This window comes from Salinicola rhizosphaerae, assembly GCF_014652715.1.
Lineage (GTDB): Bacteria > Pseudomonadota > Gammaproteobacteria > Pseudomonadales > Halomonadaceae > Salinicola > Salinicola rhizosphaerae.
Genome location: NZ_BMZI01000001.1, coordinates 77,513 through 135,183, shown reverse-complemented (window position 1 = coordinate 135,183; position 57,671 = coordinate 77,513). Strand labels below are relative to the sequence as shown.

Below are 57,671 nucleotides of genomic sequence, written 5' to 3'. Positions count from 1 at the left end.
CTTCTCGAAATCGTTAGGAATTCGGATGTTTGTGCGCTGGTGCCTGGGCGGCTGCTTGAAGACACCTCTGGATTGACCGCGTTTCGCCCCCCCATCGCGATCGAGGGATTCACGAAGCTGCTGGTCTGGCACGAGCGCGTTCACAGCGATCCGGCTCACATCTGGTTCAGGGATCGTCTGGCTCGATCACTGCCTGGCCGTGCCTACGGCGCCTGATGCGTCGTTCGCTGTCGCAGTCAGCCGAGATACGTAATCAGCCGAGATAGAAGGCGATCCAGCGGACTTCGCCTGACTCAAGACAAATCAGGCCCAGAAGCAATCTGTCGGCTTAGACTTTCCAGAACACGGCGTGTTCTAGCGGTCAACGGCCACTCGGCACGATGAATCAGCCACAGCGTATCAATGATTGGCTTCTCGTAGGGAAAGACCTTGATAGCTGCAGGCATGTGAAAGGCCTCTCTCGCGTAACGGGGCACGACGGTGAATCCGAACCCTCTGGCAACGGGTTCCAGGATCAAGCCGATCTGGTTGATGAAGCCATGTTTGGGCAGCTTGTCGAATCCCGGGTTACCCGGGAAACGCCGGGCTAGCAGCCGAGTAGCCATCGCTTTGCCATCAGGATGATCGATGAACCCCAAACGTTCGAGATCCTGCCAGGTGCTGACGTCGGCATTAGCGGGCAACACTAGCTCCAAGGCCTCTTCGAGAAATGGCGTCGCCGTCAAGCTCTGGTCCTCCGGCTTTAGCGTCACCAGTCCGAGCTCGAAGCGGTTGTGGGAGACAGCATCAATGACTTCGTAATCCGGCGCAAAGCGATGTCGAATCGCGATATGGGGCTGCTTGGCCTGTAGATCGAGCAGGATGGGATACAGGCGGAGTCCCACGCTGCCCGGCGTAATGAGACTGATTTCTCCACTGTCGGTGTCGCGATCTTCCAGTTTCACCTGTAGTCGCCGCGCTGCCGCGTCGATATCCCGACAATACACGAGCATCGCCTCACCAGCCGGCGTCAATTCGAGCTTACGTGACCGACGAAGCAACAATGGCCCCAAATGCTGCTCCAAATGACGGATATGCTGGCTGACCGCGGCCTGCGTGAGATCAAGATGCGCCGCAGCGCGAGTAAAGCTGCCCTGCTCGACCAACGTGGCAAAACTAAGCGCCCACTGGGGATTAATCATAACGAATTCTTATAATATGTATTAACCACACCTCGTTTTCCTTATGCCCGTGCAGATCTAACATCGATGGAGTTCTCACACACAAACGAGGGATTCTTTCATGCCCGTATTTCCCAGAGCATTTTCGCACATCGGTCTTTCGGTTACCGACCTCGAGGCGGCGGTCAAATTCTACACCGAAGTGATGGGCTGGTATCTCATCATGCCGCCAACCCAGGTCGAAGAAGACGATAGCGCCATCGGCGTCATGTGTTCCGATGTCTTCGGCCCGAACTGGGGGTCGTTCAAAATTGCTCACCTCTCCACGGGTGATCGCGTCGGCGTCGAAATCTTCGAGTTCGCCAACGCCGAACGTCCGGAGAACAACTTCGAATACTGGAAGTCCGGCGTCTTCCATTTCTGTGTCCAAGATCCCGACGTCGAGGGTCTCGCCGAGCGCGTCGTGGCCGCAGGCGGCAAGCAGCGGATGCCAGTTCGCGAGTACTACCCCAACGAAAAGCCATATCGCATGGTTTACATGGAAGATCCGTTCGGCAACATCTTCGAAATCTACAGCCACAGCTATGAGCTGACCTACTCAGCTGGTGCCTACAACTAAGGAGCCTCGTCATGCCAACACTTTTCGACAGCTACGATCTAGAGGGATTGAAGCTAAAGAATCGCGCGGTGATGGCTCCCATGACCCGGGCACGTGCCCCGGGTTATGTCCCCACCGCGGAGATGGTTCGCTACTACGGCCAGCGAGCGGGTGCCGGCATGATCGTCACCGAAGGTACGCCGATCTCGCGGGAAGGTAACGGCTTCGTCGACTGCCCCGGATTATGGAACGCCGATCAGATCGCAGCCTGGTCCAAGGTCACGGACCGCGTTCACGATCAGGGAGGTTCCATATTTACCCAGATATGGCACGTCGGCCGTATGTCTCACGTCTCGTTGCAGGAGGATGGCAAAGCACCGGTCAGCCCGACCAGCCTCCAGGCCGAGAACTCTTCCGCTTTCGGCTACGACGAGAATGGCAACGCCGGATTCGTTCCTGCCAGCAAGCCGCATGCGCTGACCACGGCAGAAGTCGGACGCGTGATCGAAGACTTCGCAAAAGCGGCGGAAAACGCGGTGGAAGCTGGTTTCGATGGTGTCGAGATTCACGGTGCGAACGGCTATCTCGTCGAACAGTTCATCAATGGCGCCATCAATGACCGATCCGACCAGTATGGCGGTGATACTACGGAGAACCGTGCCCGGTTCGCTCTGGAGGTTGTCGATGCCTGTATCGCACGTATCGGTGCGAGCCGCGTCGGTATCCGTTTGTCGCCGTTCGGCCGCCTTCACGACCTGGGTGACTTCGACGGCGAAGAGGAAACGTTTCTCTACCTCGCCAAGGAACTGGGTCATCGTGGTATCGCGTTCATCCACATCATGGATCAAGCTAGCCGCGGCGCACCGGCCATGCCGGAAGGCTTTCTGGAACAGTTCCGCAGCTCTTACGATGGCACGCTGATTCTGGCTGGCGGCTTGAATCTGGATAAAGCGAACGCCCTGCTCGACGCCGGCACGATCGACCTGGCCGCCTTCGGCTCCCCTTATGTCGCCAACCCCGACCTGGTCGAGCGCTATCGGCATGGCTGGCCCGTCGCCGAGCCTGACATGGCGCTCTACTACGGTGGCGACGCTCACGGCTACACCGACTATCCGCCATATTCGGGCAGAAAAGCCGACGTCTAACCAGGCAGCCGTAATGATCAGGAGGAATTTGTATGGCCAAAGCGCTAAAACCAGTTCTCATTGTCATGACGAGTCACGGTACGAAGGGTGAAGGTGGCGGCCCAACCGGATTTTATCTTTCGGAAGTCACACACCCCTTGGCCGTTTTGGAGGCCGCGGAAATTCCTGTTCGCTTTGCGTCGATCTTCGGCGGTGAGCCACCGGTCGACGGGCTCGATCTCGACGACACGACCAACGCGCGTTACTGGCAGGACGATACTTTCCGTCAGTCTATCCGCCAGACGCTGAAACTTGCTGACATCGTGCCTTCAGAGTACTCGGCGATCTTCTTCGCTGGCGGCCACGGCGCGATGTGGGACTTCACCAACAGCGCCGCCGTCGATGCGCAGACACGTGCGGTATGGGAGCAAGGGGGAGTTGTCGGCGCGGTTTGCCACGGCCCCGCCGCGCTGGTCAACGTCAAGCTTTCGAGCGGCGACTATCTCGTCGCGGGTCGTAAGGTCGCCGCGTTCACCGATGCGGAGGAACGCGCCGTCGGCCTGGAAGAGATCGTGCCTTATCTGCTGTCCTCGACACTGGCGAAACGCGGCGCGTTGATGCAGCCAGGTCCCGAGTGGACACCGCAAGTCGTCGTTGATGGCAGGCTGATCACCGGTCAGAACCCTCAGTCCGCCACAGACGTCGCAAAAGCGCTCAGAGATCAGTTGCTCGATGCCGGATGAGTCGTTATTTGCCAACTCTCTCCCTACCCGCCTTTCACGGCGGGTAGCTCGTTGAAGGATGCTTAATGATGTGGTCCTCGGATCAAACCATTCCTGAAACCTACTCTGCCTGGGTGCGCGGGTCCGGCGGCAAGCCTGAAGAACTCCATCTGGAGGACCTTCCCCTTCCGCAGCCGGAACGCGGCTGTGCACTGATCGCCAACGACGTCATCGGCCTCAATCCGGTCGACTGGAAACTGCTCGGCAATGCCTCGCCTGGCCATACGCCCGGATGTGACGGCGCTGGTCGCGTCATCGCGGTAGGTGAGAACGTGCCGAAGGCGTGGATCGGACAGCGCGTTGCCTACCACACCTCGCTCGGTCGCCCCGGCAGCTTCGCCGAATTGACGCCGGTGCCGGTACGCGCCTTGATGCGCGTTCCGCCGGAGCTCGATCTTTTTACCGCAGCAACCATGCCTTGCCCCGCCCTCACCGCGTGGCAGGCAGTGCATAAGATTCCTGACCGCAAGGACGCCGAAATACTGATTTCCGGCGCGGGCGGTGCCGTTGGCCTCTATGCCCTGCAATTCGCCCGTGCCAGAGGGTTTTCCGCCAGTGTCATCTGCGGTCAGCGCCATCACCTCAGAATGAAATGGATGGGCGCCGAGGGCGTATTCACGACAGCTGACGACGTCGTCACAGAAGGCTTGAAACATCAGTTCCACGCCGTGATCGATACCGCAGGCGCGGAGGTTGCCCAGCAGCTCGCGCCCTGCCTAAAAGCCAATGGCCACTTGGTCTGCGTTCTCGGTCGGGTCGAGCAATGGCCCAGCGATCCATTTTCACAGACGTGGTCACTACATGAAGTCGCCCTCGGTGCACTTCACAATTTCGGTGACGACCGTGATTGGGCCGACCTCACTCGCGCTGGCGAGACCATCCTGACCGAGTTGGCCGAGGAAAAAATCATTGGCGAAGATGTGGTGATCAAGCCTTTCTCGGAACTGCCGCATCACCTCGAAGCGTTACGCGTGCGCAGCTTCAACGGCAAGGCTTTGGTGAGAGTGAGCAACGGCTGAACCTACGGTGGCATGCACACCTGCCGGGCGGGAGACAACGGTCGGAAGCGGCATCAGACGGCCCCTCCCATCCGGACGTCGCGAACGCAAAGTCACCGCCATCGATGCTACAATCTTCGGCCACGTTTTCAGCCTATCCATCCCGTGACGTCAGCGCCATCGCGCGTCGCGGGTATCGTCACGGGAATCGCCACGTCACCATGTCGAACAACGCCTCGCTCTCGCGCCAGATCCTCGTCACCAGCGCGCTGCCGTACGCCAACGGCTCGATCCATTTGGGTCATCTGCTGGAGTACATCCAGACCGATATCTGGGTGCGTTTCCAGAAGAGCCGCGGCCATGACTGCCACTACGTCTGCGCCGACGATGCTCACGGTACGGCGATCATGCTGCGTGCGGAGCAGGAAGGCATCACGCCGGAGCAGCTGATCGCGAAGGTCAGCGAGGAGCATCAGGCGGATTTCGCCCGGTTCGGCGTCGCCTTCGACAATTACCATTCGACGCATTCAGACGAGAATCGCGTTCATAGCGAGCGCATCTATACCGCGCTGCGCGATGCCGGCCATATCAGCACCCGTGATATCGAGCAGATGTACGATCCGGTCAAGGGCCTGTTTCTGGCCGACCGCTTCATCAAGGGCACCTGCCCGAAGTGCAAAAGCGAAGATCAGTACGGCGACAACTGTGAAGTGTGCGGCGCGACCTATACGCCAGCCGAGCTGATCAACCCGGTCTCGGCGATCAGCGGGGCCACGCCGGAAGTGCGCACCTCGACCCACTACTTCTTCAAGCTGCCGGATTTCGAGACGTTTCTGAAGCAGTGGACCCGGTCGGGCCGCGTGCAGCCACAGATCGCCAACAAACTGCAGGAGTGGTTCGCGGCCGGTCTCAACGAGTGGGATATCTCTCGCGATGCGCCCTACTTCGGCTTCGAGATACCCGACGCGCCGGGCAAATATTTCTACGTCTGGCTGGATGCGCCGATTGGTTACCTCGCCAGCTTCCAGAACCTGTGCGAGCGGACAGGGATCGACTTCGACAGCTACTGGAAGGCTGACTCCACCGCTGAGGTATATCACTTCATCGGCAAGGACATCGTCTACTTCCATGCACTGTTCTGGCCCGCCATGCTCGAAGGCGCCGGCCTGCGCACGCCGACCGGGGTCAACTGCCACGGTTTCGTCACCGTCAACGGCGCCAAAATGTCGAAGTCGCGCGGCACTTTCATCAAGGCGCAGACCTATGCCGAGTATCTGAATCCGGAATATCTGCGCTATTACTTCGCCGCCAAGCTGACCGCCGGCGTCGACGATCTCGACCTCAACCTGGCAGACTTCGCCGCTCGGGTGAATTCGGACCTGGTCGGCAAGGTAGTGAACATCGCCAGCCGCTGTGCCGGATTCATCAAGAAACTCGGTGGCGGAAAGCTCTCGGCGCAGTGTGCCGAGCCAGATCTCCTCGCGCGCTTCATCTACGCCGGCGATGAGATTGCCGCAGACTTCGAAGCGCGTGAATTCGGCCGTGCGATGCGCCGGATCATGGAGCTCGCCGACGAAGCCAATACCTACATTGCCGACAAAGCCCCTTGGGTGCTGGCGAAGGAAGCCGGTCGCGAGCAGGAAGTGATCGACATCTGCTCGGTCGGCATCAACCTGTTCCGCACCCTGATGGTCTATCTGCAGCCCGTGGTGCCGGCAATGGCCGAACAGGCGCGGATATTCCTGCAGGTCGATTCGCTCGACTGGGAAAGCCGTCAGCATGTGCTCGAAGAGCACGAGATCGGCAAATTCAAGCCGTTGATGACGCGCGTCGAGAGCGACAAGATCGACGCCATGATCGAGGCCTCGAAAGAGGTGCTCGAAGAAGAGAAGAAATTGACCGGCAAGGCCTCTGCCGACGATGCAGCGACTTCCAGCCCGCTGGCCGATGATCCGATCGCCGACGAGATCGCCTTCGATGACTTCATCAAGGTCGATCTGCGTATCGCCAGAATCGCCAAGGCAGCGCACGTCGAGGGTTCCAACAAGCTGCTCGAGCTGACGCTCGACCTGGGCGGCGAGACGCGCACGGTCTTCTCCGGTATCCGTAAGGCCTATGCGCCCGAAGCGCTCGAGGGCCGCCTCACCGTCATGGTCGCCAATCTCGCGCCGCGCAAGATGCGTTTCGGCGTTTCCGAGGGCATGGTACTTGCCGCGGGCGATGACGGGGGCATCTACCTGCTCTCACCGGATAGCGGCGCCCAGCCGGGTCAGCGAGTGACCTGAGCGTCCGGGTTTGCGGAGTTCTTTCGCTCGCGATGCGGCGTGATGTTGCGGCCGCCTCTTTCGCGAGCAAAGCTCGCTCCAACAATGGCATCGGTCATCGGTTTGGTAGGAGGGAGCTCTGCTCACGAAGGGGTTAGCGGCGGGTTGACGCCTAACGACGTTGCGCCTGCGGCATTCGCGAGCGGAGCTCGCTCCAACAGTGGTCGCTCGCTCTCGCGATGATGCCGGTGATTGGGGGTAGGAGAGAGCTCTGCTCACGAAGAAATGATTCAGCGTGGTTTTTCGGCCGCCTCTTTCGCGAGCAAAGCTCGCTCTCAAGATGGCGTCTCGAAGCACTCACGGCGAGACGTTATAATGCCAGCCGTTTTTTCGCCCTCGGGAGCCGTTCGTTGCCTGCCGCCCATATCACCGTCGAGCGCATCGATGCCGAATTGCCGCAGACACAGTGCGGCAAGTGCGGTCATGACGGCTGTCGTCCCTACGCGGAAGCGATTGTTCAGGGTGAAGCGATCAACCGATGCCCTCCCGGGGGAGAACGTACGCGGGATCGCCTGGCGGCAATCACCGGGCAACCGGCACTTGCCCTGATCGAGCCCGCGCAGACACCGCTGATGGCGGTGATCCGCGAGGCCGAATGTATCGGCTGCACCAAGTGCATTCAGGCGTGTCCGGTCGATGCCATTCTCGGCGCGGCAAAGCAGATGCATACCGTGATCGAAACGGAGTGCACCGGCTGCGAACTCTGCGTGGCCCCCTGTCCCGTGGACTGCATCGATTTGATCGAACATCCGCAATGGGCCGAGGCGACCAACGACGAACAGCGCCAGGATTATCTCGCCTTTAGAGCTGCCAATGGCCGCCGGCGTTATGAGGCTCGCGATCGACGCCTCGCGGCGCTTGAATCGGAAAAGCGGCGCAAACGCGAAGCGCGAATCGCGGCCGCAAGAGGTAAGCCGCACGAGAGCGAGTCGTCCTCCGCCGCCGGCTCGATGCCCCCGGCCACTGTCGATCCGACCGCGCTGAAAGCGCAGCGGGCAACCATCACCGCCCGCCTAAAGCGCCTCGGACGCCAGCTCGAAAAGGCAGATGACGCGCAACGAAGATCACTCGAAGAGCGTATCGCGGCGTTCGAGATGCAGCTGGCCGCACTCGATCAGCAGCTCGAACAGCCGCGCGCTGGCGAGTTGAAGCATGAGCGTCAACATCAGCACATTGCGGTGGCGGCGGCGGAGCAGGCGCTGCGCAAGGCGCGACAGGAGCTTGCCCACTTCCAGCGCCAGCAGGACTCAGGCGGCATCGAGCAGGCAGAAGCCAAGATCCGAGAAGCGCAGCATCTGATCGCCTCGGCCAGCCAGACGCCGGAAGGAATCAATTCATGAATGCCGAAAAACGCGCGCGCATTTTCGCCAGGCTGCAGGAACACAACCCCAACCCGACGACGGAGCTGAACTGGACAACGCCGTTCGAGCTTCTCGCCGCCGTTCTGCTCTCCGCGCAGGCGACAGACGTGGGCGTCAACAAGGCGACGGCGCGGCTGTTTCCCGTCGCTCATACGCCGCAGGCGATCATCGATCTGGGCATCGATGGACTCAAGTCGCACATCAAGACGATCGGCCTTTACAACACCAAGGCCGAGAATCTGATGAAGACCTGCCACATTTTGACGGAGCGCTACGCCGGCGAGATCCCACGTACCCGGGAAGAACTGGAAGCGCTACCCGGCGTCGGACGCAAGACCGCCAATGTGATTCTGAACACGGCGTTCGGCGAGCTGACGATGGCGGTCGACACTCACATCTTCCGCGTATCCAACCGCACGCGGATTGCCCCCGGCAAGAACGTGCTGGAGGTCGAAAAGAAACTCATGCGTTTCGTCCCCAAGGCGTATCTCAAGGACGCCCATCACTGGCTGATTCTGCATGGCCGCTACACCTGCCTGGCGCGCAAGCCCCGGTGTGGCAGCTGCGTGATCGAGGACCTGTGCGAGTTTCCCGACAAGGTCGAGATCGCCTGACGAGTTCCAGCGGCCTTCCAGGCGCGCGAATTCGCTAGGGGGCAGATTCCGGCTCCTGGGCGGCGGCGCCATCGTCCGATTCACTCGGCACGGGGTCACCGCTGGATTCCGGTAGTTCGTCGCCCGGAGCGTCATCCGGCTCGCTCATCTCGGTGGCGCCATGACGGCTGTACACCACTTTGCGCGTGCCGCCATCGCAGCTTCCCACGACCTCGGCTCCGGCAAACGCTTCGCCAGCCCTAACCTTTCCATCTTCGATCTGCGCGTTATCGACGACCTCGAGCAGGAAATGTCGCGCTCCGTTGTCACGGATCGTCTGGTCGATCTGCGCCTCGAGCCGCTCGCAGGCCAGCCGCGTTTCCGGCTGGTGATCGAACGGCGACTCGCCCGTTTCGCTTTGCGCCCAGGACACCGTCGCGCTCAGACAGAGGCCGACTGCTCCTGCCAAAAGCGTCATTTTCGTCTTTGACCAGCCCATGGGCCTCTCCCTTGCCGTGTGTTTCGCGCCCGGTCATCAAGACTGGCCCGCGCTCGCCTGGTTGGAGCCAGTGCTCTTCGCGTTAAAGACGAAACTCACCGACCTTCTCGATCATTCGTCGATAGCCGGGTCTCGCTTGCATCCGCGCCAGCACTGCCGAAATCCGCCGATATCCCGCCAGATCCGCGCGACCCGCTGCGGCCAACACCGGAAAGCTCATCTGAATATCGGCAGCGGTGAAGCTATCACCGCAAAACCATTCACGCGTTTCGAGCTCACGCTCCCAATAATCGAAATGCAGCCTAAGCTGCGGGTCGAGATATTGCCGATGCGCCCCACGGGACATCAGCTTGCCGATCGGACGAAGCGGCAGCGGGACTGAGGCTTTGCCGAGTCGAGAGAATACCAGACTCATGACCAGCAGCGGCATGGCCGAGCCTTCGGCATAGTGCAGCCAGTAAGTGTAGCGTCGCTTCTCGGGCGTTCCATCCGCTGGTACCAGTGCCGGCTCGGGAAAACGCGCGGTCAGGTATTCGATGATGGCGCCCGACTCCGCAATGGTAATTTCCCCATCGGTAATCACCGGCGACTTGCCGAGTGGATGGACCGCTTTCAGCTCAGGGGGAGCGAGCATGGTACGCGGGTCACGGCGGTAGGTCCGGATCTCATATGCCACGCCGAGCTCCTCGAGAAGCCAGACGATGCGCTGGGAACGCGAATTTTCAAGATGGTGCACGACGATCAAGGTATCGTCCCTCGGCCGAGTTTCCTGATTCACGATAGGCATTTATCGTCATTGCCGCCAATTCTCGCAGCGCAAGACGCCAAGCCTTCAGCGAGAATCGGCCAAAAGCACCGCCGCATAGCGCTCTCGCCAGTGCGACCACTGCCAGACCGACGCATCGGGGAGATCGGGACGCGAGGCAGGTTGATGCAACCAGCGCTCGAGGCGCTCGGCCAGGTCCTCGACGCTGCCGTCGTGACGATAGGCGCTGGCGTAAAGCTCGGGAAAGCAGAGTCGATCCGGTACCAGCGGCAGGCAGCCATGGGTCACGGCTTCCATGATCGCCAGGCCCTGAAACTCATGATGGGTTGTCGACACGACGATATCGCAGGCCGCGAGCATCTCGAGATAACGCGCCCGTGGCTGCTCTCCCCAGCAAATCACGCGCGCGCCCAACCATTCGCGAGCCTGAGTAAAGACCGCAGGCGATTGTCGAAACTGCTGCCCCATGACAGCGACCTCGAAATCGATCTCCCTTGCCACAAGCCGCTCGAGAGCCGCAAAGAACGTCTCGGGGTTCTTGTCGTACTCCCAACGATGATTCCAGAGAATGCGCTGGCCGGCGCGCGGGGGCAGCGGCGTGCGTTCCGGTAGCGGCACGGGCAGTATCATCGCCCGCTCGGCAAGTCGATCGAGCCAACCGTCGAGCTTTGGCCGATCCGGCATACGCGACAGAAAGGCGTGCACGCCTGCGATGAAGCTGTCGCGGTTGTAGGCGCTATTGAATGCCACGACATCCGCGGCCATCGCGGCGTAAAGATTGACCATCAGGGACTCGGGGCGCAGAGGCTGGCCGCTCGCGAGCGGAAACGCAAATTGATTCTCGTGGAAATAGACCACCTTGCGCGCCCTGGCGAGCGACGGAAACAAACCCACCAGCGTCGCGAGATCGACCATCGACGTGGCCACGACCAGGTCGTAATCACGCGACAGACGATCGGGCGCCTCCTGCCACCACAGCAGCGGATTGGCGCGGATACGCCAGGAGAAATGGCGCGGTGAAAGCTCGAGTCGCTCCCATTCGACCTCGGGAAATTGCTCGATCAGATCGTCGGCCCAGATGCGGTGGCTGACCGCGGCATAGGCCGAGAGCAGCAGCGCTCTCATGAGGGCCCCCTCGTCGGATACGAAAACGGCGCCCGCGGGCGCCGTTATGAAGCGAAAGCGTTCGAGAGACTCAGTGCTCCTGCTCGAACATTCCTTCACCGATATCGTCGATGTAGCGCTGGCTCTTGGCGATCGTCAGTTCGACGCAGGCGTCTTCTCCGGGAACCACGTCGGAGCGCTCGAAGCGACGCTCACGCATCTCGCCACCGTCGACCGGCTTGCGAATCCAGCCGCTCACACGGTGCTGGCCGCCGGCCTCCTGCGGATCGGGAACGATCAGGAACCCCTTGTACTCGACCGGCTCGCGTTCCTTCTGCGGCGACTTGTCACTGGGATCACCGCCACCCAGCAATCCCGAGAACAGTTTTTTCAACATGCTCGACTCCTCTAGCGCCTGCTTGAGCATCTGCCGACCGCACGGCCTCCCGACGACTACCGCCCGAGACCGTGACAGCGCGTCAGCTGGCCGAACGTCCCTTGCCCGCCGCAATGCGCAGGCGCAGTGCGTTGAGCTTGATGAAACCCTCGGCGTCTTTCTGGTCGTAGGCGCCAGCGTCATCTTCGAAGGTCGCGATCGATTCGTCGAACAGCGACTGCTCGGACTTGCGACCGACCACGGTCGCGCTGCCCTTGTAGAGCTTCATGCGCACCGTACCGTTGACGAATGTCTGGGTCTCATCGATCGCCGCCTGCAGCATCCGGCGTTCCGGGCTCCACCAGTAGCCGTTGTAGATCGTCTTGGCGTACTTCGGCATCAGTTCGTCTTTCAGATGCGCCGCTTCCCGATCCAGCGTGATCGATTCGATCGCGCGGTGGGCACGCAACATGATCGTGCCGCCCGGTGTTTCGTAGCAGCCGCGGGACTTCATGCCGACATAGCGGTTCTCGACGATATCGAGACGACCGATGCCGTTGTCGCCACCGATCTTGTTCAATCGGGAAAGCACCTCGTGCGGCTTCAGACGCTCGCCGTCGATCGCGACGATGTCGCCTTTCTCGAACGACAGCTCGAGATAGGTCGGCTCATCCGGTGCCGCTTCGGGCGAAACGCTCCAGCGCCACATGTCCTCTTCGGCTTCGGCCCACGGATCTTCGAGAATGCCGCCCTCATAGGAGATGTGCAGCAGGTTGGCATCCATCGAATAGGGGGACTTCTTCTTGCTCTTGGAGAAGTCGACCGGGATCTCGTGCTGCTCGCAGTAATTCATGAGCTTTTCGCGCGAGGTCAGATCCCACTCGCGCCACGGCGCGATCACCTTGACGCCCGGCTTGAGCGCGTAGGCACCCAGCTCGAAGCGCACCTGGTCGTTACCCTTGCCGGTCGCACCGTGCGAGATGGCATCCGCGCCGGTCTCGTTGGCAATCTCGATCAAGCGTTTGGCGATCAGCGGACGGGCGATGGAAGTCCCGAGCAGGTACTCACCTTCGTAGATGGTATTGGCGCGAAACATCGGGTAGACGTAGTCGCGCACGAACTCTTCGCGCAGATCCTCGATGTAGATCTCCTTGACCCCGAGCGCCTGCGCCTTGGCTCGCGCGGGTTCCACTTCTTCACCCTGACCGATATCGGCGGTGAACGTGACCACTTCGCAAGCGTAGGTTTCCTGCAGCCACTTCACGATCACGGAAGTGTCAAGGCCGCCGGAGTAGGCGAGGACGACCTTCTTGACATCGGACATGCGAGAGCTCCTGTTGTGAGGGTTCTGAACCTTTTGGCTCGACCGTGACAGCCAGACGCTGCCACGTCGGCCGTGGGATGCGGCGATTATAACGCCCCGAGAGCCCGCCGAACACCGAGCAGCAGGACGGCCAAGGCCGAAACTGCTAGACTTCGCCAGATCGAAACAGCGACCACGGTCGCCCGGTCTCACGCGGTCAGAGTCGCCAGTGTATCGATCATGTCGACTGGATCGCGACCACTTCACAGGGATGGGAGTCATTGCATGTCGGACGCCAGCACGAGGGAGCTGATGGCGCAGCGTTTTCGCGGGTATCTCCCGGTGGTGGTCGATATCGAGACGGGCGGCTTCAACGCCGCGACCGATGCCCTGCTCGAAATCGCCGCCGTGCCGCTGACGATCGATGAACAGGGCAATCTGTTGCCGCTCGAGACCGTCACCTTCCATATCGAACCCTTCGAGGGCGCCAACGTCGAACAGTCGGCCCTGGATTTTACCGGCATCGATCTCGACAGCGCCTTTCGCAAGCAGGTCGCGGTGAGTGAGCGCGAGGCGCTGGACGGCATCTTCAAACCCGTGCGCAAGACCATCAAGTCGCACGGCTGCACCCGCGCCATTCTGGTTGGCCACAACGCCTCGTTCGATCACGGCTTTCTCAACGCCGCTATCAATCGATGCGCGATCAAGCGTAATCCGTTCCACCCCTTTTCCAGCTTTGACACCGCGACGCTGTCCGCACTGACCTATGGCCAGACCGTCCTTGCCCGTGCCTGCCAGGCAGCCGGCATCGAGTTCGACAATGCCTCGGCCCATTCGGCGAGCTACGACACCGAACGCACCGCCGAACTGTTCTGCGCCATCGTCAATCGCTTCAAGGATCTCGGCGGCTGGCACCTGGCGCTCAAGGAGCAAGGCGTCGACGAGCCCTGAGATCGCTCCTGCTCCACGCAAAACGCCCCGGTCAGCTTTGCACTGACCGGGGCGTTTGGCATTCCGGGACCGGGATCAGCTGTCGCTGGAGGTCTCGGCGGCTTTCGCGGCATCTTTGATCATCGGCTCGAGCTCACCGTTCTGGTACATCTCGACGATGATGTCGCAACCGCCGACCAGCTCGCCGTTGATCCAAAGCTGCGGGAACGTCGGCCAGCTGGCGTACTTCGGCAGCTCGGCGCGGATGTCGGGGTTATCCAGAATGTTGACGAAGGCGAAACGCTCGCCACAGGCCATCAGCGCCTGCACCGCCTGCGCGGAGAAACCGCACTGAGGCAGCTGCGGAGTGCCCTTCATGTAAAGCAAGATCGCGTTTTCGCCGATCTGCTGCTTGATCGTTTCAAGGGTATCGCTCATGAGACGTCCTATACGGGAGAAGCCGGCATCGCCGCCCTCTCGCGTCATTGCGAAGTGGAATGACCGTAACCCCATTCTACTGATGACATCGGGCGAAAACACCCCCGGGGCCATCATCGCCGCCGTTGCGCCGCTCAGCGCCTCTGCGTAGGATGGTTCTCTTTCGCAGGAACCGGCCAGGCAACACGTCTCGGCCCGTTCAGCGCCGCTTTACCGAGGACCGACCGGCTCTCGGCTCGTGGCGCTTTTTTCGTTTTCTAGCCCCGCCGGCGATTGCGCCAGCGGGAACTCGTCGAGGTGGTGCGCGACTCACGGATGCGTGCTCCCTCTGCTTCGCTTTCGCGTCATGACAGGACATCATCGATGAGCGCACGTCACTTTCTTACCCTGCTGGATCTCTCCGCCGACGAGCTGGCGTATCTGATTCAGCGCGGCATCACCATCAAGAATGGCTTGAAGACGCACGGCCCGACCTACACGCCGTTTTCGAACCGCACGCTTGCGATGATCTTCGAGAAGTCCTCGACGCGGACGCGCGTCTCGTTCGAGACGGCAATGGCGCAGTTCGGCGGTCACGCGCTGTTTCTATCGCCGCGGGATACCCAGCTGGGCCGCGGCGAGCCGATCGGCGATACTGCCCGCGTCCTCTCCGAGATGGTGGACGCCGTCATGATCCGGACCTTCTCCCACGCCGGACTCGAGGAGTTCGCCGCGGCCAGCACGGTGCCGGTGATCAACGCGCTGACCGACGACTACCACCCCTGCCAGCTGCTCGCCGACGTCATGACCTGGACGGAGTGTCGCGGATCGGTCAAAGGCAAGACCGCCGTGTGGATCGGCGACGGCAACAACATGTGTCATTCGTGGATCAATGCAGCGCGCCAGTTCGGCTTCAACCTGCGCATCTGCTGCCCGGAAGGCTACGATCCGCGCCACGACATCCTGGAAGCCGCGGGCGAATGCGTCACGCTGGTGCGCGACCCGGCCGAGGCCGTCAAAGGCGCCGACCTCGTGACCACCGATGTCTGGGCTTCGATGGGACAGGAAGAGGAGCAGGCCAAACGCGAGAAAGCGTTCGCCGGTTTTCAGGTCACCGAAGCCCTGCTCGATCTAGCAGCCCCGGATGCCATCTTCCTTCACTGCCTGCCGGCACACCGCGGTGAAGAGATCAGCACGACACTGCTGGACGACCCGCGCGCCGTGGTCTGGCAGGAGGCGGGCAATCGCCTGCATGCACAGAAGGCACTGATCGAGTTCCTGTTGCTCGGCAAGGTCGACTGATCGCCACTCTCTCTGCGCCCTATGTCTGCGCCTCATGATCGCCGCGCCCGCCCTCATCGGGCGCGGCGACATCAAGCGGCCGCGACACGCAGCCGTCGGCGTCGCCACCCCGCCAGCAGCACCGACGTCAGAAGCAGTATGCTGATCGCCACCAGCGCCAGCCCGGCGCGACCCTCCAATGCCGACTGGCCCAGCACCACGAACGCGGCACCGTAAGGCCCGGTGGTCAGAAGCGCCGCCGTCAGGTAGATGCGGCAAGGCACGCCAAGTGCCCCCAGCGCGTAGTGCTTGAGGAACATCGGCACCCCCGGTATCAGCTTGACGCAGAGCGCGAATCGCCAGGCATCGCCGCTCGCTTCGTGAAGGTCGCCGAGCCGCGGAAAGCGACGCGCCAGCCGCCGTTGCAGCAACGGGCGCAGCCTGCCGCTGGCGAGGGCGTAGCAGAGCAACAGGTTCAAAAGCGTGGCCGCCGCCGAGAAGGCGAGCCCGGCGGGGATACCGAAGCGCAGCCCGGCCAGCACGTAAAGCGGTGTCATCGGCAACCCCAGCGCCGGCAATCCGGCCATCACGGCAAAGAGCGGCAGCGCGGGCAACGTCTCGATAAAGGCCACGGGCGCGTCGCCCCAGCGTATGACCACTACCAGGGCGACGCCGGCCAGCACGAGAGCCATCATCGGGCGCCAAGGCACGACAAGGCCGCCCGCCTGGCGAGGCCGTCGGCGGCCATGTCGAGAAGAGACGGGTCTGGGAAATTCGGGTCGCATACCGCCGATAAGAACCGACGGTGATGACCGAGTGATGACAGCCCGGCCATCTCGCCCGACAGGAGGTCAGGTTCATACCCCAGAGGGCGGCGGGAGAGCCGCCCGAGAACGTCTAGCGAGAAGAGGCGCTCAATTCAGATTGTCGAGCCCCTTCTCGGCCATCGCCACGGCACGGAACAGCGCCCGACGCTTGTTGAGCGTTTCGTGCCACTCGTCGTCCGGATTGGAGTCGGCGACGATGCCGCCGCCCGCCTGAACATGTAGCTCGCCGTCTTTCAATACGGCCGTGCGGATCGCGATCGCCATGTCCATGTTGCCATGCCAGGAGAGATAGCCGACCGCGCCTGAGTAGACACCGCGCTTGACGGGTTCCAGCTCGTCGATGATCTCCAGCGCGCGGATCTTCGGTGCGCCGGAGAGTGTGCCCGCCGGGAACGTGGCGCGCAGCACGTCCATCGCGGACATCCCCTCTTTCAGCTTGCCGGTGACGTTGGAGACGATGTGCATGACGTGGGAGTAGCGTTCGATCGCCATCTTGTCGGTCAACTCGACCGTGCCGGTCTGGCTGATGCGGCCGATATCGTTGCGCCCGAGGTCGATCAGCATCAGGTGCTCGGCAATCTCCTTGGGGTCGCCCAGCAGATCTTCCTCGAGTGCCTTGTCCTCCTCTGGCGTCGCCCCGCGATGGCGGGTGCCGGCAATCGGACGAACCGTCACCTCCTCGCCCTCCAGACGCGTCAGGATCTCCGGTGAGGAGCCGATGACATGATGATCGTCCAGATTGAGGAAGAACATGTACGGCGACGGATTGAGGCTGCGTAGCGCGCGATACAGATCGAGCGGCGGCGCCTGGTAAGGGATCGACATGCGTTGCGAAGGCACGCACTGCATGACGTCTCCGGCCAGCACGTACTCCTTGATCCTGGCCACCGCGTCCTTGTAGCCCTGCTCGCTGAAGCTGGCGTGGAAGTCGTCCTCGGCGACATCGGCACGACCGGTGCCGGGGCTCAGCGTGTTGAAGGTTGCGCTGCGCAGCTTGAGCTCAAGCACCTCGAGACGCTCGACGGCGTCGGCGTAGGCATCGGCCTGCTGCGGATCGGCATGCGTCCAGAGCTGCAGCCGGCCGGAAAGGTTGTCGAACACGACGAGATCGTCGCAGACCATCAGCAGGATATCCGGCACGCCGATCGGGTCCGGCTTCTCCGCCGCCAGCCTGGAGCGTAGACGCGGCTCGATATAGCGGATGGTGTCATAGCCGAAATAACCGACCAGCCCGCCGTCGAAGCGCGGCTGATCGTCGAGGATCGGCACCTTGAAGCGCGACTGGAACTGCTCGATCCAGGTCAGCGGATCCTCGACCTCGGCAGCGCCCTGCTGCTCGCCGTCGACGATGTGGCGCACGGTAAAACCACGAACCTCGATGCGCTCCCGGCATGGTAACCCGATGATCGAGTAGCGCCCCCACTTCTCGCCGCCCTGCACGGACTCGAGCAGAAAGGTCCAGGGCGCGTCGGCCAGTTTGAGATAGGTCGACAATGGCGTATCGAGATCCGCCAGTACGTCACGCGTGACGGGAATACGGTTGTAGCCGGCCTGAGCCAGCTCGGCAAAACGTTCAGGGGTCATCATGGTACCGGGCTCCGACGATCGAATTCAGCGAAAGGATTCACAACGGCTGAGGGTCACCATCGCCAGCGCTTGACGTGACGCATCAGGGCGCTGGGGCAAACAGGGCGTTGGCTATCCGGTCGCATGTCGGGCTCGGTCCAGAAACAGAAAAACGTGGGTGGGAAAAGCAACCGACGCCTTCGGCGTACAAGGCACGGTGAGGCTGTCGGTGACGAGGTGTCGGCAAAAACCCTAAACGAGTTCCTCGAGCGATTCAACAATGCCGTCAGGCCCGCTCTCGGCCACGGGTTCGCCGTGATTGTATCCGTACGGCACCGCCAGGGTGCGAAAGCCGGCCCGCTTGCCGGCTTCCACGTCGTGGCGGGAGTCACCCACCATCAGCGCGTTGGCCGGGGCGACGCCGAAATGTTCGGCCATGTGAAGTAGCGGCGCGGGATGCGGTTTCTTCTCCGGTAGCGAGTCGCCGCCCAGCGCCAGCTGAAAGAACGATGCCAGCGACAGCCCGCGGAGCAGCGGGTCGATGAATGCCGCTGGCTTGTTGGTGATCAGCGTGACGATGATGCCGCGCTCGTGAAGGCGCTCGAGTGCTTTCACGACCCCCGGATAGACTCGAGTCCGCGCGCACGGGTCCTGGCCATAAAAGTCCATGAACCGCGCGAGTGCCGCATCGGTCTCGGCTTCGGCCGGCTCGCGCAGGCATGCCCACTGCAGGGCGCGCTCGACCAGCTTGTGCGAACCATTGCCGACCCAGTCTCGGACCCGCGCCTCTCCGGCGGCGGGCAGCCCCCGCTCGGACAGCATCGCGTCGACCGCCGCCGCAAGATCCGGCACGGAATCGATCAGCGTGCCATCGAGATCGAAGGCGACGAGTTGGATATCCTCGAGCATCGGGTGCATCGGCCATTCCTTGAAAGAGTGAAAATATGCGCCAGCGTCCATTACCCACGACCGCGACGGCCAGCGCAACACGCGGATGCCAAGTCGACCTCATCGGCGTATCCTGAGGCACATTCTTTCGTCGAACCGACGGGTGCCCCACGACGTGATTGCGCCGGACTGTCACATTATAAGAGTACGCACACTACAAGTACGCACACTTTACCCGTACATCGCATGCCTCAGCGCTTCCGCCTCTTTCCTCGTGCGTGCGCTATCTTCTGTCGCGCCCTGTTTTGCATCCTGTGACGCGGCTGGTTCCCGAGCCGCACCTCGCGTCTGGCGCCCCGAAGGGTTAACACCGGTCTTGAGCGGCTTTCAGTCCCTGTTTCGGTTTCAGCCCCTGTTTCTTCGGTTCCGATCCCTATTTCGCTTTTCGTCTCTTTCCTTTCACGATATTCACGGGAGTTTTCCATGACCACCCCTCGCATCGTGGTCGTCGGCGGTGGCGCCGGCGGTCTCGAACTGGCCACCAAGCTGGGCCAGAAGCTCGGGAAGCGCGAGCGCGCCGATATCACCCTCGTCGATCGCAACTCGACCCATATCTGGAAGCCGCTGCTGCACGAAATCGCCACCGGTACCCTCGATTCCGGCCTGGACGAAGTCTCTTACCAGGGTCACGCCAAGCAGAACGGCTATCGTTTCCAGCGCGGTACGCTGAGCGGCATCGACCGCGACGCGCGCACGCTGACGCTGGAAGCGATTCATGACGACAAGGGCGCGGTCGTTCTGCCGGCCCGGGAGATCGACTACGACTACCTGATTCTCTCGGTGGGCAGCGTCTCCAACGACTTCGGCACGCCGGGGGTGGCCGATCATTGCCACTTCATCGACAGCCCGCAGCAGGCTGAAGCGTTCCGTCGCAACATGCTCAACACCTTTCTGCGCTACAGCGATCCCGAACATCGCATTCGTCCCAAGTTGACCGTGGGCCTGGTCGGCGCCGGGGCGACCGGGGTCGAACTCGCCGCCGAGCTGTTCGGTGCGTCGCAGATGCTGCACAGCTACGGCTTCACCTCGCTGGACAGCGGCAAGCTCGAGGTTCACCTGATCGAAGCCGCACCGCGCATTCTCCCCGCTCTGCCGGAGCGCATCAGCCGCGCCGTCCACGGCGAGCTCGAGCGGCTCGGGGTCAAGATCCACGTTGACACCCGCGTGACGGAAGCCAATGACAGCGGCTTCATCACCGCCGACGGCGAGCCGTTGGAAACCGATCTCAGCGTCTGGGCAGCCGGCATCCGCGCGCCGGCATTTCTCTCCGACCTGGGCATCGCGACGGAGCGCAATCACCAGATCAAGGTCAACCAGGATCTGACCAGCGTCGACGACGACCGCATTTTCGCCTTCGGCGACTGCGCCTCCTGCCCGCAGCCGGACGACAAGCGCGTGCCGCCGCGCGCCCAGGCCGCCCATCAGCAGGCAACGCACTGCTATCACAACCTGCGTGCCGCAATGGCCGGCAAGCCGCTCAAGCCGTTCGTCTATCACGACCGCGGTTCGCTGATCTCGCTGGCGCATTTCGAAGCCGTCGGCAATCTGATGGGCGGGTCATCGGCGCGCAGTCTATTCATCGAGGGGCGACTGGCGAAGCTGTTCTACGCTTCTCTCTACCGCATGCACCAGATGGCGATCTACGGCATCTTCAAGACCGCCATGACCGTTATCGTCGACGGTCTCAATCGCTACCTTCGCCCGAAGATGAAGCTGCACTGATCGCTCTCGAACGGTCAACGCCAGCGGAATACCATCCTGACAACGGGAGATGAACATGGATCGTTTCTACAACGCACCGGGCGCGGTGGTCGACGAAATACTGCAGGGCGTCGCCGCCAGTGCCCGACTGCGGGTCGCCGAACCGCAAAGCGGCCTGCGCATACTGATTCGCGCCGACTGGCAAAAGACCGAGCAGGGTCGGCGTCAGGTCGCGGTGCTCTCCGGCGGCGGCGCCGGTCACGAGCCCGCTCACGCAGGCTACGTCGGCGACGGCATGCTGACCGGTGCCATCTCCGGCAGCCTGTTCGCCTCCCCCAGCGTGGAAGCCGTGCTCGCCGCGATCCGCGAGGTTTGCGGCGAGGCCGGCTGTCTGCTGGTGGTCAAGAACTACACCGGTGATCGGCTCAACTTCGGACTCGCCGCCGAGCGCGCCCGCAGTGAGGGGCTCGATGTCGCGATGGTGATCGTCGCCGACGACGTCGCCATCGCCGACGCACCGCAGCCGCGCGGCATCGCCGGCACGCTGCTCGTGCACAAGCTGGCGGGCTATCTCGCGGCCCGCGAGACGCCACTTGCCGATATCCGAACGGCCGCCGAGTCGCTCTGCCAACGCATGGGTTCGCTCGGCATGGCGCTCAGCCCTGCCGCCCAGCCGGGTCAGGCTGCCGCCGACCGCGCGCCGGAGCTGGGTCTCGGTATCCATAACGAGACCGGCACGCGGGAAGTCGATCCACAGAGCGCCGACGAGGCCATGCAGATGGTGCTCGGCCCCTTACGCGACGCGCTGGCCGCACGTCAATGCGAAGGGCCGTGGATCGCGATGCTCAACGATCTGGGCAGCTGCTCGACCCAGGAGATGGGCGTGCTCGGCGCCGCGCTGCTGCACGAGCTCGGCGTCGAGCGTCTGTCGCATCTGATCGGCCCGGCCCCGCTGATGACCTCGCTCGACATGCACGGTTTTTCGGTCACGCTGGTGGCAGCCGACGAGACGATCGTCGCCGCGCTCGAAGCCCCCACCAGCGCCCCAGCGTGGCCCGGCCTGCGGGCGATCGCCAGACCGGAGACCTTTACGCCGGATACGCACCAGGACCACGAAGCGCTGGCGGAGAACGCGCCGCAGGACGCCGAGACGACCGCCAGGCTCGAGCGCATCGTCGCGGTCCTGCGCGAATCGCGTCAGGCGCTCGACGCGCTCGACGCCAAGAGCGGCGACGGCGATGCCGGCGCCAGCATGGAGAGCGGCGCCGACGCGATCGCCAAGGCCCTGAGCGCCAACCGGCTCAACACCCAAGCGCTGCCGTTGATGTTCGCCGGTATCGGCCAGTTGCTCTCGCGCGACATGGGCGGCTCCAGCGGTGTGCTGCTATCGATTCTCTTCACCACCGCCGGTGCGTCGCTCGACCAGCGTGGTGATCTCGTCGCGGCGCTCGCGTCAGGCGTCGAAAAGATGCAGGCCTACGGTGGCGCCAAACCGGGCGACCGCACCATGCTCGACGCGCTCATTCCCGCGATCGACGCGCTGAAGCGCGGCGATTCGCTGGCCCAGGCGGCGCAGGCCGCGCGCGACGGCGCCCAGGCCACCGCCACGCTGACCCGCGCCAACGCCGGTCGCTCCGCCTACGTGCCGGAAAGCGCGCTCAAGGGCGTGGTCGATCCCGGCGCCGAGGCGGTGGCCAGGGTGTTGGAGGCGCTGGCCAAAGACTGATCGCCGGATACCGCTATCCATCGAAGCGCGGCGTGGGCCACCAGCTCGGCAGCAGCGCCTGCGCTTCGCGACGAGCGAAACGGTCGTCGAGCAGGTGGATCACGCCCTCGTCGGTGCCGGAGCGGATCACGCGGCCGGCCGCCTGCACCACCTTCTGCATGCCGGGGAAGAAGTAGGCGTAGTCGTAGCCCCGCCCGTAGAGCGTCTGCAGTCGCGCACGCATCTGCTCGTTGACCGGGTTGACCTGCGCCAGGCCTAGCGTGGCGATGAAGGCCCCGATCAGGCGCTCGCCCGGCAGATCGATACCCTCGCCGAAGATGCCGCCGAGCACGGCGAATCCCACGCCCTCACCGTCCGACTCGAAGCGAGCCAGAAACGCTTCGCGGGCGCTGTCATCCATGCGTGAGGCCTGCCGCCACTGAGGCACCGCCGGAAAGCGCTCGGCGAGGCGATCAGCGACCTGTTCGAGATAGGCGAAACTCGAGAAGAACGCCAGGTAATTGCCGCGTCGGGCCTGGAACTGGCTGGCGATCCGCTCGGCCAGCGGCTCGAGAGAGGCGGCCCGATCGCGGTAGCGCGTCGACAGCCGCTGCGCGACATGAACCTCGAGCTGCGAGAGGTCAAACGGCGAGTCCAGCGCCAGCCAGGGGGCCTCGGCAGGCAAGCCAAGCAGGTCACGATAGTAGGCCTCGGGTTCCAGCGTGGCGGAGAAGAGCGTCCCGCCGTGCGCGGCGGCGAAGCGTGGCGCCAGGAACGGGGCTGGCACGACGTTGCGCAGCGTGAGCTGCGCGCCGGCATGGCGCTGGCGCCCGCGAGGTGGCTGGCGGGTCATGTCGAACAGCGAGTGATCGCCGAAGGTCTCGGCGATGCGGCAGAAGTGCTGGGCATCGAAGGCAAATCGCTGCAGCTCGCTCTCGAGCGCGATCGGCTGCTCGCTCTGATACTCGACGATGGCGGAGCACGCCTGCTGCAATGCGCCGATCAACTTGCCGGGCAAGGTCTGCATCACCCGATAGTCGTCGTTCTCGCCAAGCCCGCCCTCTTCGGCCAGCGCCTGCCATGCGCTTGCGACGCGCGACATCGGCCGCTTGAGCGGCGCCGGCAACGTCGGCTTGAGCCGTCGAAACGCCGCATGATCGAGCGTGGCGCTGTACATGCCGCGGCCGCGCTCGACGAGGTTGTGCGCCTCGTCCACCAGGACGCCGACCTGCCACTGCTGCTCCCGGGCGAGCGCAAAGAGCATCGCATGCATATCGAACCAGTAGTTGACGTCGCCGACTACCAGGTCCGTCCAGCGCGCCATCTCCTGGCCGAGATAGTAGGGGCACACCTCATGGGCCAGCGCAATCTCCCGCAGCGTTTCGCGGTCCAGCCAACCTCGCGTGGCGGCAGCCTGACGTGCGCCCGGCAGTCGATCGTAGAACCCGGCGGCCAGAGGGCAGGACTCGCCGTGACACGCCTTGTCCGGATGCTCACAGCTTCTGTCGCGGGAGGTCAAAACGAGGACGCGAAGCGGCAAGGCAGCCGCTTCTTCGGTACTCCCAGCCGGCCGCGCGCCGAAACGTTCGAGTGCATCCAGCGCCAGACGCTGCCCGGTATTGCGCGCGGTGAGAAACGCGATCTTGTCGAGCGGTTCACCCGGCATCGCCTTGAGCATGGGAAACAGCGTACCCAGTGTCTTGCCGATGCCGGTCGGCGCCTGCAGCATCAGCCAGCGCCGGGTGTGAATCGCCTTGTAGACCGACTCCGCCAGCGGCCGCTGGCCCTGGCGAAAGTCCGCGAAGGGAAACGAGAGCGCCCTGAGCGCCTCATCGCGCCGACGGCGATGCAGCAGCTCCTGCTGCGCCCAGGCGAGAAAGCCGTGGCACAGACTGTCGAAATGCTCTCTCAGTTCCGCAGCCGAACGATGCTCTTCGATCAGCGTCTCACGCTGGCTGACGATGTCGAGATAGACCAGCGCGACACTGATCTGATCCAGGCCGCGTTCGACACACAGCAGGTGCGCATAGACCCGCGCCTGGGCCCAGTGCAGCGCACGCTGGTTGGCGGGCTGGCGCGCCAGGTCGCCACGGTGCGTTTTCACCTCCTCGAGCCGATTGGCGCGCGTATCGAAGCCATCGGCGCGGCCTCGCACCTCGAGCTGGCGATAGTGGCCAGCGAGCGATATTTCGCTTTCGTAGCCCTCGCCACGCCGCTCGACGATCAGTTGGTGCCCGGCGATTCCCTCCAGCGCCGTCGGCGACGGCGTGAAGCGCAAGTCCAGATCACCGGCCTTGGCCGCGAACTCGCACAGCGCGCGAACGGCGATCCGATAGCTCATTCGGCGCCTCCGCCGGCGGCCTCTTCAGCCTGCCAGACGACGTAGCAGACGCTGATCGGCATGTCGTGCTCGGCGCAGAACTCGAGCCAGCGCTTCTGATTGTCCTGCAGGCGATCCCCCGGCCCTTTTACCTCGATCATGTGATATGCGTGTTCGGCCTCGTCCGCGCCGGGGCGAAACTGGATCAGGTCGGGCATGCCAGCGCGGTTGGCGCGAATATCGGTCAGGAGACGTTCGAACCAGAGGCGCAGGTGCCGTGCCGGTATGCAGGCCAGCGCGAGCTCCAGCAATGACTCGTCGAGCCCCTCCCAGAACACGAACGGTGACTGGATGCCGTGTTTCTCCCGATAACGGCGACGGATGACCTCGGCATGATCGCCCCGCTCCAGTGCTGCCAGGCAGGCATCGAAATGCGAGCACCTTCGGCTGCGAAAGTCCGGTTCGTGCAGGTCCACGGGGCCGACATGGAAGGGATGAAAGAACGCACCCGGCAGCGGCGCAAAGATCGCCTCCCAGCAGAGCAGCCCGAACAGGCCGTTGACGAGCACGTTCTCGACATAGCAGACCGGCGCATCGTCACGGGAAAGATGCTGCGCCACCGCTCGTTCAACGCTAGAGGCGCGCGGCAGCTCGAGATCGAGTCGCGCCGGCCCGTTGCCGGGTCGACGAGCGATGGCCGCGCCGCCCTGCTTGCGGCGCAGGCGCGGCAGGATTCGCGCCACCGCCTGGGCCTCGGCCGCGCTGGCCGGCGCCCGCGTGGCGGCTTCCGCCAGCGCCTGCGCCGCGGCATATCGCTCGAGTGACTCCAGCACGCGAATTCGCCGCAGCCGGGCGTCCGGCGCCGTACAGCGTTCGTAGAGCGCCAGGGCATGCAACAGCTCACCCAGGCGTTCGAGTCGATAGGCGACCCTGTAGATCAGACGCGCACGCCGCCGCTCCAGCCAGTCATTATCGAACGCCGACTCCGGCAACTCGGCGAGAATGACCGCCAGCGGCTCGTCCGCCTCGAAGCGCTCTCGCAGCTTGTGCAAGCGATGATAGGCCTCGAGCTCATCGCGACGGGAGAATGCGCGTGAGCGCTGGTCCAGCACGACGGTCTCGAACCGAAAGACGCCCAGTTCCGCGAGCACGAATTCCGACCACTGCTGGCGCAGATTGCCGAAAAACATCAGCCGGAAGCGCTCGCACATCGCGTCGACCGCGAGCCGAAAATGACGATCCTCGAGTTCCGGCAGCCAATCGGATAGCGGCCTGGGCGCTGGCGAGCAAGCCCCGAGTGCCTCGAGCCAGACGCCCTTGCCTGCCGCGCGGGGCACACCAGACTCGGCCAACCGATCGGCCAGGCCGGCAGCCAGCTCGGCTTTGGTCGTCAGCGCGAACAGCGCCTCGAGCGCCAGTGCGCTCCCCTCCTCGACCCAGCCGGCGTCGATCAAGGGGCCGACGGCGTCACCGGGTTCACCGATCTCGTCATAGCGCAGGCGAGATGCCCGGAAGTCGACGCCCTTACGCATGACCATGCGCACCAGCAGCGCCTGCGACGACTGCGGCAAGCCCTCGAAGCGAGCGATGAAATCCCGCTCATCGTCGCTCAGCAGATCGGCATAGCGCGCCGATAACCAGTCGAGAACGGTACGGAAATTGACGAGATAGTAGAAAGGATCATCGAGCGTCGGGAGCGCCATGGAGTCGAATCGCGAGCCGGAAATGACTGGCTAAGTATACAGCCCGCGCCAGAGCCTCGAAATGCTCTGCATCAAAGCCGGACGTCAGCCGGGCGTTGCTCAGCGATCGATCGCGAGCTCTGCCTTCAGTTCCGCCCAGAGCCGACGATAGGCCAGCGTGGCGGGGCTACGCGGCGCGAGATCGGCCAGGGGGCGACATTCCAGACTCATGCGCTCGACCACGCTGGCGTAGGGAATCCAGCTCGTCATGGGCGAGCCGATCGCCTCGGGGGGAGACTCGAGCCACTCGGCGTGAAGATTGCGACGCCGGTCGACGAGGTTGAAGAACGGAGAAAGCCGCTCACGCTGGCGCTTCTTGAGATCGAGATGCTCGATCATTCGCGAAAAAGCCTGCACCGACAACGGACTCGGGATGGTCGGCACCAGAATGCGATCGGCCGCGCGGATCAACTGATCAGCAAGCGTGGAGAGACCCGGCGGGCAGTCCAGAATCAGCAGCGCATACTCTTCGCCGAAAGGCGCGATCAGCCGCTTGAGATGCTTATCGCCATTCGCCTTGTCGTTCAGCAATCGATCGAGTTCACGCAGCCGAATGTCGGCGGGCAGTAGATCGAAGCGCTCCCACGGCGTGCGCTGCACCTGCTCGCCCAGCGGCGATTTGCCGGCAAGCAGCTTGGAGATCTTTTTACCGAGGCCGCTCTCGCCACCGAGAATCCAGGTCGAGGCACCCTGCGCATCCAGATCCCACAGCAGCACGGGAAGCCCATCGCGGTGGGCTTCCCGTGCCAGGTTGACCGCGGCCGACGTCTTGCCGACGCCGCCCTTGAGATTGTGCAGTGCAACGACCTTCATGTGATTGAAATCTCTGAGAAGTCAGTTGCTGCCCAGTTTACGCGGTGGGCTCCGGAGTGAGCGTGACAGTTTCATGACAATCGGCTGGCCGCCCCGCCAGCCAGCGCCGCTTCTCCTCGGCCCGCAGCCGCTTGATGCTCGCTTCGAGCCTCAGTGCATCACCGTGACTGCCCACGCGCTCGGCATGGCGAAGCGTCAGCGGACCGCGGCCTCGCAGCGCTCTGGCCCCGCGGCCGGTCCGATGCTGCGCCAGCCGTCGCTCGACGTCGGTCGTGATCCCCGTGTAGAGCGCACCGCGAGCCGTCTCGATCACGTAGAGATACCAGACACGCGGCACCTCGTCCGGGCCGATCGCGGCATCGTTGGCGACGGCGCCATCATCGGACACGCCAATCATGCCTCGGCCAGCGCGCTGCGCATGCGTCCGAGAATGCCATCATAGCGGTTGGCGTCCTCGAGATTGCGCGCCTTGAAGATCGACGAGCCGGAAACGAAAGTGTCCGCGCCGGCCGCGGCGATCTCGGCGATATTGTCGGCGCTGACGCCGCCGTCGACCTCGAGGCGGATGGGCCGCCCGCTGGCGTCGATACGCCGGCGCGCCTCGCGCAGCTTGTCCAGCGCCGCCGGAATGAACGACTGCCCGCCGAACCCGGGGTTGACACTCATGATCAGGATCATGTCGATCTTGTCCATGACGTAATCGAGGTACGCAAGCGACGTGGCCGGGTTGAACACCAGCCCGGCCTTGCAACCACGGCTCTTGATCAGCTGCAGCGAGCGGTCGATATGCTGGCTGGCTTCCGGGTGGAAGGTGACGTAGTCGGCCCCGGCGTCGATGAAGTCGCCGATCAACTGATCGACCGGCGTCACCATCAGGTGGCAATCGATTGGCGCGCTGACGCCGTGCTTGCGCAGCGCCTCGCAGACCATCGGTCCGATGGTCAGATTGGGCACGTAGTGATTATCCATGACGTCGAAATGGATCATGTCGGCGCCGGACGCGAGAACGTCGTCCACTTCCTGACCGAGACAGGCAAAGTTGGCGGAGAGAATCGAGGGGGCAATCTTGTAGTCACGCATGACAACGAATCCTTGTGAGGAACACCAGCATGAGGTTCATTCTAACGTAGACGTTCAGCCGGTGCGGTTCACACAGTAAAACGCCCCGCCGGTCGAGCCGGCGAGGCGCTGAGCGACAACGATTTTCCTGACTGAAGATTCGATACGGAAGCTTCAGTGCACCCTTCAGTCCTGAAAATCCGGCTTGCTGCTCTCCTTCTGCTCGGGCAGGTTATCACGCACGTGAGCGACCTGATCCGCGGTCACCTTGTCGCCGTGATTGCCCCAGGCTCCGCGCACGAAGGTCGCCAGCTGTGCCGCCTCCTCGTCGGAAAGCCGCCAGCCGAAGTCCGGCATCGCCAGCGCTTCCGGCTTCTTCGGCGTGGAGGGCAGTCGGGCGCCAGCGAGAATCACATGGAGCATACCCGACGGATCATCCGCATTGACCAGCGAGTTGCCGACCAGCGACGGGAACACCTGAGGCGCGCCCTTGCCGCTGGCGAAGTGACAGGCAGCACAGTTGTCCAGATAGAGCCTGGCCCCCGGTTTACCGTCGACATCGGCGGCGGTGAGCATCTGCTCGGTCTGATCCGGCGTCGTCTGACTCTGCTTCGCCTCGCTCTCTTCTGCGGCCGGCTGCAGCGATTTGAGGTAGGCGGCTATCGCCTGCAGATCGTCATCGGTCAGATGCGAGGTGCTGTTGGCGATGACCGAGGTCATCTCGCCGGTCACGGCGCTGTGGGCATTGCGGCCCGTCGCCAGATACTCGGCGATATCGTTGGCGCTCCAGCCCTGCAGCCCATCGCTACCTTCACCGCTGCCGCGCAGGTTCGGCGCCCACCAGTCGCCAAGCGCCGCGCCGCTGAGATAGGCGTCATCGCTACCGTCGAGGGCTGTCTCCTGATAGGCGAAGCCGCGTGGCGTGTGGCAGCTACCGCAGTGGCCGAGCCCTTCGACCAGATAGGCGCCTCGCGCGACCTCATCGCTCTGGCCCTGCTCGGGTTCGAACGCGTCGGCGTCGGCAAACACCCAGTTCCACAGGCTGATACCCCAGCGCTGATTGAACGGAAAGCTCAGGTCGCTTTCCGGCGCCTTCTCGGACACCGGCTCGACGCCGTTCATGAAGTAGGCGTAGAGCGCGTCGATGTCCTCGTCGGTCAACTTCGCATAGGAGGGGTACGGCATCGCCGGGTAGAGATTGGCGCCGTCGGCGCGTTTGCCTTCGCGCAGCGCCGCGGCGAACTGATCCCGCGTGTAGTTACCGATGCCGGCGTCCGGGTCGGGTGTGATGTTGGTCGAGATGATGGCCCCGAACGGGCTATCGATCTTGAGCCCGCCGGCGAACGGCTTGCCATCAGGCGCCGTATGGCAGGCGACGCAATCTCCCGCGCGGGCGAGATACGCGCCACGCTGCTCTGCCGTCTGCGCCGGGGCGTTCGAGTCGGCGCTTTGCGAATTTGCCGCCATCGCGGCGCCTGTCGCACCCAGCAAGCCACAGCCGAGGAGCGCATGAAACCAGATTCGATGGGTCATGTTCACTCTCCTCAGGCTTGGACCAGCGGTCCAGGGTTGGGCAGATACTGCTCGCGGATCGCCTTGGCTGCCCAGTAGGTCAGGCCGCCGACCATCCCCGTCGGGTTGTACTGCAGGTTCTGCGGGAAGGCGCTCGCCCCCATGACGAAGACGTTGTGCACGTCCCACGTCTGCAGGTAGCGATTGAGCACGCTCGACTTCGGGTCGCTGCCCATGATCGCGCCGCCGACGTTGTGCGTCGTCTGATACGGGCGCACGTCGTACTGGGAGTCGAAGTCCTTGAACGACAACTTGTAGTCGTCCGGCCCCAGCGCCTTGGAGAGCGCATCGATCTTCTGCTTCATGAATTGGGTCATGCGCACGTCGTTGTCCTTCCAGTTGAAGGTCATGCGCATCAGCGGACGGCCGTGATCGTCGGTGTAATTGGGGTCCAGATCGAGATAGCAGTCGCGATAGGCCATGTTGCTGCCATGCGAGCCGATGGTCATGGTATGACCGTAGGTCTCCTGGACCGCCTGCTTCCACTCGGCGCCCCAGCTCGGCGCGCCTTTCGGCAACGGCATGTTGCGAATCGGCTGGCCGTTGGTCATCGCCGCGTTGAAGTAGGAACCGCCGATGAAACCTTCCTGGCCGAAGTCGATCTGCTCGACGCCAAAGTCGTTGAGCGTCTCGCCGTTGGCCCCGGCGCCGATGAACGGATTGAAATGCTTGTCCTTGAAGTAGAGCGTGGCGCCGCCGTTCATCTGGTAGGCGTAGTTCTTGCCGACGACGCCCTCGCCGCTGATCGGATCGTAGGGCTTGCCGATGCCCGACAGTAGCAACAGGTGCACGTTGTGCAACGAGTAGGCGCCCATGATGACCAGATCGGCAGGCTGGATGACCTCGTCGCCGTTCTCGTCGATATAGGTCACACCAGTGGCGGTCTTGCCATCGCTCGCCAGATTGACCTTCATCACCTCGCAGTTGGCACGATAGGCGAAGTTCTTGCGCTGCTTGAGCGCGCCCAGCACGCAGGTCTGCGGCGAGGACTTGGAGTAGTTGAGACAGCCGTAGCGCTCGCAGAAGCCGCAGTAGTTGCAGGGTGCCAGCTGCATGCCGTAGGGGTTGGTATAGGCTTGCGAGGCATTGGCCGCCGGCAGCGGGAACGGATGCAGCCCTTCCGACGCGGCCATGTCGCGGAACAGGGTGTCGTTGAGCGTGCGCTTCATCGGCGGTAGCGGATAGTCGTCCGAGCGCCAGCCCTCGAACGGATTGCCGCCTTCCTGAATCTCGCCGTTGAGATTGCCCGCCTTGCCGGAGATGCCGGCGACCTTCTCGAAACGGTCGAAGTGCGGCTCGAGCTCATCGTAGGTGACGCCGTAATCCTGGATCGTCATCTCGTCGGGAATGATATCGGCGCCGAAGTTCTCCTCGACGTAACTCTTCAGCCGCAGCTCGTTGGGCTGCGGGCGCCAGGTATGGCCGTTCCAGTGCGTGCCGGCACCACCAACGCCATTGCCCGGTAGAAAGGAGCCGAGACTGCGATACGGCACGGCCAGGTCCTGGATGCCGTGGCGCACGGTCAGAGTGCTCTTGGCCGGGCGCTGCATCAGCTGATAGCGCACGCCGTAGGTCAGTTCGTCGGCCATCTTGGGATAGGCGAAATCGGGCACCGTGTCCTGATCCGGGCCGCGTTCGAGCGCCAGTACGCTCAAGCCTTCGTCGGTCAGTTCCATGCCCATGATCGAACTGGTCCAGCCGAGTCCGATCATGACGACATCGACGTGTGGATTGGTCTTTGCCATGGTTTATCCCCTCTCCCCTGTCAGACTGACCGGACCGAGCGGATAGGCCTTGTCGCGCTGGTCGACCCACGCCAGATAGGATGCGCGGGCGCCCGGAAAACCGATGAATTTCCACGACGCCATATGCTTGTTGCCGCCGTGAATCGGATCGGCAAAGTAGCCTTCCTTGGTGTTCTGCAGCAGAAAGGCAAAAAACTGCGTGGCGGAAACGTCGTCGAAGGTGATGTCGCCCTTCTCCAGCTGCGTCAGCACCTGTGTCTGGAGATCATGGTCGAGCGCGGCGAAAGATTTGCCATGCTGTGCCTGACAATACTCCTGCGTCGCTTCGATGCCCTTGCGGTAGACCTCACGCGGCGTCAGCGGCGACTGGTAGCCGAACAGCGGCGAGACATCGGGATGGAAAGGCGGCTTCATGTACCAGTCAGCGGCGTGGCCGAATTTGCCCTCCATCTGCTTGTCGATGAAGATCGGCACGTTGGTTTCCAGCGCGCCCGGCCCATCGCCATCGCTCGGGATCAGGCGATCGCAGGCCGCCATCACGAAGCGCCACTCGTCGTCGGTGAAATAGGTGGGCTGGTAGTCAGCGAGGTTGGCAGGAGGTTCGTCGGCCTTGGCGGTCAGCGACACGCCACTGCCGACCGTCACCGCCGGAATCATCATCAGGGAACCCTTGATGAACCCGCGGCGCGATGCGTTATCGAGCTTGGCGCTCATGGTCAACTCCTTCACGGTCCAGGTGAAGCACAGCGGAACCCGCTCGATGGGCGGGCGTTGTTGTTGGCCGGAACGGCCGTCAATGGTCGACCGACCGCAGCTATTGCCGGATGGCAGCGGCTGAAAACCATTCATCTGTATGACACGTGCGACAAAATACCACACCCATTACTTGTTAGCACAAAAACGACAAGCGGGCTTACAGATGTCTTTTGCCCTTCCATCCCTATACTGAGGGCCGATCACCCGCATCGCCTCTGCTCGCCGCCGACAGCGTCGGGGCGAACGATCGCCAATGAGGGGCTCGCGGCTGACGACATTCGCCCGTTACCGCGTACTCGACAACAATCGCTCAGCAAAGGATGCCTACCATGACGAGATATCGACTCCTGCGAACACTGACGATCACCATCGCTCTCTGGAGCGGTAGCGCGGCGAACGTCGTCATGGCCCAGTCCTCGGCGATTCTCGAAGGGGAACGATTCCATCCGGTCGTCGGCGAACACGGCATGGTGGCCACCAGCCACTATCTGGCGTCCCAGGTCGCCCATGACGTGCTTGAAAAAGGTGGCAATGCGGTCGACGCGGCCGTGACGGCAGGGTTTGCACTGGCGGTGACGCAGCCGCGCTCCGGCAATATCGGCGGTGGCGGGTTCATGCTGATTTCCGACGAGAAGAGCGGCAAGGTCATCGCCATCGACTATCGCGAAAAGGCGCCCGCGGCGGCCTACGAGACGATGTTCCAGAACGAGGCGGGCGACGCCGTGCCGCGCCTGTCACGTTTCACCCACAACGCTTCCGGCGTGCCGGGCACCGTCGCCGGCCTGGCGATGGCACTGGATCAGTTCGGCACGATGACGCTGGCCGAGGCGCTGGCCCCCGCGATCCAACTCGCCGAAGACGGATTCATTATCCCCCCGCGTTTCGCCGAGGGCCTCGCACAGTCTCGGGATCGGCTCAAGCAGTGGGCATCGACCCGCAAGGTGTTCTACAAGCCGGACGGCTCGCTGTATCGCGCCGGCCAACGCTTCCGCCAGCCGGATCTGGCCGCCACGCTCAAACGCATTGCCGCCAAGGGCCCGCGCGAATTCTACGAGGGCGAAACCGCCCGGCTGATCGCCAAGGAGATGAAGGCCCACGGCGGCATCATGACCGCCGAAGATTTGGCAGCGTATCATCCGTCGATTCGCGAGCCGGTACACGGCACCTACCGCGGCTACGATATCTACGCCATGAGCCCACCCTCTTCGGGTGGTGCGCACATCGTGCAGATGCTCAACATCCTCGAGGGCTACGACATTCATGCCATGGGCTTCAACTCGGCGCGCACGATTCATGTGATGGCGGAGGCGATGAAACGCGCCTACGCCGATCGCGCCAGGTATCTCGGCGATACCGACTTCGTCGACGTCCCGCTGGCGGGCATCACCTCGAAAGCCTACGCCAACGAGTTGCGCGCCGAGATCGACCCTAACCGCGCCACGCCCAGCAGCGAGATCGCCGCCGGCCACCCGCTACCTTACGAATCCAACGAAACCACGCACTTCTCGATCGCCGATGACAGCGGCCTGGCTGTCTCCAACACCTACACCATCAACTTCAGCTATGGTTCCGGCATCGTCGTCGATGGGGCCGGTTTTCTGCTCAACAACGAGATGGATGATTTTTCGGCCAAACCTGGCGCGCCCAATGCCTACGGCCTGATCGGCGGTGAAGCCAACAAGGTCGAGCCGGCAAAACGCATGCTCTCGTCGATGACCCCGACCATCGTCAAGAAGCAGGGCAAGAACTTCCTGATCACCGGCAGCCCCGGCGGGTCGCGCATCATCACGACCACACTGCAGGTGGTCATGAACGTGATCGATCACGGCATGAACATCCAGAGCGCCGTCAGCGCGCCGCGCATCCACCATCAGTGGCTACCCGACGAGATCCGCATCGAGGATGGCATCAGTCCCGACACCATGGCGCTACTGGAGGCAATGGGCTACGAGGTCAGTCAGCAGGAGGCGATGGGCGCCGCGCAATCGATCCTGATCGAGGATGACGGCACCTTCACCGGCGGCGCCGACCCCCGCCGCTCGACCTCGTCGGCCATTGGCTTGTGAAAGCGCCTGCAAGACAGCCAATGACGGCAGGATCGCGCCTCGCCCGGCTCGCATTCGGCCTGACGCTTGCGTTGGCAGCGACGAGCGCCCTGGCTCAGACGTCGACGTCCCTCATCCCGTCATCAGCGTCACCGCCGGCCGGCAATCACTCCCGGCTCGTTCAGGGCAGCCTGAGCGGTGACGAAACCGCGACTTATCCGGTCACGGCCAACGCGGGTCAGATACTTGCCGTCGATCTCGACAGCGCCAACGCCAGCGTCAACTTCAACGTCATATCGGCGAGCGACGGTCATTTCCTGTTCGCCGGCATGGCGAAGGGCAGCGTGGCCGATATCCCCGTTCCGGCCGATGGGGAGTATCAGGTGCAGGTGTTTCTGGTGCGCGCCGCCGCCAGACGCGACGAGTCGGCAAGCTACTCGCTGCGGATCGAGACGCGCCCCGCGGACCGCTCGGCAGGCGCCAGCGACGACCCGGACTTCTGGCAGGTCTCCCTGGACGACGCCGAGGGCCACCTCAACGTCCGCGCCGGGCCCGGTGCCCGCTATACCGTGACCACCACGCTGGACAACGGTGCGGTGCTCGCCAATCGCGGCTGCCGCCCGAGCGGTGGGACGCGCTGGTGCCAGATCCGCGAGAACGGCTCCGGCGTTCGCGGCTGGGTCGCCGGCGATTTTCTGGTGGAAAGTCACGCGCCGGCATCGCCGCCGACGCCAGCGGACCTCCAGGGCAATGGCACGCCATTCGATGCGACCGGCGAGCTCGAGTGTACGCTGACGCCGGGGAAGCCGACGCAGCAATGCCCCTACGGCGTCGTCCGCGAGGGTTACGGCAATGCCGGCATATGGATCGGCCTGCCCTCCCGCCAGGAGCTGCATGTGCTTTTCGAGAGCGGCATGGTCGTCGCCGTCGGCCAGGGCAACGACTATGTCGCGCGCAAGATCGAAGATCGCTACGAGATCGACTCCGAACAACGCCACTTCGTGATTCCCGAACGAGCCGTGCGCGGTGAGTGAGCGTGTCCACGCCGTGTCGTTACCGGCCTCGCGCGACCGAGCGAGCGGCTCGGCTCGCTCGCCACAGGGATGAATCCACGTGCCCATCGTCGTGCTCGCCATCGCCGAGTGGTTCGGCACCGCGCTCTGGTTCACGCCGAACGCCGTCATCGACGATCTGCAGCGGCTCTGGTCGCTCGCGCCGGGAGATATTGGCTGGCTGACCGGGGCGGTTCAGCTCGGCTTTCTGCTGGGTACGCTGACCATCGGCCTCTCCGGCCTGGCGGACCGCATCGATGCCGCTCGCCTGTTCACCGTGGCCTGCCTGATCGGTGCCCTCTCCAACGCACTGCTGCCGTTCGCCGGAGGCCTGGAGACCGCCAGCGCCCTGCGGATGATGACCGGCCTGGCGCTGGCCGGCATCTACCCGATCGGCATGAAACTGATGGTCGGCTGGGCGCCCGGTCGCGCCGGCCTGGGGCTCTCCTGGCTGGTGGGCATGCTGGTGCTCGGCACAGCCATGCCGCATCTACTGGCCGCGCTCGCCGATATCGGAGTGACCCAAGGCGCAAGCCCGGCAACCGACTGGCGCTCGACGCTGTGGCTGGCTTCCCTGCTGGCACTGTTGGGTGGCGCTGGCGTCTGGCGACTCGGCGAGGCACCGCGAAACCGGGGTGCGGCGCGACCTCACAACGCCTCGACCAGCGGCCTGCGTGCCTTTGGCATCGCCGATTTTCGCCGTGCCGCCGGCGCCTATTTTGGCCACATGTGGGAGCTCTATACCCTCTGGGCCGCGCTGCCGCTGCTACTCGGCAGCGCCGTCGAATCACTCTCGCCGCGCGCCCTGGCGCTGACGAGCTTCGGCCTGATCGCCATAGGCGCTCCCGGCTGCTGGCTGGGCGGCTGGTGCAGTCAACACCTCGGCAGCCGTGCCGTCGCGCAAGCCGGGCTGATCGGCTCGGTCGTCTGTGCGGCGCTCTATCCGCTGCTCGCGCCGCAACTCGCTCCCGCGTGGCTGATAGCCCTGCTCGCGTCGTGGAGCCTGTTTGCGGTCATCGACTCGCCACACTTCTCCGCGCTCTCCGCGAAGGCATGCCCGCCACCTCTGCTGGGCAGCGCGCTCACGCTGCAGAACGCAATCGGGTTCGGCATTTCCGCCTTGTCGGTCGCGCTACTGCTTCCTCTGCTGCCATCGCTGGGCCCTTGGCTCGGGTGGTGCCTTCTCCCGGGCCCGCTGCTCGCGCTTCTCGCCTTGAAAGCGCCCCGTTCGCGCAGGTCGTGCCCACTCAGATCGCGGCCACGCGGATCGCGGCCACGCTAGGCTTATAGAAAGACCCTGCAAGTTTATTCCCCAATGTTCTAAACGACGTTATTGTCATTCCATATCGGTTTATCTAGCCTTGCGCCAACGCTGGCGCATTCGATGCCTCGATCGCTCGATAGGCGCCCGCTCGATAGGCACCCAAAGGGAAAGAAAAATCCAAGGGACACAACACAGGGGAACCGATTGATGAACTGGTTGAACACATCGCGCTCGCTGCTCGCCGCCTCCGCCATCGGGATGACACTCGTGCTTGGCGCGGTCTCGCCGGCTCAGGCTCAGGACGAGCGGGAGCTGCTCAATTCATCCTACGACATCGCACGCGAGCTGTTCGCGGCGATCAACCCCAAGTTCATCGACTGGTGGCAGCAGCAGCACGACGAAACCGTGAGCGTGAAGCAGTCCCACGGAGGCTCCTCGACCCAGGCGCGTTCGATCATGCAGGGCCTGCGCGCCGACGTGGTGACGTTCAATCAGGTCACTGACGTCAACGTGCTGGCCGACGCCGGTCTGGTGGCCAAGGACTGGCAGCAGCAGTATCCCAACCACGCCTCGCCTTACTATTCGACGACGGCCTTCCTAGTGCGCAAGGGCAACCCGAAGCACATCGAGAACTGGGATGACCTCGCCCGCGACGATGTTTCGCTCGTCTTCCCCAACCCGAAGACGTCCGGCAACGGCCGTTACACCTATCTCGCCGCCTGGGCGTACGCCGACCGGGAATTCGATGGCGACAAGTCCAAGATCGAGGACTACATGAAGACGTTCCTCGGCAACGTCGAAGTGTTCGACACCGGCGGCCGAGGCGCGACGACCACCTTCGTCGAGCGCGGCATCGGCGATGTGCTGATCACTTTCGAGTCGGAGGTGAATAATATTCGCAACGAGTATGGCAAGGACGACTACGAGGTCGTCGTGCCGCCGGTCAGCATCCTGGCCGAGTTCCCCGTCGCCGTGGTCGACGAGTACGCCGAACGCAACGGCAACGAGGATCTCGCCAAGGGCTATCTCGACTACCTCTACACGCCGGAGGCTCAGCGTCTGCTCGCCGACTTCAACTATCGGGTCAACGACGAGAGCGTCGCCGCCGAGTTCAGCGACCGCTTCCCGAAAACCGAACTGCTGCGCGTCGAGGATGTCTTCGGTAGCTGGCCGGACGCGATGGAAACGCATTTCGCCAGCGGCGGCGAACTGGATCAGCTCCAGCGCCGATGATCGCCAACGCTTTCGCCATCGGCCGCCAGCGCCGCGTGCTGCCGGGCTTCGGCCTGTCGCTCGGCATCTCGCTGACCTTCGTCTCGTTGATTCTGCTGCTGCCCCTGACCAGTCTGGTGGGGCAGCTGTCGCAGCTGAGTTGGTCGCAATACTGGTTTTTGATCAATGACCCGAGGCTGCTCGCGAGTTACGCCGTCACCCTGCTGGGGGCCGGTGTGGCGGCGCTGTTCAACGCCGCCTTCGGCCTGCTGATGGCGTGGGTGCTGGTGCGCTACGACTTCCCTGGCAAGCGTCTCGTGGACGCGTTGATGGACCTTCCCTTTGCCCTGCCGACGGCGGTGGCCGGCGTGACCCTCGCCACGCTCTATTCGAACAACGGCTGGGTCGGGCGCCTGCTAGAACCGCTGGGTATCTCGGTCGCCTATACCTGGGTCGGTATCGCGCTCGCCATGGCTTTCACCAGCATTCCGTTCGTCGTGCGCACGGTGCAGCCGGTGCTCGAGGATCTGCCGGCCGAAGTGGATGAAGCGGCGGTCACGCTCGGCGCCCGCGACGGTCATGCGTTTCGCCGCGTGATCCTGCCCCACCTCTGGCCGGCACTGGTTACTGGCACGGGGCTCGCTTTCGTGCGTTCGCTGGGTGAGTTCGGCGCGGTCATTTTCATTGCCGGCGGTAAACCCTACGAGACGGAGATCACCTCGTTGATGATCTTCGTCAAGCTGCAGGAGTACGACTACGCCGGCGCGTCGGCAGTCGCCTCGATCGTGCTCGCGACGTCGCTGATCCTGCTGCTTGCGATCAATCTCTGGCAAGGTCGCTTCATCAAGCGGCTACACGGGGGACGCCCCTGATGATACGCATCGGTGACGCACCCGCCGTGCGCCGCGTGCTGATCGGCACGGCGCTGGTGCTGACGGCGCTCTTTCTGCTGCTGCCGCTGGTGGCGATCTTTGCCCAAGCGCTGATGAGCGGGCTCGATGTCTACTGGCAGAATCTGAGCGATCAATACACGCTCGCCGCCATCGGGCTGACGCTACTGGTCACGCTCGCGACCGTACCGATCAACCTGGTCTTCGGCGTCTTCCTGGCCTGGCTGGTGACGCGCTTCGACTTTCCCGGCCGCCGCCTGCTGCAGACGCTGATCGATATCCCTTTCGCGGTCTCCCCCGTCGTCGCGGGCCTGGTCTACCTGCTGCTCTACGGGCGTAATGGCTGGCTCGGCGGCTGGCTGGACGCTCACGACATCCAGATCATGTTCGCCTGGCCGGGCATCGTGCTGGCGACGATCTTCGTCACCTGCCCGTTCGTCGCTCGCGAGCTGATCCCGCTGATGCAGGCCCAGGGGGCGCGTGAAGAGGAAGCCGCCGTCACCCTCGGCGCCTCCGGCTGGACGATCTTCCGACGCGTCACGCTGCCGAAGATTCGTCATGCGCTGTTCTACGGCGTGATTCTGACCAACGCCCGCGCCGTCGGCGAGTTCGGCGCCGTCTCGGTCGTCGCCGGCGCCATTCGCGGCGAGACCAACACGCTGCCGCTGCAGGTCGAGCAGCTCTATCAGGACTACAACACCGTCGGCGCCTTCACCAGTGCATCGCTTCTGGCGCTGCTGGCGCTGCTGGCGCTACTGACGCTGGCCGCCAAGGCGGCCCTGGAGTGGCGCGCCGCGCGCCGGGAGAACGCCTCATGAGCATCCGTATCGCCAATATCGCCAAGACCTACGGCCGCCCGGGGCGTGGACGCACTCGCGCCCTCGAGCCGATCGATCTCGATATCCACGATGGCGAGCTGATCGGTCTGCTCGGTCCTTCGGGTTCAGGCAAGACCACACTTCTGCGCATCGTCGCCGGGCTCGAGCAGGCAGACAGCGGCACGATTCACTTCGCCGAGCGTGACGTGACGAACGTGCACGTGCGCGACCGACGAATCGGCTTCGTCTTTCAGCACTACGCGCTCTTTCGCCACATGAGCGTCTACGACAACGTCGCTTTCGGCCTCAACGCCCTGCCGCGCCGGGAGCGGCCCTCGTCCGCGGAGATCCGCTCACGCGTCATGCAGCTGCTGGAGATGGTTCGTCTACAGGCGTTCGCCGAGCGCTTTCCCGCTCAGCTCTCCGGCGGCCAGCAGCAGCGCGTGGCACTGGCGCGCGCGCTGGCGCTGAAGCCGGACGTACTGCTGCTCGACGAGCCTTTCGGCGCGCTGGACGCCAAGGTGCGCCAGGAGCTGCGGCGCTGGCTACGTCATCTGCACGAGGAGCTTCACTTCACCAGCCTGTTCGTCACGCACGATCAGGAAGAAGCACTGGAGCTGTCGGACCGCGTGGTGGTGATGAGCGATGGTCGCATCGAGCAGGTCGATACGCCCGACGCGCTCTATCGCCAGCCGGCCAATCGCTTCGTGTTCGAGTTCCTGGGGGACGTCAATCGCCTGGAAGGCGACGTGCGCGATGAGACCCTGACCTGCGGCGAGGCTCGTCTTGCCGTGCCCGGTATGCCGGACGGCCGTCATGAGCTGCTGCTACGCCCGCACGAGATTCATTTGAGCGAACGCGACGACGCGCGCGCCCACCTGCCGGTCAGCGTCTCGGCGGTCGTCCCCGTCGGCGCCGAGGTGAGATTGGAGCTGGAGGCCGACTGGCTCGGCGAACCCTGGCTGGCCAGTGTCGGCCACGAGACGTTCGAGCGTCTCGACGCGAAGCGCGGAAAGCGTCTGTTCGCCCATCCGGTGCGCCTGCACCGCTTCGACGCCGAGCGGCCGCAGACGCTCAGCCCCGTGTGCGCCTCGTGACCCCTGTTACGGATCGTGGTCAGCGGCGTCTATAATGAGCGCGCCGTCTTCCACCCGTTCGTGACACGAGAGGTAAGCTTTTATGCGTCAGTGGTTCATGTTGAATCGATGGTTCCCGTTACGCCCAGGCTCGGCAGCGAAGGGCGCCCTGGCCCTGCTGCTGCTCGGCGTGCTGGCTGCGTGCGCCCAGAGCCCCCAAATCCTGGCGGTGAATCCCAAGGTCAGCGGCGGATTCCCGCATACCGGCAACGGGCAACCCGTCACGCTGGAAGTCGTCGATGGTCGCGACGATAGCGTCATCGGCACTCGCTCCGGCGAAACGGCTTCGACATCGACGATCACCGTGGAAGCGCACGACGTGATTCCCAAGATCCAGACCCAGGCCGAAAACGCCCTGCGCAGCATGGGCTTCACGCCCACCAGCCAGCGCAATGGCGCCCCCGTCCTGACGCTGACGCTGGCCGAGCTCGACTATGCGCGCGGCAATGCGGATGAACCCCTGCTTGGGGCCTCGGAGCTTCAGGCGATCATTCAAGCCAAGGTCGATAACGGCACCAACACCTACACCGGTCGCTACACCGCGAAACGCAAGCAGAGCTACGCGTTCAAGCCCGACTGGGACACCAACAACCGCATGGTCAGCGAGCTGTTGAGCAACGCGCTGGACCGCACCTTCCGCGATCAGCAACTCGCCAACCTGCTGGCGCAGTAATCACGACGCCTGCGTTCGCTCCAGCCGGTCGCTAGCCGCTCCATCGGGCCGCGACCGGCACCGAGCGATTCACACCCGCGGTCCTCGCCGCGTCAAAGCCCAGACGCTCTCGCGCAAGCCATCCTCGCCGACGGCGCTCTCCAGCGGTTCGATCTCGAAATTCGGTACCAGCAGACGCTCGACCTCCGCGGCATCGACGCTGTACGGCGGGCCACGCTCCGGGTCGTCGTGGGCCAGCGTGATCAGCAAGCCGCGCACGCCGGGCAGCAAGAGCTGCGCCAGATGGTGCGCGTAGCGCTGTCTCGTCGGCGGCGGCAGCGCGATTAACGCGGCGCGGTCGTAGAATCCCCCCAGCTCGACGGCGTGGTCGACCTGGAAGTGAAAGAAGTCGCCGCACCAGAGTTCGATACGGCCCTGACGCGTGCAGTCGAAGCCGTCTCGCCGATAGCGCTGGATGGGCAGGTCATGCTGGGCAACGAACTGTTCGATCGCCAGGGGCGAAAGCTCGACACCCATGATCGGGTGGCCATTCGCAGCCAGCCAGCGCATGTCTCGACTCTTGCCGCACAGCGGCACCAGCACCTTGGCATCCTCGGCCAGTCCGAGGCCGGCCCAGTAGCGCTCCAGCGCCGGATGGACCGCCTCACGGTGAAAACCGATACGCCCTTCGCGCCAGCGCGCTAGCCACTCGTCAGCGCTCATCGCTGTCTGTCCTCTCGGAAATCAACGCGCCAGCAAGCGCCAACGTCTTGGAATCAGCACCCCGGACCCAGCGTCTCGGCACCGGCATCTCGGAACCGGCGCCTCAAAATCAGTGCCTCAGAACCAGCGGTCACGCTTGCGACGACGACGCGGCAGATGCGGCACGATCAGCCCGACGACGAGACCGGCGCCGGCAATACCGCCCCCGTACATCAGGTAGCGCAGCAGCAGATCCTGCTCCTGCGTATCGAGCCGCGCCTGCATGCTGCGCATCTTGGTCTCGGCCTCGGAGTAGGACTGATTGAGCTGGTTGTTGCTGCTCTGCAGCTCATCGACCTGGGCCTGGCGACTCTTCAGGTCGCTGCGCATGTCGGCAACGCGCTGGTTCCACTCGTCGTCGATGCCATCGAGACGCTGGGTCAACTGAGCGACCTTCTGCTTGAGCGCGGGCAGCTGGTCCTGCGCACTGGGCGTGTCCTGCACGAACTTGGACTGGATCCACACCGCGTCACCGTCGGGGCCGCGAACTTCGGTGTAGTCGCCCTGGGTCTGCAGCACGGTCACGGGGTCGCCGCTATCGAGCGTGCCAACGATGCGATAGCCGTCGGTCGGGCCACTGCGCACGAAGGTGGGCAGCTTGTCACTGACCCAGTGCCCTTCCTGAGCGAAGACCGAGGCGGAAAACAGGGCGGCGCTCAGCGCACACCCCACGGCAAGATTTCGAATTTTCAACATATCGTCGGGATCTTAATGGCTAATCGGTAACGGTTTTCGGGTTCACGCGACGATGAGAGGCCGGTTGCGTCCTGCAAAAGGCCGTTGACGAGACCGAAGGCTCGGGATACCGCGAGAGCGGCACCGTCTGGCGAAGGCCAGCCCTTCGATCCGTCTTCGTTTCATCACTCATCCACACATTCTGTGGATAACCGTTGGGACAACCTGCGAAGCGTCGTCGCCATCCGCCGACATTCTCGGCACCGGCGACAGATTGGTGAATTTCTGACCAATGCTCGCAACGCGTTCATTCCCCGCAACTTTTCAAAACTGTCAACCTGAATTTCGGGCCATGGCCGCCCCGCCGGGCTAGCCGTCGTCTCGCGGCGGCCACGCCATCGGCCGGGGAAACTCGGCCACATTGCCTTCGGCCTTCACCGCCTTGGCCGCCCCGCCGCGTTCGACCTCGTCGATGCGCACGATAGCGTTGTACGGGATATAGCTCCGGTTCACGCCATCGAAGGTACGCCGGAGTTTCTCGGTCGACGGGTCCACGACCACTTTCGACTGATCCTCGAACACGAACGCTTCCACTTCGATGAAGCCCCATAGATCGCTTTGGAAGATCTCCTGGGCATAGAGTTCCCACACTTCACCCTGGTTGTGAAAAACGACCCGATAGATCGACTTGCTGGGCATAAACGAACGACTCTCTGGCTGCGCGCGACGCCCAAGGGAAAAGGCGAAGCAAATAGGCGCAAGGGTATCACAGCCTTTGCGCTTCGCGCGCGGCGCCGGGAATGTCCGCGACGCAGGCGAGAGGTTGGCTGGTGAGCATCCCGACCCGTATAATGTCGCGTTTCCATTTCGGGTGCCGCTTCATCAGCCCCCTCGGGCCCGCCGCTTCGGGTCTCGTCGGGCGAGCGACACCGCCTGGTTTCCCCCTTGGCGAATCTCATGAGTACCGGTGACGCGCGCATGGCCGCAACGCAACCAATGACGAAGAAGCTCTTCATCAAGACACATGGCTGTCAGATGAACGAGTACGACTCCTCCCGCATGGCGGACCTGCTCGGCGAGTCTCATCGCCTCGAGCTGACCGACGACGAGGGCGAAGCCGATGTCATCCTGCTCAATACCTGTTCCATTCGCGAAAAGGCGCAGGAGAAGGTGTTTCACCAGCTGGGGCGCTGGAAGAAGCTGAAGGCGGCCAAGCCGGACCTGGTCATCGGCGTCGGTGGCTGCGTGGCCAGCCAGGAAGGCGAGAACATCCGCAAGCGCGCGCCTCACGTCGACATGGTCTTCGGGCCGCAGACACTGCACCGCCTGCCGACGATGCTCGACGCCAGAGCGAAGAGCGCCACGCCGATCCAGGCGGTCGACGTGACGTTTCCGGAGATCGAGAAATTCGATCACCTGCCCAAACCGAAATCCGATGGCGCCACCGCGTTCGTGTCCGTCATGGAAGGCTGCTCGAAGTACTGCACCTTCTGCGTCGTGCCCTACACGCGTGGGGAAGAGGTCTCCCGCCCGTTCGAATCGGTCATGGAAGAGGTCGTGCACCTGGCGGAACAGGGCGTGCGCGAGATCAACCTGCTCGGGCAGAACGTCAATGCCTATCGCGGTCTCGATGACGACGGTGACGAGATCGACCTGGCCGAGCTGATCGCCTGCGTGGCCGCCGTGGATGGCATCGATCGCATCCGTTTCACGACATCGCACCCGGTCGAGTTCTCCGACAGCCTGATCGAGGCCTACGGCGAGATCCCCGAGCTGGTCAGCCACCTGCATCTCCCGGTTCAGTCCGGCGCCGACCGTATCCTGGCGGCGATGAAGCGTGGCCACGGTCGCGACATGTATATCGACAAGCTCGAGCGCATCCGCGCACTACGACCGGATATCAGCTTCTCCTCGGACTTCATCATCGGTTTTCCCGGCGAGACCGACGAGGACTTCGAGCAGACCATGGATCTGATCCATCGCATCGGTTTCGACGCCTCGTTCAGCTTCATCTACTCCAAGCGTCCGGGTACGCCGGCGTCTTCATTGCCCGACGAAACGCCGGAAGCGGTCAAGAAGCAGCGCCTGGCGATTCTGCAGGACCGACTCAACCAGCAGACGCAGCAGATCAGTCGACGCATGGTCGGCAACGTCGAGCGCATTCTGGTCACCGGTTTCTCGCCGCGCGATCCGGGCCAGCTCTCCGGGCGTACCGAGAACAACCGCGTCGTGAACTTCCGCGCCGACGACCCGACCTCGCTGATCGGCTACTTCGTCGACGTGACCATCGTCGAGGCCTTCCCCAACTCCCTGCGTGGGGAGCTGGCGTCCAGCGAGCGCCACTGAGCGCTTGCCGAGCCCAGCGCTTGTCGAACTCAGGAGCGTGCCACACCATGACGCGCTCTTGAGTTCGCCGCCAGCGCCCTCACCTACTCCCATGAGCCACGCCGCCGAGCAAGAGTCCTCCCCTGTCGTGATGCCTTCGCCGAAAGACACAAGCGATGACATTGCCCAGCCCGGAGACGGCGCAGTAAGCTGGCGACAGAACGATAAGCGCCGCGCTCATGGCGCCGATCGACGAACCGTCGGTCGAACATTCTCGCCGCGAACGGCTATCGCGAATTCCTGTTTCACGAACCGACGGATCTCTTTGCGTTGACCCAAGACCAACAGTCCGACCATCGCGTCGTTTCACTGACGCTAGAACCCAACGACCCCATGCGCCTGGCCAGCCTCAGCGGCCAGCGCGACGAGCATCTCAGGCTGATCGAGAATCGCCTGGGCGTGACGGTGCGCAATCGGGGAAACCTTTTCCAGCTCGCCGGTCCCGACGCCAGCGTCAAGGCGGCGACGAACGTGCTCGAGCATCTCTACCGCGAGACCGAAGCCGAGGAGCTCCTGCCGGACACCGTGCATCTCTATCTGCAGGAGTCAGGTATCGAAGCACTCGAGGAAGAGACGGGCGATGTCGAAGGCGGCGGCCTGATCATTCGCACGCCGCGAGCGATGATCAAGCCACGCGGCTTCAACCAGCAGGGCTACGTGGCCAGCATCCGGCGTCACGACATCAACTTCGGGATCGGGCCGGCCGGTACGGGCAAGACCTATCTCGCCGTCGCCGCCGCGGTGGAAGCGCTCAACCGTCAGGAAGTCCGTCGCATTCTGCTGGTGCGCCCGGCCGTCGAAGCCGGCGAGAAGCTGGGTTTTCTGCCCGGCGACCTGGCCCAGAAGATCGACCCGTACCTGCGCCCGCTCTACGACGCGCTCTACGAGATGCTCGGCTTCGAACAGGTCAACAAGTTGATCGAGCGCCAGGTGATCGAGATCGCGCCGCTGGCCTACATGCGCGGTCGAACGCTGAACAACGCTTTCATCATTCTCGACGAGAGCCAGAACACCACCCGCGAGCAGATGAAGATGTTCCTGACGCGCATTGGCTTCGGCTCGACGGCGGTGATTACCGGCGATGCCACGCAGGTCGATCTGCCGCGTGGCTCGAGCTCCGGGCTCATACACGTGCTGGAAGTGCTGCGTGACACGGCCGGCATCGGCATCACCCAGTTCGCGCCGAAGGACGTGGTCCGACATCCGTTGGTGCAGCGCATCATCGAAGCCTACGATCATTTCGAGGCCAACGAGGAAGCGGCGCAGCGCCAGCGTCGTGAAGAGCGCAAGCAGGCGCGGCTCGATGCCGAAGCGGCGCAGCAGAGCGCCTCGCGCGGCGACGCCAGCTCATGAACGTCGAGATCGACCGTCAGGTCGCGGTGGAAGCGGTGCTCGAGTCGCAGCTGCCTTCTCAGACGGATCTCGAGCGCTGGGTTGCCGAGGTGCTGCGTGCCGAGAGCGATCCTCGTCACGAGCTGACGATTCGCTTCGTCGAAAGCGAAGAGAGTCGCCAGCTCAACCGCGACTACCGTGGCAAGGACAAGCCCACCAACGTGCTATCCTTCCCCTTCGAGACGCCGCCAGGCATCGAACTGCCTCTGCTCGGCGACCTGGTCATCTGCCACGCCGTAGTCGTCGACGAAGCGCTGGCACAGCGCAAGACGCTGCTCGACCACTACGCCCATCTGGTCATTCACGGCTGCTTGCATTTGCTGGGCCATGACCATATAGATGAAGCAGAAGCCGAACAGATGGAAGCGCTGGAGCGCAGCCTGCTCGCACGCTTCGACATTGCCGACCCCTATCGAATCGACGAGCTGGACGCCGACGACTAAGCCCATGTCATTTTCGATACCCGTGTCGCTCTCGACACTCAGGTCATTCCCGATACGCCAGTCATCGTCGATGATGGCGTCATTCGCGACATCCGAACCCCGCCGGCACCGCGGGCCGAGCGCTGCCGTTCGGTCGAATATTACCGTTCGGTCACGCGTCAATAGCACCTGCGATGCAACGCCCGATCACGCCCGGGGCGGGACGCGTTCCCCGACCCGGCTTTTCGACGAGCCTCCGCCACGTCATCGGCGGACGGTGACTCTTTTTCTCCGACTCGCCAACCTTGCGAGTCGGCTTTCTCTCCGTGCGCTATCCGAGGACAAGAGACCCCTGTCATGAGCGAAGACCGATCGAGTAGCCAGAGTCGATCCTGGTTGGAAAAACTGATCAGCACCTTCTCGAGCGATTTCGACGAACCCAGCTCCCGCGAGGAGCTCCTGACGTTCCTGCGTGAGGCTGGCCCCCGCCTCAATCTGGATCAGGATGCGCTGACGATCATCGAAGGCGCGTTCCAGATCAGCGATCAGCAGGTTCGCGAGGTCATGATTCCCCGCTCCCAGGTCACCGCCATCGCCGTCGATCAGCGCCCGGAAGACTGCCTGCCGATCATCCTGGAGACCGCGCACTCCCGCTACCCGGTCATCGACGACAACCTCGATGACGTGCTCGGTATCCTGCTGGTCAAGGATCTGCTGCCACTGCTCGAGCGCAACCGCGAGCAGCGCGACGCCTTCTCGCTGCGCGACGTCCTGCGCCCCGCCATGTTCGTGCCGGAGTCCAAACGTCTCAACAGCCTGCTCAAGGAGTTCCGCGACACGCACAATCACATGGCGATCGTGGTCGATGAATACGGCGGCACCGCGGGCATCGTCACCATCGAGGATATCCTCGAGCAGATCGTCGGCGACATCGAAGACGAGCACGACACCGACGAAGAAGAGGACATTCGCGATCTGGGCGACGGCAGCTTCGCCGTGCGCGCCCTGACGCCGATCGAGGATTTCAACGAGCAGTTCGACACCGAATTCTCCGACGAGGAGTTCGACACGGTGGGCGGCCTGATCATGCAGCGCTTCGGCCACCTGCCGCGACGCAATGAGTACACCGATCTCGGCGACTGGCGCTTCACGGTTCTCAATGCCGACAATCGGCGCATCCGCCTGCTGCAGGCGCAGCCCGTCCCGGTCGAAATCGAGGACGAAGCGGAGCCTCGCACCGAAAGCTGAATGCGCCGCGGGCATTTCTGCCATTACGCTGTTAGCGGACGCATTTTGATCCGATCTTTGTTATAAGGAGCGCTTTTCCCCTGGAGCGCTCCCATGCCCGCCGCCCATTCACGGTCTGCCGCCAAGCCTCTGATCTCGGCGAATCGCCCCTGGCCCGGCTATCTTGCCGCGCTGATTGCCGGTGGCTTCTCCACGCTGACGTTCGCGCCCTTCCATCTCTGGTGGCTGGGTCCGGTTGCCGTCGCCCTGATGTATCTGGGTCAGCATCGACTGACCGTGGCTCAGGCAACGCTGCGCGGCTGGCTGTTCGGCGTCGGCCTGTTCGGCACCGGCACATCTTGGGTCTATGTCTCGATTCACGATTACGGCTATACCAGCGTGCCGCTGGCGCTGTTTCTGACCGCGCTGTTCGTCGGCACCCTCGCGCTCTTCCACGCCGTCATCTTCGGGCTCTACCGGCGCTTCACGTCGCCGACACTGGCGTTTCTCGGTTTCGCCGGCGCCTGGGTGATGGGCGAAGCGTTTCGCAGCTGGGCGTTCACCGGCTTTCCCTGGCTCTTGCTGGGCAGCGCCCACGTCGACTCGCCACTCGCGCCCTGGGCGCCGATCGGCGGTGTCTATCTGCTCTCGCTGATCGTCGCCCTCACCGGCACGCTGCTGGTCGAATTCTGCCGGCGACGCTGGTGGGCGGCCGCGCCCATCGCGGCGCTCTGGCTGACTCCGTTGGCGCTGCCCAGCCACTGGACCGAGCAGGCGGCCGATCCGCTGCGCGTCGGGCTGATCCAGGGCGATTTGCCCCAGCTCGCCAAATGGAGTGCCGAAGGCCAGCGTAACGCGGTCAATACCTACACCCGCATGACGCGAGAGCTTGATGACGACGCCGACCTGATCATCTGGCCGGAGACGGCGCTGCCGCTGTTTGCCGATCAGGCCCGCCCGTTTCTCGAGCGGTTGCAGTCCACGCTACCGCCGGACTCCGCGCTGCTGACCGGTATCGTGCAGCGTGAGGCCAACGGCGATTACTACAACGCCATCATCGGCGTCGGCGCGACCCGCGGCGAGTACCGAAAATCACATCTGGTGCCGTTCGGCGAGTTCCTGCCGCTCGACTTCCTCCTGCGCGGCGTGATCGACTTCTTCAACCTGCCGATGTCGGACTTCGCCGCCGGCGCGGACTCGCAGCCGCCGATTCTGACCCACGGCATCGCCATCGGAAGCGCCATCTGCTACGAGATCGTCTATCCCGACCTGGTGGCCGAACGTGCGCGTGATGCCAACGTGCTGCTGACGATCTCCAACGATACCTGGTTTGGTCGCTCCATCGGTCCGCTGCAGCATCTGCAGATGGCGCGTCTGCGTGCCCTTGAGAACGGCCGCTACGTGGTCCGCGCCACCAGTAACGGCGTGACCGCGATCATCGACGACCAGGGCCGACTGCACGAGCGCGCCCCGCAGTTCGAACCGGCGACGGTGGTCGGCGACATCGTGCCGATGACCGGGCTGACGCCGTTCACTCGCACCGGCAGCTGGCCGACGTGGCTTGTGTCGCTGATTCTGCTGGTGCCGGGCGTCCTCGGTGCGCGGCGCAACAAAGCCACCCGACAGCGCTAGGGATCAAGGCTTAGCACGAGCCGCGCGCCGTGATTCACAAATGCGACGCGCGCTTTAGCGATTGGCCCCTTGGTTCACCTCGGCTCTTGTCAGCCTCGCGCGGTTAGCGTTGCATGGTGCTCTCACTTCCGTGATCGAGAGCGCCATGGCCCCGCCAGATTCTCCCTTCCGCCCTGCCGACTCACCTGACGTGCCAGTGCCATCCAGTCGGGTCTCTCCCGACGAGATTCGCGGTGCGTTTTCTCACGCCATGTCGGAGATGTACCGCCAGGAAGTGCCGCAGTACGGCACGCTGCTGGAACTCGTTGCCGACATCAACCGACGCACGCTGGACGCCGACCCGACACTGCTCCAGCGCCTTGACGCCGAGGGAGAGCTTTCTCGGCTCGACGTCGAGCGCCACGGCGCGATCCGGGTCGGCACCGCGGAGGAACTCTCCACGCTGCGTCGCGTCTTCGCGCTGATGGGCATGGTCCCGGTCAGTTACTACGACCTGTCGGAAGCCGGCGTGCCGGTCCATTCGACCGCGTTTCGGCCGGTCGACGACGAGGCGCTGAAGCGCAACCCCTTTCGCGTTTTCACGTCGCTCCTGCGCCTGGAACTGATCGAGGACGACGCGCTGCGCCGACAGGCGGCTTCCATTCTCGCCCGCCGCGATATCTTCACTCCCGGTGCGCGTGAGTTGATCGCGCTCGGCGAGCGTCAGGGCGGATTCGCTCCCGATCAGGCCGAGCGCTTCGTCACCGAGATCCTCGAAACCTTTCGCTGGCATCGGGATGCGACAGTGGACGAGACGACCTACCGCGCGCTGCACGATGCCCACCGGCTGATCGCCGATGTGGTCTGCTTTCGCGGACCGCACATCAACCATCTGACACCGCGCACGCTGGACATCGATGCCGCCCAGGCAGCCATGCCCGACTACGGCATCACGCCAAAGGCCGTGATCGAGGGCCCGCCCCAGCGCCGGTGGCCGATCCTGCTGCGACAGACCAGCTTCAAGGCACTCGAGGAGCCGGTCCGATTCGCCGCCGACGCCCCGGCGGAAGACGCAAGCGAGGGCAACCCGCACCAGGGCAGTCATACCGCTCGCTTCGGCGAGATCGAGCAGCGCGGCATGGCGCTGACGCCCGAAGGCCGCGCGCGATACGACGCGCTGCTGAGCCGCTCGCGCCAGGCGCCTGCCGCCAGCGACAATCTCGCGCATCAGCGTCATCTGAGCCAGGTCTTCGTCGAGTTCCCCGACGACATCGAGTCGATCCGCCGCGAGGGGCTGGCCTACTTCCACTACCGGATCAGCGACGAGGGGCGCCAGCGCCTGGCAAGGGGCGATGTCGCCGCGGGCGATGTCGATACGCTGGTCATCGAGGGCTGGGTCGACGCCTTGCCGATCACCTATGAGGATTTTCTGCCCGTCAGCGCCGCCGGCATCTTCCAGTCCAATCTCGGCGATGCCCAGCACCAGGCCTACGCCGAGCAGTCGAACCAGGCGGCCTTCGAACTCGCGCTTGGCCGGCCGGTCGTCGACGAGTTCACTCTTTACGCGCAGTCGCAGGCGGACTCGCTGGCGCGCGTGCGCCACCAGCTGGGGCTGGCCGACGACTGATCCTCTTTAACGTCCTTGAACACATGAGCGTCATTGCCCACATGAGCCGGCCTGCCTAAATCAGCAGAGCTGCCCGCATGAAATGGCTGGCCGCGCGGTTCTCGTGCGATCAGCCATGGTCGGGATGTCGCGGGGAGAACGCTCTCCGTCGCCCGAGCCACCGCCCCGCCCCCTCCGACGCCATAGGCTGGAAAGGCCAAGTGCTTTCCTGCCCCTTATGGCGTCAGAGGAGACAATTCGATGTCATCGCCAGAGTCCAACAATAACAATGCCCGTTTCGCTTCCGCCCCAACGACCGAGGTCGACAGCGCCACGCTTCGCAAGGTGATCGCCGCCTCGGCGATCGGCAACTTCGTCGAGTGGTTCGATTTCGCCGTCTACGGGTTTCTCGCCGTCGTCATCTCGCACCACTTCTTTCCACCTGGCGACGACTCGCTGGCCCTGCTGCAGACATTTGCGGTATTCGCCGTGTCATTCGCGCTGCGCCCGCTCGGCGGCATCTTCTTCGGCATGCTGGGTGATCGCATCGGCCGCAAGCGCATTCTCGCCGTCACGGTCCTGCTGATGGCCGGTGCCACCACCGTGATCGGTCTGCTGCCGACTTACGCAAGCGTGGGACTGCTGGCGCCGCTGGCGCTGGCACTGGCGCGCTGCGTCCAGGGTTTCTCGGCCGGCGGCGAATACGCCGGGGCCTGCGCCTTCGTCATGGAGCACGCGCCGCGAACGCGCAAGGCGCGATACGGCAGCTTCGTGCCGGTGTCGACCTTTCTCGCCTTCGCCACGGCGGCGGCGCTGGCCTACGTGGTCGGGCTGATCCTGTCAGAAGAGGCGCTGAGTACCTGGGGCTGGCGCATTCCGTTTCTGGTGGCGGCGCCGCTCGGCCTGATCGGCCTTTACATGCGGCTGAAGCTGGACGAGTCGCCCGCGTTTCAGGCGCTGAAGGCAGAGCACGCCGTCCCGCAGGCGCCGCTCGGCGAGACCGTCCGCAGTCATGGCGCGACCATCTTCTGCCTGAGCGCGTTCATCTCGGTGACGGCGTTGTCGTTCTACATGTTCACGACCTACTTCACGACCTACATGCAGGTGGTCGGTGGCGCCACGCAGACCACGGCGCTGCTGGCGAGTCTGGGCGCACTGATCTTCGCCGGTCTGCTATGTCCGTTCGTCGGCCGCTATGCCGACCGGGTCGGTCGTCGGCGTACCGTGATGAGCGCTGGCGTCAGCCTGATCGTGGCGGTATTCCCGGCCTATCTGCTGGCCGGCAGCGGAGCGTGGCTGCCGTCGCTGATCGGGGCGGCGCTGATGGCGATCGGCGCCGTCATCTGTGGCGTCGTCACGGCGGTGCTGCTCTCCGAACAGTTCCCGACCCGCGTGCGCTATACCGCCTCTGCGCTCTGCTACAACGTCTCCTACACCATCTTTGGCGGCACCGCGCCACTGGTCGCGACCTGGCTGATCGATCAGACCGGCAACAATCTGGCGCCGGCCATCTATCTGATCGCGATCACGCTGCTGGCCATGTGGGGTGGGCTCAAGCTACCGGAATCCGCCCATCGCGCATTGGACGCGGATGAGCGTGAATGGCGGCGAGAGACAGCGCCAGCGGCCCAGCCGGCACTTTGAACGCGGCGACGCCACGGATGTCAGAATCGGCGTCAGGGCTGGCGCGCATAGACGCGCGCCCGCCACTCGGCGACCTGATAGTCCGTATCGAAGTGGCACTTGCCGCCGTAGACGGTCGCTTCACGCGCCTCGCACTCCGCCGCGACGCGCTTCGGCGTCGGCTTCTGTCCCTGTTCCACCCAGCGATCCAGGGCCTCCAGCGCCGCCGCGTACTGTGGCGTCGATAGTGCGCTGTGTTCGGCTTCGTCGGTGTAGAGCTGAACCAGCGTATCGGCGGTGCCACTCCGCTCGCGCGCACGTCGGTAGAGCCACTCGTTCTCGACGAAGATGATCGGGTCGTCGATCGCGTGCATGGTGATGGTCGGCAGGTCGGTATCGCCGCTGAGACCAGCATCCTCCCCGAGCATCTTGACGGCCTTGGCATCCTCGTCGAAGCGCGAGATACCCGCATTCAAGGCGTCGTCATTGATCGAACCGCTGTACTTGACCCCGCGATTGGAGAACGGGCTGGCGCCGCCGAGGCGCTGCTCCACCATGTCCTGGAACAGGAACGTCGACCAGCGCATGTGCGCCTTGAGGGTCTTTGCCGGAATGCGAATCACGTCGACGATATTATCCAGCGTCTGCTGCTGCAGCGGGGTTCGCTGCTCGGGCGGTAGATCGACGCCGGTACAGGCATCGACCCGCGCGTTGAGCTCCTCGGGCGTCATGTCGCTGCCTTCGGGCAACCCCTCCCACAGCGGATATTGCGGCTCGTCGGGATACGGGTGATTGGCGCAGTAGTATTGATAGACCGCCCGCAGGTCAGCGCGAAACTGATAGGCCTGCGTACCGCCACCCAGTACGCCGCTGGTCAACAGCGCACCGTCATAAGGGGATCCTTGCGAGGCGTGATCTCCGGACTCATCACCGTCACCGTAGAGCTCCATCGTCTTGGCGGCGACGTTGCCACCCCATGACTGGCCGTGGAGATAGGTTCGCGCTGGCTTGCCGAAGCGCGCGGTGAAGATCTCGCGCAGGTGATCGGTATCGGCGGCCGCCATGCGCACGCCATAGCCGCCGCGGCGATAGCTGGACCCGGCCCAGGCGTAGCCCTCGCGCACCATCACATCGTATTGCCGCAGGTCGATATTCACGGGGTCGTCGGGCTTGGGCGCGTTGGGACGCGGGCCGCCGTGGCTGTGCAGCACGAGCTTGTGATTCCAGTCCGCCGGAATGGCGATCCAGTAATACGCCCCGTGAGTGTCTTGCCCCTTGAAACACTGCGTCTTCGCGGGTAGCCAGCCGGGGCATTCTGCATCACGCATGGCATCGGCGTCGTCGGTGGCGCTGTCCGCCAGCGCGGGCGTCGCCGACAGCCCCAAACAACCGGCCAGCGTGGCGCCAGTCAGCGTGGCGCCAGTCAGCGTGGCGCCAGTCAGCGTGGCGCCAATCAGAGAATGCCGGGGTGAAACGAACACACGCCCTCCTCGTTGAATGTGGCCTCACGAATGTCGATGAGACCAAAGTCGACGAGTAAGGTTCAGCGCGCAGCGAGCTCGAGGGTAGCGCGCAGGAAGGTCAAGGGGGATGTGTCACACCGCTGACGAGAAGTCCGTCCCTGGAACGCCGCCACCCCGAGGCTCATTCGCCGGCGCCGCCGCGCTCGCGCTGAAAATAGCGATGGCCGCAGGCGTGGCAGGCCTCCAGCCGCCCGACCTGGGCAAGCGTCACCCGTGATCCGCAGTGAACGCAGCTCATGACGCCAGGCATGGCGACTTCGCCCGCCGTATAATCGGCACGCGCCGCTTCCAGGTCGTCATCGAAGCGCTCGCGGTCGATGGTCGTGCGATCGGCAATCGAGAACAGCGCCTCCGAGACGCGTCGCGACAGCACGTCGAGATCGATACCCAGCCAGGTCGCAATGCCCTCACCGCCCTTGGCCAGAAACTGACGAAAATCTCGCATGTCGCGCTCGACCCAGGCGCGCAGCAGTGCCGCTTCATCCTTGGTGAACTCTTCAAACTCGGCCTCGAACGCTACCGCCTCGTCGAGCTCGCGCTGAAAGCTTTCCCAGGAGAGCTCTCCGCCGTTGTCCTTCAATCGTGTGAGCACGCGCTCGTACGCCTCGCTCAGGCGTGAACGCGGCTCGGCTGACGGCTGGGAATCCAATCGTGTATCGCGCTCGTCCATCGTTACCTCCTTGGCTACCGCTTGCCGGGCGTCGGGCTCATGCACCTGCCCCGGGCCCCTACCTGCCGCACCGGGTCTGGGGTATGCTTGTGGGCCTGAAAAAAATCGCCGGCCCCGCTTTCGTTTACCTGTCACGAGTATAGCTTTTCGCGGGGAATCTGGCGCTTCCACACGCCGAACGCAAGGTGCCTGACCGAACCGATGGACGCACAGTACAACCCACAAGCGATCGAAAACGCCGCCCAGCAGTATTGGAACGAACATCAGAGCTTCAAGGCCGTCGAGGACGCAACCCGCGAGAAGTTCTACTGCCTGTCGATGTTCCCCTATCCCAGCGGCAAGCTGCACATGGGCCACGTGCGCAACTACACCATCGGCGACGTGGTGACCCGCTTTCAGCGCATGCAGGGCAAGAACGTTCTCCAACCGATGGGCTGGGATGCTTTCGGCATGCCGGCAGAGAACGCCGCGATCAAGAATCGGGTACCGCCCGGCGAATGGACCTACGCCAACATCGACTACATGCGCGGTCAATTGAAAGCGCTCGGTTTCGCTTACGATTGGGATCGCGAATTCGCCACCTGCGATATCGACTACTACCGCTGGGAGCAGTGGTTCTTCGCCAAACTGGTCGAGAAAGGCGTCGTCTACAAGAAGATGTCCACGGTCAACTGGGACCCGGTCGATCAGACCGTGCTCGCCAACGAGCAGGTCATCGACGGCCGAGGCTGGCGCTCCGGCGCGCGCGTCGAGCGCAAGGAGATCCCGCTGTGGTTCTTGAAGATCACCGACTATGCCGATGAGCTGCTCGCCGATCTCGACAAGGTCGAGTGGCCCGAGCAGGTCAAGACGATGCAGCGCAACTGGATCGGCCGCTCGCGCGGGGTCGAACTGGCCTTCGACGTTGCCGGCAGCGACGAGCGCCTGGATGTCTACACCACGCGCCCGGACACACTCTTCGGCGTCACCTACGTCGCCGTCGCCGCTGGCCATCCGCTGGCCAGGCGCGCCGCCGAGAGCGATCCGGCGCTCGCCGACTTTCTCGTCGAGTGCCAGCAGGGTGGCAACTCCGAGGCGGAGCTCGCCACCATGGAGAAACGCGGGCGTGACACCGGCCTGCGCGCGATCCATCCGCTGACCGGTGATGAAGTGCCGATCTTCGTCGCCAACTTCGTGCTGATGGAGTACGGCACCGGCGCCGTCATGGCCGTGCCCGCCCATGATCAGCGCGACTGGGAGTTCGCAACCAAGTACCAGTTGCCGATCACCCCTGTGATCGCCGATGCCGACGGTGGCGTCCCGGATCTCTCGGCCGGCGCATTCGTCGAGCACGGCCAGCTTATCCACTCCGGTGAATTCGACGGACTGGCGTTCGAGGCCGCGTTCGACGCCATCGCCGGGCGGCTCGAGTCGCTCGGCCGCGGCAAGTTGAAGATCAACTTCCGCCTGCGCGACTGGGGCGTGGCACGTCAGCGCTACTGGGGCGCGCCGATCCCGGTCAAATACGACCCGGAAGGCCAGACCGTGCCGCTGACCGACGAGGAGCTGCCGGTCGCACTGCCACAGGAGATCGAAGTCGATGCCTCCGGCTCGCCGTTGAAGAAGATGCCCGAGTTCTACGATCTCGGCGACGGCTGGACCCGCGAGACCGATACGTTCGACACCTTCATGGAGTCCTCCTGGTACTACGCGCGCTTCTGCTGCGCCGACAACCCGGAGGCGATGCTCGACGAACGCGCCAACTACTGGCTGCCGGTGGATCTCTACATCGGCGGTATCGAACACGCGATTCTGCACCTGCTCTACGCGCGCTTCTTCCACAAGCTGATGCGCGACGAAGGCCTGGTCAACGGCGACGAACCCTTCCAGCGCCTGCTGACCCAGGGCATGGTGATCGCGGAAACCTTCTATCGCGAAGAGGCCAACGGCGGCAAGGAGTGGTTCAACCCGGCGGACGTCGAGGTCGAGCGTGATGAAAAGGGTCGACCGACCAGCGCGACACTCGCGAGCGATGGCCAACCGGTGCAGATGGGTGGCATCGAGAAGATGTCGAAGTCGAAGAACAACGGCGTCGACCCGCAGGCGATGATCGACCGATTCGGTGCGGACACCGTGCGTCTGTTCATGATGTTCGCGGCACCGCCGGAGCAGTCGCTCGAGTGGTCGGACTCCGGTGTGGAAGGCGCGCACCGCTTCCTCAAACGGCTGTGGAAGCTGGTCGCCGATCACACCGAGGCCGGCTCTCCGGCAGCGCTGGACGTCGCCGCACTCGACGATGTGCAGAAGGACCTGCGCCGCAAGACGCACGAAACGATTGCCAAGGCCGGTGATGATAT

51 protein-coding genes (2 of these 51 running past the window's edge) are annotated in these 57,671 nt (G+C 63.8%); 28 read left to right on the top strand and 23 right to left on the bottom strand.

The features are described 5' to 3' along the window. Positions 1-216, top strand: partial view of a LysR family transcriptional regulator gene (locus IE125_RS00525; RefSeq protein WP_189442646.1) — the 3' portion only. Its footprint begins 699 nt before the window's first position; 216 of the gene's 915 nt are visible here — the last part of the coding sequence; its start codon lies beyond the left edge, outside the window; it ends in the stop codon at positions 214-216. Between the two features lie 77 nt (positions 217-293). On the opposite strand, the gene IE125_RS00520 is transcribed toward IE125_RS00525, so the two are convergent. Then, positions 294-1,181, bottom strand: a complete 888-nt coding sequence (locus IE125_RS00520; RefSeq protein WP_189442645.1) for a LysR family transcriptional regulator — start codon at positions 1,179-1,181, stop codon at positions 294-296. Between the two features lie 100 nt (positions 1,182-1,281). Between IE125_RS00520 and IE125_RS00515 the strand changes: the two genes are divergently transcribed. From IE125_RS00515 to nth, 7 genes are all read left to right on the top strand, one after another. Then, positions 1,282-1,779 carry a lactoylglutathione lyase family protein gene (locus IE125_RS00515; RefSeq protein WP_189442644.1) on the top strand — a complete coding sequence of 166 codons (498 nt, stop codon included), beginning with the start codon at positions 1,282-1,284 and terminating at the stop codon, positions 1,777-1,779. 11 nt (positions 1,780-1,790) lie between these two features. Then, positions 1,791-2,903, top strand: coding sequence for an alkene reductase (locus IE125_RS00510; RefSeq protein ID WP_189442643.1), 1,113 nt, complete (start codon positions 1,791-1,793; stop codon positions 2,901-2,903). Between the two features lie 32 nt (positions 2,904-2,935). Further along, positions 2,936-3,625: a type 1 glutamine amidotransferase domain-containing protein gene (locus IE125_RS00505; protein ID WP_189442642.1), complete on the top strand. Its 690-nt coding sequence runs from the start codon at positions 2,936-2,938 to the stop codon at positions 3,623-3,625. 65 nt (positions 3,626-3,690) lie between these two features. Next, on the top strand, positions 3,691-4,683 hold the full coding sequence (locus IE125_RS00500; protein ID WP_229808851.1) for an alcohol dehydrogenase catalytic domain-containing protein: 993 nt from the start codon (positions 3,691-3,693) through the stop codon (positions 4,681-4,683). Positions 4,684-4,883: 200 nt separating this feature from the next. Further along, a complete protein-coding gene (gene metG, locus IE125_RS00495) occupies positions 4,884-6,947 on the top strand; it encodes a methionine--tRNA ligase (RefSeq protein ID WP_189442641.1) in 2,064 nt (687 codons plus the stop codon). A 389-nt stretch (positions 6,948-7,336) separates the two neighbouring features. Further along, on the top strand, positions 7,337-8,326 hold the full coding sequence (locus IE125_RS00490) for an RnfABCDGE type electron transport complex subunit B (RefSeq protein WP_229808850.1): 990 nt from the start codon (positions 7,337-7,339) through the stop codon (positions 8,324-8,326). Then, on the top strand, positions 8,323-8,961 hold the full coding sequence (gene nth, locus IE125_RS00485; RefSeq protein WP_189442640.1) for an endonuclease III: 639 nt from the start codon (positions 8,323-8,325) through the stop codon (positions 8,959-8,961). Before IE125_RS00490 ends, nth begins: the two co-directional genes overlap by 4 nt. Before the next feature lie 34 nt (positions 8,962-8,995). On the opposite strand, the gene IE125_RS00480 is transcribed toward nth, so the two are convergent. The 5 genes from IE125_RS00480 to IE125_RS00460 all read right to left on the bottom strand — a co-directional run bounded on the left by IE125_RS00480 (position 8,996) and on the right by IE125_RS00460 (position 13,009). After that, positions 8,996-9,439 carry a DUF1161 domain-containing protein gene (locus tag IE125_RS00480; protein WP_189442639.1) on the bottom strand — a complete coding sequence of 148 codons (444 nt, stop codon included), beginning with the start codon at positions 9,437-9,439 and terminating at the stop codon, positions 8,996-8,998. Between the two features lie 82 nt (positions 9,440-9,521). Continuing rightward, positions 9,522-10,226: a glutathione S-transferase family protein gene (locus IE125_RS00475; RefSeq protein ID WP_308430103.1), complete on the bottom strand. Its 705-nt coding sequence runs from the start codon at positions 10,224-10,226 to the stop codon at positions 9,522-9,524. A 45-nt stretch (positions 10,227-10,271) separates the two neighbouring features. Then, positions 10,272-11,330, bottom strand: coding sequence for a tRNA-queuosine alpha-mannosyltransferase domain-containing protein (locus tag IE125_RS00470; RefSeq protein ID WP_189442638.1), 1,059 nt, complete (start codon positions 11,328-11,330; stop codon positions 10,272-10,274). A 70-nt stretch (positions 11,331-11,400) separates the two neighbouring features. Beyond that, entirely contained in the window at positions 11,401-11,706 is a 306-nt protein-coding gene (locus IE125_RS00465; RefSeq protein ID WP_189442637.1) for an HlyU family transcriptional regulator, read from the bottom strand. A gap of 82 nt (positions 11,707-11,788) precedes the next feature. Next, positions 11,789-13,009, bottom strand: coding sequence for an argininosuccinate synthase (locus tag IE125_RS00460; protein ID WP_189442636.1), 1,221 nt, complete (start codon positions 13,007-13,009; stop codon positions 11,789-11,791). A 264-nt stretch (positions 13,010-13,273) separates the two neighbouring features. Here IE125_RS00460 and rnt point away from each other — a divergent pair, with 264 nt between their 5' ends. Further along, a complete protein-coding gene (gene rnt, locus IE125_RS00455; protein ID WP_189442635.1) occupies positions 13,274-13,939 on the top strand; it encodes a ribonuclease T in 666 nt (221 codons plus the stop codon). 75 nt (positions 13,940-14,014) lie between these two features. Here rnt and grxD read toward each other — a convergent pair whose 3' ends face one another. Beyond that, positions 14,015-14,356, bottom strand: a complete 342-nt coding sequence (grxD, locus tag IE125_RS00450; protein ID WP_189442634.1) for a Grx4 family monothiol glutaredoxin — start codon at positions 14,354-14,356, stop codon at positions 14,015-14,017. 363 nt (positions 14,357-14,719) lie between these two features. Between grxD and argF the strand changes: the two genes are divergently transcribed. Continuing rightward, the gene (gene argF, locus IE125_RS00445; RefSeq protein ID WP_189442633.1) at positions 14,720-15,637 is read left to right on the top strand and encodes an ornithine carbamoyltransferase; all 918 of its coding nucleotides are present in this window, start codon (positions 14,720-14,722) and stop codon (positions 15,635-15,637) included. Positions 15,638-15,708: 71 nt separating this feature from the next. Here argF and IE125_RS00440 read toward each other — a convergent pair whose 3' ends face one another. From IE125_RS00440 to IE125_RS00430, 3 genes are all read right to left on the bottom strand, one after another. Beyond that, positions 15,709-16,308, bottom strand: a complete 600-nt coding sequence (locus IE125_RS00440) for a VTT domain-containing protein (protein WP_189442632.1) — start codon at positions 16,306-16,308, stop codon at positions 15,709-15,711. Positions 16,309-16,530: 222 nt separating this feature from the next. Further along, positions 16,531-18,027 carry an anthranilate synthase component I gene (gene trpE / locus IE125_RS00435; RefSeq protein WP_189443152.1) on the bottom strand — a complete coding sequence of 499 codons (1,497 nt, stop codon included), beginning with the start codon at positions 18,025-18,027 and terminating at the stop codon, positions 16,531-16,533. Positions 18,028-18,261: 234 nt separating this feature from the next. After that, positions 18,262-18,927: a phosphoglycolate phosphatase gene (locus IE125_RS00430; RefSeq protein ID WP_189442631.1), complete on the bottom strand. Its 666-nt coding sequence runs from the start codon at positions 18,925-18,927 to the stop codon at positions 18,262-18,264. A gap of 453 nt (positions 18,928-19,380) precedes the next feature. Here IE125_RS00430 and IE125_RS00425 point away from each other — a divergent pair, with 453 nt between their 5' ends. Continuing rightward, on the top strand, positions 19,381-20,679 hold the full coding sequence (locus tag IE125_RS00425; RefSeq protein ID WP_189442630.1) for an NAD(P)/FAD-dependent oxidoreductase: 1,299 nt from the start codon (positions 19,381-19,383) through the stop codon (positions 20,677-20,679). 55 nt (positions 20,680-20,734) lie between these two features. Continuing rightward, positions 20,735-22,384, top strand: a complete 1,650-nt coding sequence (locus IE125_RS00420; RefSeq protein ID WP_189442629.1) for a dihydroxyacetone kinase subunit DhaK — start codon at positions 20,735-20,737, stop codon at positions 22,382-22,384. Positions 22,385-22,397: 13 nt separating this feature from the next. Here IE125_RS00420 and IE125_RS00415 read toward each other — a convergent pair whose 3' ends face one another. The 8 genes from IE125_RS00415 to IE125_RS00380 form a co-directional block, all read right to left on the bottom strand. Further along, the gene (locus tag IE125_RS00415; RefSeq protein WP_189442628.1) at positions 22,398-24,704 is read right to left on the bottom strand and encodes an ATP-dependent DNA helicase; all 2,307 of its coding nucleotides are present in this window, start codon (positions 24,702-24,704) and stop codon (positions 22,398-22,400) included. Next, positions 24,701-26,386 (bottom strand): VRR-NUC domain-containing protein, encoded by a 1,686-nt coding sequence (locus IE125_RS00410; RefSeq protein WP_189442627.1) that lies wholly within the window; start codon positions 26,384-26,386, stop codon positions 24,701-24,703. Before IE125_RS00410 ends, IE125_RS00415 begins: the two co-directional genes overlap by 4 nt. A gap of 99 nt (positions 26,387-26,485) precedes the next feature. Then, positions 26,486-27,238 (bottom strand): ParA family protein, encoded by a 753-nt coding sequence (locus IE125_RS00405; RefSeq protein ID WP_189442626.1) that lies wholly within the window; start codon positions 27,236-27,238, stop codon positions 26,486-26,488. A 37-nt stretch (positions 27,239-27,275) separates the two neighbouring features. Further along, positions 27,276-27,626, bottom strand: a complete 351-nt coding sequence (locus IE125_RS00400; RefSeq protein ID WP_229808849.1) for a GIY-YIG nuclease family protein — start codon at positions 27,624-27,626, stop codon at positions 27,276-27,278. 5 nt (positions 27,627-27,631) lie between these two features. Then, positions 27,632-28,318, bottom strand: coding sequence for a ribulose-phosphate 3-epimerase (gene rpe, locus IE125_RS00395; RefSeq protein ID WP_189442624.1), 687 nt, complete (start codon positions 28,316-28,318; stop codon positions 27,632-27,634). Between the two features lie 165 nt (positions 28,319-28,483). Further along, positions 28,484-29,830 carry a c-type cytochrome gene (locus tag IE125_RS00390; protein WP_229808848.1) on the bottom strand — a complete coding sequence of 449 codons (1,347 nt, stop codon included), beginning with the start codon at positions 29,828-29,830 and terminating at the stop codon, positions 28,484-28,486. A gap of 11 nt (positions 29,831-29,841) precedes the next feature. Next, a complete protein-coding gene (locus tag IE125_RS00385; RefSeq protein WP_189442623.1) occupies positions 29,842-31,614 on the bottom strand; it encodes a GMC family oxidoreductase in 1,773 nt (590 codons plus the stop codon). Positions 31,615-31,617: 3 nt separating this feature from the next. Continuing rightward, positions 31,618-32,328, bottom strand: a complete 711-nt coding sequence (locus IE125_RS00380) for a gluconate 2-dehydrogenase subunit 3 family protein (RefSeq protein ID WP_189442622.1) — start codon at positions 32,326-32,328, stop codon at positions 31,618-31,620. Positions 32,329-32,699: 371 nt separating this feature from the next. On the opposite strand from IE125_RS00380, the gene ggt reads away from it, so the two are divergent. The 8 genes from ggt to IE125_RS00340 all read left to right on the top strand — a co-directional run bounded on the left by ggt (position 32,700) and on the right by IE125_RS00340 (position 41,460). Continuing rightward, complete coding sequence (gene ggt, locus IE125_RS00375) at positions 32,700-34,436, top strand: gamma-glutamyltransferase (RefSeq protein ID WP_189442621.1); 1,737 nt, start codon at positions 32,700-32,702, stop codon at positions 34,434-34,436. 20 nt (positions 34,437-34,456) lie between these two features. After that, positions 34,457-35,449, top strand: coding sequence for an SH3 domain-containing protein (locus IE125_RS00370; RefSeq protein WP_189442620.1), 993 nt, complete (start codon positions 34,457-34,459; stop codon positions 35,447-35,449). A gap of 79 nt (positions 35,450-35,528) precedes the next feature. Further along, positions 35,529-36,749, top strand: a complete 1,221-nt coding sequence (locus IE125_RS00365) for an MFS transporter (RefSeq protein ID WP_189442619.1) — start codon at positions 35,529-35,531, stop codon at positions 36,747-36,749. A 189-nt stretch (positions 36,750-36,938) separates the two neighbouring features. Beyond that, positions 36,939-37,964, top strand: coding sequence for a thiosulfate ABC transporter substrate-binding protein CysP (cysP, locus tag IE125_RS00360; RefSeq protein ID WP_189442618.1), 1,026 nt, complete (start codon positions 36,939-36,941; stop codon positions 37,962-37,964). Further along, positions 37,961-38,815: a sulfate/thiosulfate ABC transporter permease CysT gene (gene cysT, locus IE125_RS00355; protein WP_189442617.1), complete on the top strand. Its 855-nt coding sequence runs from the start codon at positions 37,961-37,963 to the stop codon at positions 38,813-38,815. The genes cysP and cysT overlap by 4 nt, the downstream gene beginning before the upstream one ends. After that, complete coding sequence (gene cysW / locus IE125_RS00350; protein ID WP_189442616.1) at positions 38,815-39,651, top strand: sulfate ABC transporter permease subunit CysW; 837 nt, start codon at positions 38,815-38,817, stop codon at positions 39,649-39,651. Before cysT ends, cysW begins: the two co-directional genes overlap by 1 nt. Further along, positions 39,648-40,748 (top strand): sulfate/molybdate ABC transporter ATP-binding protein, encoded by a 1,101-nt coding sequence (locus IE125_RS00345; RefSeq protein WP_189442615.1) that lies wholly within the window; start codon positions 39,648-39,650, stop codon positions 40,746-40,748. Before cysW ends, IE125_RS00345 begins: the two co-directional genes overlap by 4 nt. Positions 40,749-40,830: 82 nt before the next feature. Beyond that, the gene (locus IE125_RS00340) at positions 40,831-41,460 is read left to right on the top strand and encodes a YajG family lipoprotein (RefSeq protein WP_229808847.1); all 630 of its coding nucleotides are present in this window, start codon (positions 40,831-40,833) and stop codon (positions 41,458-41,460) included. Positions 41,461-41,529: 69 nt separating this feature from the next. Here the strand turns inward: IE125_RS00340 and IE125_RS00335 are convergent, their stop codons facing one another. From IE125_RS00335 to IE125_RS00325, 3 genes are all read right to left on the bottom strand, one after another. After that, entirely contained in the window at positions 41,530-42,162 is a 633-nt protein-coding gene (locus IE125_RS00335) for a thiopurine S-methyltransferase (RefSeq protein WP_189442614.1), read from the bottom strand. A gap of 117 nt (positions 42,163-42,279) precedes the next feature. Beyond that, positions 42,280-42,897, bottom strand: coding sequence for a TIGR04211 family SH3 domain-containing protein (locus tag IE125_RS00330; protein WP_189442613.1), 618 nt, complete (start codon positions 42,895-42,897; stop codon positions 42,280-42,282). Positions 42,898-43,245: 348 nt separating this feature from the next. Next, the gene (locus IE125_RS00325; RefSeq protein WP_189442612.1) at positions 43,246-43,575 is read right to left on the bottom strand and encodes a DUF1820 family protein; all 330 of its coding nucleotides are present in this window, start codon (positions 43,573-43,575) and stop codon (positions 43,246-43,248) included. 297 nt (positions 43,576-43,872) lie between these two features. Between IE125_RS00325 and miaB the strand changes: the two genes are divergently transcribed. The 7 genes from miaB to IE125_RS00290 all read left to right on the top strand — a co-directional run bounded on the left by miaB (position 43,873) and on the right by IE125_RS00290 (position 53,163). Continuing rightward, complete coding sequence (miaB, locus tag IE125_RS00320; protein ID WP_189443149.1) at positions 43,873-45,222, top strand: tRNA (N6-isopentenyl adenosine(37)-C2)-methylthiotransferase MiaB; 1,350 nt, start codon at positions 43,873-43,875, stop codon at positions 45,220-45,222. 372 nt (positions 45,223-45,594) lie between these two features. Continuing rightward, positions 45,595-46,614 carry a PhoH family protein gene (locus tag IE125_RS00315; protein ID WP_189443148.1) on the top strand — a complete coding sequence of 340 codons (1,020 nt, stop codon included), beginning with the start codon at positions 45,595-45,597 and terminating at the stop codon, positions 46,612-46,614. Continuing rightward, positions 46,611-47,096 (top strand): rRNA maturation RNase YbeY, encoded by a 486-nt coding sequence (gene ybeY / locus IE125_RS00310; RefSeq protein ID WP_189442611.1) that lies wholly within the window; start codon positions 46,611-46,613, stop codon positions 47,094-47,096. The genes IE125_RS00315 and ybeY overlap by 4 nt, the downstream gene beginning before the upstream one ends. A gap of 336 nt (positions 47,097-47,432) precedes the next feature. Then, positions 47,433-48,323, top strand: a complete 891-nt coding sequence (locus tag IE125_RS00305) for a CorC family transporter (protein WP_189442610.1) — start codon at positions 47,433-47,435, stop codon at positions 48,321-48,323. A gap of 93 nt (positions 48,324-48,416) precedes the next feature. Further along, positions 48,417-49,934 (top strand): apolipoprotein N-acyltransferase, encoded by a 1,518-nt coding sequence (gene lnt, locus IE125_RS00300; RefSeq protein WP_189442609.1) that lies wholly within the window; start codon positions 48,417-48,419, stop codon positions 49,932-49,934. 145 nt (positions 49,935-50,079) lie between these two features. Beyond that, positions 50,080-51,540 (top strand): 2-oxoadipate dioxygenase/decarboxylase HglS, encoded by a 1,461-nt coding sequence (gene hglS, locus IE125_RS00295; protein ID WP_189442608.1) that lies wholly within the window; start codon positions 50,080-50,082, stop codon positions 51,538-51,540. Between the two features lie 240 nt (positions 51,541-51,780). Then, complete coding sequence (locus tag IE125_RS00290) at positions 51,781-53,163, top strand: MFS transporter (protein WP_189442607.1); 1,383 nt, start codon at positions 51,781-51,783, stop codon at positions 53,161-53,163. A gap of 32 nt (positions 53,164-53,195) precedes the next feature. On the opposite strand, the gene IE125_RS00285 is transcribed toward IE125_RS00290, so the two are convergent. Further along, positions 53,196-54,623 (bottom strand): alpha/beta hydrolase family protein, encoded by a 1,428-nt coding sequence (locus IE125_RS00285; RefSeq protein ID WP_189442606.1) that lies wholly within the window; start codon positions 54,621-54,623, stop codon positions 53,196-53,198. Positions 54,624-54,786: 163 nt separating this feature from the next. After that, positions 54,787-55,335, bottom strand: a complete 549-nt coding sequence (locus IE125_RS00280; RefSeq protein ID WP_189442605.1) for a zinc ribbon-containing protein — start codon at positions 55,333-55,335, stop codon at positions 54,787-54,789. A 201-nt stretch (positions 55,336-55,536) separates the two neighbouring features. Between IE125_RS00280 and leuS the strand changes: the two genes are divergently transcribed. Beyond that, positions 55,537-57,671: the 5' portion of a leucine--tRNA ligase gene (leuS, locus tag IE125_RS00275; protein WP_189442604.1), read on the top strand. It continues 436 nt past the right edge of the window; 2,135 of the gene's 2,571 nt are visible here — the first part of the coding sequence; its start codon is at positions 55,537-55,539; its stop codon lies beyond the right edge, outside the window.

Bases quoted from the DNA above. Each gene is read 5' to 3' on its own strand.
- IE125_RS00440 (WP_189442632.1), bottom strand. From the start codon at position 16,308: ATGGCTCTCGTGCTGGCCGGCGTCGCCCTGGTAGTGGTCATACGCTGG.
- IE125_RS00465 (WP_189442637.1), bottom strand. From the start codon at position 11,706: ATGTTGAAAAAACTGTTCTCGGGATTGCTGGGTGGCGGTGATCCCAGT.
- IE125_RS00325 (WP_189442612.1), bottom strand. From the start codon at position 43,575: ATGCCCAGCAAGTCGATCTATCGGGTCGTTTTTCACAACCAGGGTGAA.
- IE125_RS00290 (WP_189442607.1), top strand. From the start codon at position 51,781: ATGTCATCGCCAGAGTCCAACAATAACAATGCCCGTTTCGCTTCCGCC.
- IE125_RS00520 (WP_189442645.1), bottom strand. From the start codon at position 1,181: ATGATTAATCCCCAGTGGGCGCTTAGTTTTGCCACGTTGGTCGAGCAG.
- IE125_RS00505 (WP_189442642.1), top strand. From the start codon at position 2,936: ATGGCCAAAGCGCTAAAACCAGTTCTCATTGTCATGACGAGTCACGGT.
- IE125_RS00405 (WP_189442626.1), bottom strand. From the start codon at position 27,238: ATGAAGGTCGTTGCACTGCACAATCTCAAGGGCGGCGTCGGCAAGACG.
- ggt (WP_189442621.1), top strand. From the start codon at position 32,700: ATGACGAGATATCGACTCCTGCGAACACTGACGATCACCATCGCTCTC.
- IE125_RS00385 (WP_189442623.1), bottom strand. From the start codon at position 31,614: ATGGCAAAGACCAATCCACACGTCGATGTCGTCATGATCGGACTCGGC.
- IE125_RS00280 (WP_189442605.1), bottom strand. From the start codon at position 55,335: ATGGACGAGCGCGATACACGATTGGATTCCCAGCCGTCAGCCGAGCCG.
- cysP (WP_189442618.1), top strand. From the start codon at position 36,939: ATGAACTGGTTGAACACATCGCGCTCGCTGCTCGCCGCCTCCGCCATC.
- argF (WP_189442633.1), top strand. From the start codon at position 14,720: ATGAGCGCACGTCACTTTCTTACCCTGCTGGATCTCTCCGCCGACGAG.
- cysT (WP_189442617.1), top strand. From the start codon at position 37,961: ATGATCGCCAACGCTTTCGCCATCGGCCGCCAGCGCCGCGTGCTGCCG.
- lnt (WP_189442609.1), top strand. From the start codon at position 48,417: ATGCCCGCCGCCCATTCACGGTCTGCCGCCAAGCCTCTGATCTCGGCG.
- IE125_RS00415 (WP_189442628.1), bottom strand. From the start codon at position 24,704: ATGAGCTATCGGATCGCCGTTCGCGCGCTGTGCGAGTTCGCGGCCAAG.
- IE125_RS00430 (WP_189442631.1), bottom strand. From the start codon at position 18,927: ATGCACCCGATGCTCGAGGATATCCAACTCGTCGCCTTCGATCTCGAT.
- IE125_RS00420 (WP_189442629.1), top strand. From the start codon at position 20,735: ATGGATCGTTTCTACAACGCACCGGGCGCGGTGGTCGACGAAATACTG.
- rpe (WP_189442624.1), bottom strand. From the start codon at position 28,318: ATGCGTGACTACAAGATTGCCCCCTCGATTCTCTCCGCCAACTTTGCC.
- IE125_RS00380 (WP_189442622.1), bottom strand. From the start codon at position 32,328: ATGAGCGCCAAGCTCGATAACGCATCGCGCCGCGGGTTCATCAAGGGT.
- IE125_RS00330 (WP_189442613.1), bottom strand. From the start codon at position 42,897: ATGTTGAAAATTCGAAATCTTGCCGTGGGGTGTGCGCTGAGCGCCGCC.
- IE125_RS00370 (WP_189442620.1), top strand. From the start codon at position 34,457: ATGACGGCAGGATCGCGCCTCGCCCGGCTCGCATTCGGCCTGACGCTT.
- IE125_RS00460 (WP_189442636.1), bottom strand. From the start codon at position 13,009: ATGTCCGATGTCAAGAAGGTCGTCCTCGCCTACTCCGGCGGCCTTGAC.
- IE125_RS00410 (WP_189442627.1), bottom strand. From the start codon at position 26,386: ATGGCGCTCCCGACGCTCGATGATCCTTTCTACTATCTCGTCAATTTC.
- cysW (WP_189442616.1), top strand. From the start codon at position 38,815: ATGATACGCATCGGTGACGCACCCGCCGTGCGCCGCGTGCTGATCGGC.
- nth (WP_189442640.1), top strand. From the start codon at position 8,323: ATGAATGCCGAAAAACGCGCGCGCATTTTCGCCAGGCTGCAGGAACAC.
- trpE (WP_189443152.1), bottom strand. From the start codon at position 18,027: ATGACCCCTGAACGTTTTGCCGAGCTGGCTCAGGCCGGCTACAACCGT.
- IE125_RS00335 (WP_189442614.1), bottom strand. From the start codon at position 42,162: ATGAGCGCTGACGAGTGGCTAGCGCGCTGGCGCGAAGGGCGTATCGGT.
- IE125_RS00480 (WP_189442639.1), bottom strand. From the start codon at position 9,439: ATGGGCTGGTCAAAGACGAAAATGACGCTTTTGGCAGGAGCAGTCGGC.
- IE125_RS00315 (WP_189443148.1), top strand. From the start codon at position 45,595: ATGCGCCTGGCCAGCCTCAGCGGCCAGCGCGACGAGCATCTCAGGCTG.
- hglS (WP_189442608.1), top strand. From the start codon at position 50,080: ATGGCCCCGCCAGATTCTCCCTTCCGCCCTGCCGACTCACCTGACGTG.
- metG (WP_189442641.1), top strand. From the start codon at position 4,884: ATGTCGAACAACGCCTCGCTCTCGCGCCAGATCCTCGTCACCAGCGCG.
- IE125_RS00390 (WP_229808848.1), bottom strand. From the start codon at position 29,830: ATGACCCATCGAATCTGGTTTCATGCGCTCCTCGGCTGTGGCTTGCTG.
- rnt (WP_189442635.1), top strand. From the start codon at position 13,274: ATGTCGGACGCCAGCACGAGGGAGCTGATGGCGCAGCGTTTTCGCGGG.
- grxD (WP_189442634.1), bottom strand. From the start codon at position 14,356: ATGAGCGATACCCTTGAAACGATCAAGCAGCAGATCGGCGAAAACGCG.
- IE125_RS00425 (WP_189442630.1), top strand. From the start codon at position 19,381: ATGACCACCCCTCGCATCGTGGTCGTCGGCGGTGGCGCCGGCGGTCTC.
- IE125_RS00340 (WP_229808847.1), top strand. From the start codon at position 40,831: ATGCGTCAGTGGTTCATGTTGAATCGATGGTTCCCGTTACGCCCAGGC.
- IE125_RS00515 (WP_189442644.1), top strand. From the start codon at position 1,282: ATGCCCGTATTTCCCAGAGCATTTTCGCACATCGGTCTTTCGGTTACC.
- ybeY (WP_189442611.1), top strand. From the start codon at position 46,611: ATGAACGTCGAGATCGACCGTCAGGTCGCGGTGGAAGCGGTGCTCGAG.
- IE125_RS00470 (WP_189442638.1), bottom strand. From the start codon at position 11,330: ATGAGAGCGCTGCTGCTCTCGGCCTATGCCGCGGTCAGCCACCGCATC.
- IE125_RS00345 (WP_189442615.1), top strand. From the start codon at position 39,648: ATGAGCATCCGTATCGCCAATATCGCCAAGACCTACGGCCGCCCGGGG.
- miaB (WP_189443149.1), top strand. From the start codon at position 43,873: ATGACGAAGAAGCTCTTCATCAAGACACATGGCTGTCAGATGAACGAG.
- IE125_RS00475 (WP_308430103.1), bottom strand. From the start codon at position 10,226: ATGCCTATCGTGAATCAGGAAACTCGGCCGAGGGACGATACCTTGATC.
- IE125_RS00500 (WP_229808851.1), top strand. From the start codon at position 3,691: ATGATGTGGTCCTCGGATCAAACCATTCCTGAAACCTACTCTGCCTGG.
- IE125_RS00305 (WP_189442610.1), top strand. From the start codon at position 47,433: ATGAGCGAAGACCGATCGAGTAGCCAGAGTCGATCCTGGTTGGAAAAA.
- IE125_RS00510 (WP_189442643.1), top strand. From the start codon at position 1,791: ATGCCAACACTTTTCGACAGCTACGATCTAGAGGGATTGAAGCTAAAG.